General features: G+C 61.0%; 41 protein-coding genes. 29 read left to right on the top strand and 12 right to left on the bottom strand.

The features are described 5' to 3' along the window. The 3 genes from VJ651_RS10615 to VJ651_RS10625 form a co-directional block, all read right to left on the bottom strand. The coding region (locus tag VJ651_RS10615) for a transposase (protein WP_324107429.1) at positions 1-212 on the bottom strand (212 nt) is incomplete at its 3' end. A 454-nt stretch (positions 213-666) separates the two neighbouring features. Then, positions 667-2,892: an MtrB/PioB family decaheme-associated outer membrane protein gene (locus VJ651_RS10620; protein WP_324107430.1), complete on the bottom strand. Its 2,226-nt coding sequence runs from the start codon at positions 2,890-2,892 to the stop codon at positions 667-669. A 15-nt stretch (positions 2,893-2,907) separates the two neighbouring features. Further along, positions 2,908-3,861, bottom strand: coding sequence for a DmsE family decaheme c-type cytochrome (locus VJ651_RS10625; RefSeq protein WP_324107431.1), 954 nt, complete (start codon positions 3,859-3,861; stop codon positions 2,908-2,910). 847 nt (positions 3,862-4,708) lie between these two features. Here VJ651_RS10625 and VJ651_RS10630 point away from each other — a divergent pair. The 4 genes from VJ651_RS10630 to VJ651_RS10645 all read left to right on the top strand — a co-directional run bounded on the left by VJ651_RS10630 (position 4,709) and on the right by VJ651_RS10645 (position 10,754). Then, the gene (locus tag VJ651_RS10630; protein ID WP_324107432.1) at positions 4,709-5,683 is read left to right on the top strand and encodes a DmsE family decaheme c-type cytochrome; all 975 of its coding nucleotides are present in this window, start codon (positions 4,709-4,711) and stop codon (positions 5,681-5,683) included. Positions 5,684-5,698: 15 nt separating this feature from the next. After that, positions 5,699-8,050 carry an MtrB/PioB family decaheme-associated outer membrane protein gene (locus tag VJ651_RS10635; protein ID WP_324107433.1) on the top strand — a complete coding sequence of 784 codons (2,352 nt, stop codon included), beginning with the start codon at positions 5,699-5,701 and terminating at the stop codon, positions 8,048-8,050. 221 nt (positions 8,051-8,271) lie between these two features. Continuing rightward, positions 8,272-10,317, top strand: coding sequence for a cytochrome c3 family protein (locus tag VJ651_RS10640; protein WP_324107434.1), 2,046 nt, complete (start codon positions 8,272-8,274; stop codon positions 10,315-10,317). An 83-nt stretch (positions 10,318-10,400) separates the two neighbouring features. Further along, the gene (locus VJ651_RS10645; RefSeq protein ID WP_324107435.1) at positions 10,401-10,754 is read left to right on the top strand and encodes a c-type cytochrome; all 354 of its coding nucleotides are present in this window, start codon (positions 10,401-10,403) and stop codon (positions 10,752-10,754) included. A 129-nt stretch (positions 10,755-10,883) separates the two neighbouring features. On the opposite strand, the gene VJ651_RS10650 is transcribed toward VJ651_RS10645, so the two are convergent. The 9 genes from VJ651_RS10650 to VJ651_RS10690 all read right to left on the bottom strand — a co-directional run bounded on the left by VJ651_RS10650 (position 10,884) and on the right by VJ651_RS10690 (position 26,152). Next, positions 10,884-11,849: an alpha/beta hydrolase gene (locus tag VJ651_RS10650; protein WP_324107436.1), complete on the bottom strand. Its 966-nt coding sequence runs from the start codon at positions 11,847-11,849 to the stop codon at positions 10,884-10,886. A 103-nt stretch (positions 11,850-11,952) separates the two neighbouring features. Then, positions 11,953-14,484 carry a magnesium-translocating P-type ATPase gene (gene mgtA / locus VJ651_RS10655; RefSeq protein ID WP_324107437.1) on the bottom strand — a complete coding sequence of 844 codons (2,532 nt, stop codon included), beginning with the start codon at positions 14,482-14,484 and terminating at the stop codon, positions 11,953-11,955. 90 nt (positions 14,485-14,574) lie between these two features. Further along, entirely contained in the window at positions 14,575-17,769 is a 3,195-nt protein-coding gene (locus VJ651_RS10660; RefSeq protein WP_324107438.1) for a bifunctional diguanylate cyclase/phosphodiesterase, read from the bottom strand. 242 nt (positions 17,770-18,011) lie between these two features. After that, positions 18,012-19,646, bottom strand: coding sequence for a methyl-accepting chemotaxis protein (locus VJ651_RS10665; RefSeq protein ID WP_324107439.1), 1,635 nt, complete (start codon positions 19,644-19,646; stop codon positions 18,012-18,014). A gap of 114 nt (positions 19,647-19,760) precedes the next feature. After that, entirely contained in the window at positions 19,761-20,261 is a 501-nt protein-coding gene (locus VJ651_RS10670; RefSeq protein ID WP_324107440.1) for a chemotaxis protein CheW, read from the bottom strand. Between the two features lie 61 nt (positions 20,262-20,322). Next, a complete protein-coding gene (locus VJ651_RS10675) occupies positions 20,323-23,040 on the bottom strand; it encodes a putative bifunctional diguanylate cyclase/phosphodiesterase (protein ID WP_324107441.1) in 2,718 nt (905 codons plus the stop codon). 204 nt (positions 23,041-23,244) lie between these two features. After that, positions 23,245-23,553: a c-type cytochrome gene (locus VJ651_RS10680; RefSeq protein ID WP_414691334.1), complete on the bottom strand. Its 309-nt coding sequence runs from the start codon at positions 23,551-23,553 to the stop codon at positions 23,245-23,247. 266 nt (positions 23,554-23,819) lie between these two features. Beyond that, positions 23,820-24,863, bottom strand: coding sequence for a cytochrome c (locus VJ651_RS10685; protein WP_324107442.1), 1,044 nt, complete (start codon positions 24,861-24,863; stop codon positions 23,820-23,822). A gap of 140 nt (positions 24,864-25,003) precedes the next feature. After that, positions 25,004-26,152 carry a c-type cytochrome gene (locus tag VJ651_RS10690; protein ID WP_324107443.1) on the bottom strand — a complete coding sequence of 383 codons (1,149 nt, stop codon included), beginning with the start codon at positions 26,150-26,152 and terminating at the stop codon, positions 25,004-25,006. Positions 26,153-26,406: 254 nt separating this feature from the next. On the opposite strand from VJ651_RS10690, the gene VJ651_RS10695 reads away from it, so the two are divergent. The 25 genes from VJ651_RS10695 to VJ651_RS10815 form a co-directional block, all read left to right on the top strand. Further along, positions 26,407-27,516: a 6-bladed beta-propeller gene (locus VJ651_RS10695; RefSeq protein ID WP_324107444.1), complete on the top strand. Its 1,110-nt coding sequence runs from the start codon at positions 26,407-26,409 to the stop codon at positions 27,514-27,516. Positions 27,517-27,853: 337 nt separating this feature from the next. Continuing rightward, on the top strand, positions 27,854-28,753 hold the full coding sequence (locus VJ651_RS10700) for a cytochrome c3 family protein (protein ID WP_324107445.1): 900 nt from the start codon (positions 27,854-27,856) through the stop codon (positions 28,751-28,753). A 184-nt stretch (positions 28,754-28,937) separates the two neighbouring features. Beyond that, positions 28,938-29,960, top strand: coding sequence for a peptidylprolyl isomerase (locus VJ651_RS10705; RefSeq protein ID WP_324107446.1), 1,023 nt, complete (start codon positions 28,938-28,940; stop codon positions 29,958-29,960). A 206-nt stretch (positions 29,961-30,166) separates the two neighbouring features. Beyond that, positions 30,167-32,053 (top strand): hypothetical protein, encoded by a 1,887-nt coding sequence (locus VJ651_RS10710; RefSeq protein WP_324107447.1) that lies wholly within the window; start codon positions 30,167-30,169, stop codon positions 32,051-32,053. Between the two features lie 95 nt (positions 32,054-32,148). Further along, the gene (locus VJ651_RS10715; protein ID WP_324107448.1) at positions 32,149-32,565 is read left to right on the top strand and encodes a c(7)-type cytochrome triheme domain-containing protein; all 417 of its coding nucleotides are present in this window, start codon (positions 32,149-32,151) and stop codon (positions 32,563-32,565) included. A 9-nt stretch (positions 32,566-32,574) separates the two neighbouring features. Further along, complete coding sequence (locus VJ651_RS10720) at positions 32,575-33,567, top strand: c(7)-type cytochrome triheme domain-containing protein (RefSeq protein ID WP_324107449.1); 993 nt, start codon at positions 32,575-32,577, stop codon at positions 33,565-33,567. Further along, entirely contained in the window at positions 33,564-34,511 is a 948-nt protein-coding gene (locus tag VJ651_RS10725) for a hypothetical protein (protein WP_324107450.1), read from the top strand. The genes VJ651_RS10720 and VJ651_RS10725 overlap by 4 nt, the downstream gene beginning before the upstream one ends. Positions 34,512-34,518: 7 nt before the next feature. Beyond that, entirely contained in the window at positions 34,519-35,454 is a 936-nt protein-coding gene (locus tag VJ651_RS10730) for a hypothetical protein (RefSeq protein ID WP_324107451.1), read from the top strand. A gap of 13 nt (positions 35,455-35,467) precedes the next feature. Further along, entirely contained in the window at positions 35,468-35,995 is a 528-nt protein-coding gene (locus VJ651_RS10735; protein WP_324107452.1) for a c(7)-type cytochrome triheme domain-containing protein, read from the top strand. After that, positions 35,992-36,396 carry a c(7)-type cytochrome triheme domain-containing protein gene (locus tag VJ651_RS10740; protein WP_324107453.1) on the top strand — a complete coding sequence of 135 codons (405 nt, stop codon included), beginning with the start codon at positions 35,992-35,994 and terminating at the stop codon, positions 36,394-36,396. Before VJ651_RS10735 ends, VJ651_RS10740 begins: the two co-directional genes overlap by 4 nt. Positions 36,397-36,425: 29 nt before the next feature. Beyond that, entirely contained in the window at positions 36,426-37,391 is a 966-nt protein-coding gene (locus tag VJ651_RS10745; RefSeq protein WP_324107454.1) for a hypothetical protein, read from the top strand. Next, positions 37,384-38,448 carry a 6-bladed beta-propeller gene (locus VJ651_RS10750; RefSeq protein ID WP_324107455.1) on the top strand — a complete coding sequence of 355 codons (1,065 nt, stop codon included), beginning with the start codon at positions 37,384-37,386 and terminating at the stop codon, positions 38,446-38,448. The genes VJ651_RS10745 and VJ651_RS10750 overlap by 8 nt, the downstream gene beginning before the upstream one ends. Next, a complete protein-coding gene (locus tag VJ651_RS10755; protein WP_324107456.1) occupies positions 38,448-41,117 on the top strand; it encodes a multiheme c-type cytochrome in 2,670 nt (889 codons plus the stop codon). Before VJ651_RS10750 ends, VJ651_RS10755 begins: the two co-directional genes overlap by 1 nt. After that, on the top strand, positions 41,099-42,082 hold the full coding sequence (locus VJ651_RS10760; protein WP_324107457.1) for a cytochrome c biogenesis protein ResB: 984 nt from the start codon (positions 41,099-41,101) through the stop codon (positions 42,080-42,082). Before VJ651_RS10755 ends, VJ651_RS10760 begins: the two co-directional genes overlap by 19 nt. A 1-nt stretch (position 42,083) precedes the next feature. Beyond that, complete coding sequence (gene ccsA, locus VJ651_RS10765) at positions 42,084-42,893, top strand: cytochrome c biogenesis protein CcsA (RefSeq protein ID WP_324107458.1); 810 nt, start codon at positions 42,084-42,086, stop codon at positions 42,891-42,893. Position 42,894: 1 nt separating this feature from the next. Next, positions 42,895-44,856 carry a cbb3-type cytochrome c oxidase subunit I gene (locus tag VJ651_RS10770; protein WP_324107459.1) on the top strand — a complete coding sequence of 654 codons (1,962 nt, stop codon included), beginning with the start codon at positions 42,895-42,897 and terminating at the stop codon, positions 44,854-44,856. Between the two features lie 461 nt (positions 44,857-45,317). Further along, a complete protein-coding gene (ccsA, locus tag VJ651_RS10775; RefSeq protein WP_324107460.1) occupies positions 45,318-46,322 on the top strand; it encodes a cytochrome c biogenesis protein CcsA in 1,005 nt (334 codons plus the stop codon). Positions 46,323-46,432: 110 nt separating this feature from the next. Further along, entirely contained in the window at positions 46,433-46,975 is a 543-nt protein-coding gene (locus VJ651_RS10780) for a TlpA disulfide reductase family protein (protein ID WP_324107461.1), read from the top strand. Next, positions 46,972-48,576: a HAMP domain-containing sensor histidine kinase gene (locus VJ651_RS10785; RefSeq protein WP_324107462.1), complete on the top strand. Its 1,605-nt coding sequence runs from the start codon at positions 46,972-46,974 to the stop codon at positions 48,574-48,576. Before VJ651_RS10780 ends, VJ651_RS10785 begins: the two co-directional genes overlap by 4 nt. Before the next feature lie 10 nt (positions 48,577-48,586). Continuing rightward, a complete protein-coding gene (locus tag VJ651_RS10790) occupies positions 48,587-49,999 on the top strand; it encodes a sigma-54 dependent transcriptional regulator (protein WP_324107463.1) in 1,413 nt (470 codons plus the stop codon). 171 nt (positions 50,000-50,170) lie between these two features. Continuing rightward, entirely contained in the window at positions 50,171-50,650 is a 480-nt protein-coding gene (locus tag VJ651_RS10795) for a tetratricopeptide repeat protein (protein WP_324107464.1), read from the top strand. 29 nt (positions 50,651-50,679) lie between these two features. Then, on the top strand, positions 50,680-51,027 hold the full coding sequence (locus VJ651_RS10800) for a cytochrome c (protein WP_324107465.1): 348 nt from the start codon (positions 50,680-50,682) through the stop codon (positions 51,025-51,027). Then, entirely contained in the window at positions 51,024-52,115 is a 1,092-nt protein-coding gene (locus tag VJ651_RS10805; protein ID WP_324107466.1) for a ligand-binding sensor domain-containing protein, read from the top strand. Before VJ651_RS10800 ends, VJ651_RS10805 begins: the two co-directional genes overlap by 4 nt. Positions 52,116-52,126: 11 nt before the next feature. Further along, positions 52,127-53,386: a ligand-binding sensor domain-containing protein gene (locus tag VJ651_RS10810; RefSeq protein WP_324107467.1), complete on the top strand. Its 1,260-nt coding sequence runs from the start codon at positions 52,127-52,129 to the stop codon at positions 53,384-53,386. A gap of 82 nt (positions 53,387-53,468) precedes the next feature. Further along, the coding region (locus VJ651_RS10815) for a uroporphyrinogen decarboxylase family protein (RefSeq protein ID WP_324107468.1) at positions 53,469-53,596 on the top strand (128 nt) is incomplete at its 3' end.

Here is a 53,596-nt window from a genome sequence, read left to right on the forward strand (position 1 = left end):
GACCACGCCGACTGCCCAATGAAGTGCAACAACGACTGGTGTTTGGCACTCACGTGCAGCGGGTCAAGATGGGCTGCCAACGGCTCGACGCTCTTGCGCTCCAGCGGCAGCATCAACCCGGCACAGTAATCTTTCAGTCCGTTCACCCGGTCCGCATGCGCCAGCGCCGGTGCCAGGTAATCCAGATATTCCTCAAAATCATCCGCCTTCATCTCACGGCTCCCGCGCATCAACAAGCAATGAGACGCCGCCGCTTAATGAAAAATCCCCCACCCCTTTGAACTGAGGTAAAGCAATGACTTTATGCAACCTCCTGAAAACCATGTCAGCGCCCGCTTTCCCAGCTAATGACGCAGTAGTACTAGCAGGCTGTTGAAAAACTACTGCGCGGGTCGACCTTGGGGCCTGCGGTGCTCTGCGTACCACTCTGTACGCGTGCGCTCCTCGGCCCCAATCTCGCCCCGCTCGCTACGTTTTTCAACAGCCTGCTAAACCAGTTCGAAATCGGCGCTAGCGTACTCCATGCGCATGCAAGAGCACTGAGCCCCAAGGTCGTTGAAAAAGAACTTTGCGTGGAAAAGTGTGAGCTTCAAAATAAATAATGCTCCACGGGCCGCGGGAAGCTTCTCCCTTGGCCGGTGGAGCATCGCGTGAACAGCGCGCGTCTTACTGGAATTTATAGAGGTAGCTCACCCCGATAAACGTGACGTTCTGCTGTTGCTGACCGCTGACGGAGGTGTTGTCCGAGAAGAAGAACGGCACACCGCCATAGGTCCAGGCCCAGTCATTGAATTTTGCACGCTGGTGAATCAGGTCGAGACGCAGGCCCGAATTCTTGCTCAGTTCATACTTGCCGAACAGGTTCAGCGTCGTCGCACGATAGGCGGTGTCCGGCAAGCCGCCCGTCGTGTTCAGGAACGCCTGGTTGGTGGTGATCGTAGCGGCCGTGTTGGAACCCGTTTCCAGCCCTTGCTGATAGCTGTACTTGTCGTCGGTGAAAGTCAGGTTGCCGCCCAGTTCGACCTTGCCGGAGACCTTGCCGTTCAAGCCCAGGCCAATGCTGCTGGTCTTGCTGGACAGCGAGCCAACGTACAGGCTGTGGTTGACGTGCTGCGATTCCTCACCCTGGTTCCAGTACGCGGACATCTTCCAGTTGTCGGACAGCGCAAACGATGCATCGATGCCGTAGAACTTCGCATCGGTGTCGCCGAGCCCCTTGAACACGCCGTTATGCGGGGAATCGTAGCTGTCCTTGCCGTCCTCGATGAGGAACTGCAGCGAGACTCGCTCCAGCGGTGTCCAGTCGGCCGACAGCCGGACCTTGTCGCGCGTGCGGTCCTGGAACATGGTCGGGGTGACCGGCCGGCCGCCGCCCTCGGCTGCCGCCTGCGAGTCGGTGAGCACCGGTGTGCCGAGTGCCGCTTGCAGCCAGTCGGAACCATTGCGGTCGCTGCGGATGTAGCTGATCGCGCCAGTAAAGGTTTCGGACAGGCTTCGCCGCAACTCGATCCGGTACGACAGTTCATCCGTATTCTCGCGCAACAGGTTCAGGCCGCCGGGAGCCGAGGTGCTGACGGGACGGCCGAAATCGACCTTCTCGTAATCCACGCCGAGCGTTCCGCGATAGCCGGGAGCAAACTGGTAGATGGCTTCGACCTTGCCGTTGAGCTTCGTTTGCGAACCCTGGTTGTTGGTTTCGCCGGCATCGGCCGAGTAGAGCCCGACTGGTGTCTTGTTGTTGCGGTCCTCGTACCGCACGTTGGCGGCAAGGGTGAGTTTCGGCATGATGCGCGACGTGACACCGGCCTGTGCGAGCGTCGTGTCCATGCGTCCGCCGAGGTTGGATACGCCCGCAGGTCCGCCGGTCAGCCCCATGCTGGCAAAGTCCTCATCCTGCTTGGCATAGGTGTACGCATACTTGAAGGTCGCCTTGGTCGCCGGTGTGAACGCGTAGTTGCCGGTGAGGGAGAACTTGTGCGCCTGGTTGTCGGGCGCCAATGCCATTGCCTGCGTCATGTAACCGGCGAGAGTGCTGCCGGGCGCGACCGCCGTGTTGAGCACGCTTCCGTTCGGGTTGAACAAGTTGCCCGCGATGGTCGGCCGCAAGGATCCATTCGCGTTGTCGTAGAAGGATCCGTTGTAGGCTGCGCTGAGCAGGAACTTCTCGCCGGAGAAAGTGAGCCTGGCCTCGGCCTGGCGCGTGGTTGAGTTGATCGGCTCCGGCAGCAGCAGAATCCCGCCCGAGCCTCCCGGTGGGCAGAGGATATGGCTGGTCGCCGATGCGCTCGCGGCACAGTTGAGGCCTCGGCCGAACAGTCGGGCGCCGTCCTTGTCCTCGTTCTTGAAGTTGGCTTCGAACTGGAGATTCGGCGAGATCCACTTGGCGAAGTTCAGCGTGGCAGCCTTGCGCTTGGTCTGCAGATCCACGTCGCGACCCGTGCCGGGCGCAGTCAGGGCGGTTACCGTCGGGGTAGCCGAGCCGATGCCCTGCATGCCGGTGTTGATCGTGTTCTGGTAGTTGCGCACCAGCTCGCCGTATTCAACCGAATACTTCCAGTCGCCTTGTCTTTGCTGGCCGAAGCCAAGCTCGCGGGTGTCCAGACCCAGGTTGCGCGCCTTGAAGATAGTCCAGGTGCCGCTCGCCTCATCGCGCTTGTTGACGTCCACATCGAGCAGGCCGTAGAAGTCGTGCTCGCGCATGCCGTTGTACTGACCGAAGAGCGCACGGTCCTTGCTGTCGCCGCTGACGGCACCCACACCGACGCGCACGGAGCTGTCAGGCTTGATGTACTGGTCGATGCCCTCGTCGGCGCATGCCGGGCCGAAGGCTGCAAGCAGCGCGAGCGCGATAGCAGTTTGGCTGGCGCCAAGATGTTGTTTCGAGATTTTCATGATATTGGCCCTTTCTCAGCGGAGCATGAACTGCGGAGTGGGTTGAGCAGCCGCCGGGTTGTTGCTGCCATGCACCTGTGTATGGCAGTTCACGCAGCCGCGTCCCTGGGTGTAGGTGACACCATTTCTGCCGACGCTTGTCGGGCGGGCAGACTGGTTGGTCAACTGCGCAAGGTTCCCACCGTGCGGTGTATGGCATTGGTGGCACAGGAAGGGCGGACGGGTCTTTAACATGCTTTCCACATTGCTGCCGTGGGGGTTATGGCAGATTGCGCAGTCCTCGCTGACCGGCGCGTGGTTCCAGACGAACGGGCCGCGCTTCTCCATGTGGCAGGCGTAGCAGGTTTCGACTACGCTGTCGCCTTTCATCAGTTTCGGACCGACTGAGCCATGGGGGTTGTGACAATCGGAGCAGGCGACCTTGCCTTCGAGGATAGGGTGATGAGAGATGCGATTGACCTGGCTGCGTTGTTCCTTGTGGCAGGCGAAGCACACTTCGGTCTGCGTCTTCTTGTCGAGAGCCTTGTCATGGCCGGCATGGACCGTGTGGCAGGAGGAGCAGGCCACTTCCTGGCTTTGGTGGGTACTGCCTTCCCAATGGGAGCGCTTCGCATCCTTCTTGTGGCAGCCCAGGCAGACATCGCTACGTTGTTGGGCCGGATTCGAGGAGTCTTTGGCAAAGGTGACGTCGGGCTTCGGCGGCTTGTCCTTGCCTTTGTAGTCGGCATGCTTGTCGCTGTCGCCGTGGCACTTGGTGCAGGTCGGCGTGCGCTCGTCGGCGCGTGTGCCATGCTTGGTTTTGCCGATGGCCAGCAGCTTCGGCGAATCGGCCTCGTCATGGCAGGCGGTGCACTTCGCATCGCCCTTGAGAACGAGGTCCTTGGCGGCATCCGCCGCGAAAGCCGGCGCAATGCCAGCCACCCCTATCGCAAACGTCACTAGCGTGACGACCTTCTTCCAGAGCTTCATCAGTGTTCTCCCTATGGTTCACTTCGATTTCTGCTTTTGCCGGTTCACGGTGACTGCAAACCTGCTCGCCCTTCGTGCGTCTTCAGCGACCGGACTAATCGATTGCAGAGCGCCTTCTTTCGCCTCTCATCGACACCCGGTTTGATTTTTGCTTAGGCAACGATGCGCGCGTGATGGAGGGTAGGGTTGCGATTCTTTATACAACTTCGCTGTTCTTCATAGCGCGGATGGACTCGAAAACTTTTGAATCTTTTGATGTGAAATAAGGGCTTGTGGGCATACGCAACGAATAGATCAAGACGTGATAGAAAGTCTTTGATCTGCGTTAGCTTGAAGAGATTGATTCCCGATTTAGAGAAGTGGTGATCGAGAGCCTGTGCCTGTTTTCATAGCACCGCATCACGGACGAGTGCCTTCTGCATTCTCGATTTAGAGAAGAATGAATTGCGCATGATGGAGGCTCTCTTCAAATGAGAATGAAGAAGAAATGATGAGCATGTATCGGCAGGTTTCTCGATTTGGAGAAGCATCGATGAAGCGTCTTCGCGCATGCATTTCATGCGACGACTCCCATCGGGAATCGAATAAGAATCGTCGTATTGATGCAATCGATTTTCAGTGTCTGGAAAAGTTGCGCCATATCAAACAATTTGAAAAGTTTTGCGAATCATCGTGCGATTCGCAACATAGAGCGTTGTGCAAAGGGTGGTGAGTCGATACCCTTCTTGCTATGTGGATATTCGTGCGTTGAAGTCGAGTGCAGATCGCACGAACGGAGCATAAAGACTTGCCGATGTCGGAAACCGGCAAACGCAAGAATCGAAGTTGAACCATAGGGAGGAAGCTGATGAAGCTCTGGAAAAAGGTCGTCACGGTAGTGACGTTTGCGATAGGGGTGGCTGGCATTGCGCCGGCTTTCGCGGCGGATGCCGCCAAACCGGACGCCAAGGATCTGGTGCTCAAGGGCGATGCGAAGTGCACCGCCTGCCATGACGAGGCCGATTCGCCGAAGCTGCTGGCCATCGGCAAGACGCGTCACGGCACGCGTGCCGACGAGCGCACGCCGACCTGCACCAAGTGCCACGGCGACAGCGACAAGCACGCCGACTACAAGGGCAAGGACAAGCCGCCGAAGCCCGACGTCACCTTTGCCAAAAACTCCACCAACTCGACAGATCAGCGCAGCGGAGCCTGCCTGAGCTGCCACAAGAAGGATGCAAACCGCTCGCACTGGGAAGGCAGCACGCACCAGGCGCGCGATGTGAGCTGCTCCTCCTGCCACACGGTCCATGCCGGCCACGACAAGGTGATGGACAAGAAGACCCAGCCTGAAGTGTGCTTCGCCTGCCACAAGGAACAGCGCGCCCAGGTCAGCCGTCCTTCGCACCATCCCATCCTCGAAGGCAAGGTCGCCTGCTCCGACTGCCACCAGCCGCACGGTTCGGTCAGCCCGAAGCTGATGAAGCGTAACAGCGTCAACGAGACCTGCTACACCTGCCACATGGAGAAGCGCGGCCCGTTCGTGCATAACCACTCGCCGGTCGACGAGGACTGCGGTAACTGCCACAACCCGCACGGCACCGTTGCAGAGAGCCTGCTGAAGGCACGTCCGCCGTTCCTCTGCCATCAATGCCATACACCGCACGGTGGTTTCATTCCTCAAGTTGCAGGAGCACAGGTTACGGCGCCAACGGTCAACGGTGCAGGCAAGAGCGGCATCAACGTGACTCAGGCAAGGGCTTGCATGAACTGCCATACGCAGGTGCACGGAAGCAATAATCCGAGCGCAACCAACCCGACGCCGCAGTTCATGTTCCGCTAAGAAAGGGCTAACATCATGAAAATCTCGAAACAACATCTTGGCGTGAGCCAAACTGCTATCGCGCTCGCGCTGCTCGCGGCCTTCGGCCCGGCATGCGCCGACGATGGCCAGAGCGTCGCTGAATTGACCACGCCCGAAAGCTTCGTCAGCGTCGGCGTAGGTGCCGTCAGCGGCGACAGCAAGGACCGCGCACTGTTCGGCCAGTACAACGGCATGCGCGACCACAGCGCCTACGGCTTGCTCAACTTCGACTATCTCAAGCGCGACGACGCGACCGGAACCTGGCTGCAGTTCAATGGCACCGATCTCGGCCTCAGCACGCGCGAACTCGGCTTCCGCTACGACAAGCAAGGCGACTGGAAGGTCAAGGCGGGATACAGCGAACTGGAGCGCATCTATCCGCGCACAATCAATACCGGCATGACCGGTGTCGGTACCAGCACGCCCACGATCAACCGCCTGGCCACGCCGGGCAGCGGCACGGATGTCGACCTGAAGACGAAGCGCAAGAACGCCATGCTCGGCTTCGAAAAATGGGTCTCGCCTTCGCTGCAATTCGTTACCGAGTTCAAGAACGAGGACAAGGACGGCGCGAGGCTGTGGGGCAGGGGATATGACTGCGCAGCCTACGTCTGCGGCAGTTCCACGACGGCAGCCATCAGTCAGGCTGCATTCGTGAAGAATGCGCTCCTGCTGCTGGCTGAGCCGATCAACTCCAACACCAAGCAGATCGATGCAAAGCTCAATTTCCATGACGAGAAATTGATGTTGAGCGCGGGCTACTACGGTTCGTTCTACTCGAACTCGAACGGTAGCCTGAATCCTGTGGTGCCGAACCTGTTCAACAACGGCCTCGGCCAACCCTTCCCGGGCTATCCGGCCGTCGGCACGAACATCATCGCGGGTGGCGGTACGAGCCTGCAAAACAACCTGCAGTCGGCGATGGCGCTGCCGCCGGACAACCAGGCGCATCAGATCTACATTGATGGCAACTATGCGTTCACGCCCAAGACCAAGGCGAACTTCAAGTATGCGTACACGCATGCGACGCAGAACGCCAGCTTCGCCGGCGCGGGTCTGAGCGGTGCTCCGGCTGGCGTGACCGACCTTGGCGGTCGCGTTGACACCGTACTGGCACAAGTCGGATTCACCACGCGTCCGATCGACAAGCTCTCCCTGCTTGCCAATGTTCGCTACGAGAACAAGGACGACAAGACACCGAACGCCTTGTACAACGTAGAGGCGACAGCGGTAACGCCGGCCACCAACCCCGCCAGCTATACCAATGTCGGCGAGTTCTGGAACAACAACCATGTGACGTCGACCAAGGTCAACGGCAAGCTGGAAGCCAGCTATCTGCTGCCGGCCAACTATCGTGCGACGATCGGTGCGGACTACGCCTCGATCGAACGCGAGGTGCCGACGCCTGCCGGCGATGAAATCGTCGCCGGTCTGGGTGGCCTGCGCGCGAGAAACTCGGAAACGGGCTATCGCCTTGAACTGCGTCGCAACATGTCGGAAACGCTCAATGGCGCGATCGGCTATTCCAGCAGCAAGCGCGGCGGATCCGACTGGACCTCGCTGCAGACCAGTGCTGCCGCCGCGGCGGCAGGTGCAGGCTACGGTGCAACGGTGCCGGCATCCACGCTGGTCGGTCTGTCGGCGACGACGATCATGCCGATGAACATGGTGGATCTGGAGCGCGACAAGTGGAAGCTGTCTGCCGACTGGACTCCGAGCGAGCGTATGACGGTGCAGGTCAGTCTGGAAGACGGCAAGGACAAGAACACGAATTTCTTCAACCCGGTAGCTGGTGGCAAGGGTTGGCGTGATTCGGCGTTCAAGATGTACAGCCTTGACATGTCCTACGCCCTGACCGACAACTGGAAGCTCAACGGCTATGCATCCTACGGCGATCAGACCCTGCATATCAACCACAGCACGGGCTACATGCTGGCTCTCAATGACCGGAGCGATGCTTTCGGCCTCGGCGTGGATGGCAAGCTGAGCAGCAAGCTGCTGGTTGGTGCAAACCTGTCCTACCTCAATGACATCAACAAGTACGGCATCGACGCCGCGCCGTCGGCAACGGGTGCGCCGGCCACCGCAGCCAACCTCGCCCAGGCTGCGATCGGTCTGCCGGACGTGACGTTCCGTACGACGACATTGAGCTTCTTCGGCAAGTATGCGCTGCAGAAGAACGCGGACGTCCGCCTCGACCTGATCCATCAACGTGCACGACTGGTTGAATGGACTTGGGCAAGCAACGGTGTGCCGTTCACGTTCGCCGATAACACGACTGTCGGTGCCAAGCAGACGCAAAACGTCAGCTTCATCGGTGTGACCTACATCTACAAGTTCCAGTAAGGTCAGGCACCCCGATATGGCGCTCCGCCGGATCAACCAGCATGTCTGTGGCACCCGGTGGAGCGTTCACGTTGCCAGTCTCTGTTTGAACGCCCCGCAAGGGGCGTTTCTTTTGGCGCGTGCCGGCCGTTCAGGCTCGTGTCCGGCCTGGCGCGAAAGTTGCATTCTCGTAATACCGAATACACCGTAGTACCGAATAATTAAACACCCTCCTTAAGATCATGACCAAATCGCTCGCTTACCGAAACAGGACGGCTGTGCCGATCCGGAAGCTCAAGAACTGGGCGCTGACAGCGGTTATCTGCCTTGCCGGCGTCTTCACATTGGCGCCTGCCTCCGCAGAAGACGCCAAGCCCGCGGCCGCCGCACCGACTGCGGAAAAGCTCGATAACGCAAGCTGTGAAGGCTGCCATGACGGGAAGAAGGGCAAGCTGGAAGCGCCGACCGCCGGCGGCGAGAAACGCACACTGAATGCGATCAATCCGGTGAAGTACGGCAAGGGCGTGCACTCGACCATGCAGTGCGTCGACTGCCATACCGAAATCACCGATGCCAAGGCGCAGCACCAGAAGTCCGCCACGGCCAAAAAGCCGGACTGCATCTCCTGCCACGAGACGCTATGGAGCAAGGCCAAGAAGGACGGTCTGACCACGCAGAAGGCGCGTCTGGGCGCTGTGGTGGATAACATCGAGGCCTACAAGAAATCGCTGCATGCACGTCCCAACAAGGACGAGCCGGACCGCGCGAATGCGGGCTGCAACGACTGCCATGACGTCCATACCTTCGACGTCGCCCCCGTGGGCACCACGCGCCGCGCGGAAAACCGCCTGACCATCGCGGAAACCTGCGGCGCAAAATGCCACGAGGATCAGCTCGAAGAGTACAAGGATTCCATTCATGGGAAAGAGGTTCTCGAAAAGAAGAATATCAAGGCTGCCGTCTGCTCCGACTGCCATACGACACATGCTGTCGCCAACACCTCGGCCGATCCGACCAAGCTGAAGATCACGGCTTCCTGCGGCAACTGCCATACCGACCGTTACAAGTCCTACAAATCGACCTACCACGGCCAGGTGACGGCCCTGGGCTATGCCGAGACCGGCAAGTGCTTCGACTGCCACGGCAGCCATGGCATTCAGCCGAAGAAGGATCCGGAGTCCAAGGTCAACGAAAAGAATCTGCTGAAAACCTGCAAGCAATGCCATTCCGAGAAGAAGGGCCGTGCCGACGCGACAGCCGGTTTCGTCTCCTTCCAGCCGCACGGCACCGCCGGCGACTTCAAGACCTATCCGCAGATCTGGCTGGCCAAGAACTTCATGATCGGTCTGCTGGTCGGCACCTTTGCCTTCTTCTGGACCCACACGCTGCTCTGGTTCTATCGTGAGTACAAGGAACGCAAGCAACGCAAGCTGCGCCCGCATGTGAATGTGGAAGCGCTGCCTGAAGAATTGAAGGGCAAACACTACCAGCGCTTCACCGCGACCTGGCGTATCGCCCACCTGACGTTCGCACTGAGCTTGATGGCGTTGACGCTGACCGGCATGCCGCTGTTCTTCCCGGACGCTGCATGGGCACCCGTGATCATGAAGACGCTGGGCGGCTACAAGGTTGCGGGCAGCATCCACCGCGTCTTTGCCACGATCTTCGGCATCGTGTTCATCTGGCACGTCTTCTATGTCGGCATCAAGCTGGCGAAGAACTGGAAGAAGTTCAAGATCTTCGGGCCGGATTCGCTGATCCCGGGCCTGCAGGATCTGACCGACATCATCGCCATGTTCAAGTGGTTCTTCGGCCTGGCACCACGTCCGGTATTCGATCGCTGGACCTACTGGGAGAAGTTCGACTACTGGGCACCGTTCTGGGGTGTCACGATCATCGGCGTATCCGGCCTGATGATGTGGTTCCCGCATGTGACCGCGAGCTACCTGCCGGGCTGGGTGTTCAACGTCGCGATGATCTTCCACGGCGAAGAAGCGATCCTGGCAGTGGTGTTCCTGTTCACCGTCCACTTCTTCAACAACCACTTCCGTCCGGACAAGTTCCCGCTGGATACGGTGATGTTCACCGGCACCTTCCCGCTGGAAGAGTTCCGCCACGAGCATCGTGTCGAGTATGATCGCCTGGTGCGCACGGGAGAATTGAAGAAGTACCTGGTGGATGCGCCGTCGCAACCGATGACGCTGGGCGCCAAGATACTTGGCTTCACCCTGATCGTCGTCGGCCTGAGTCTGCTCACGATGGTGGTGAACGGATTCTTGGGACATTGAAATTGTTAACCCGGGGCGCCCGTCCCCCGGTTCTAAATTTGGCGGAAGTAAAACTGGTATTTCATTTTTTAGAGAGAGGCATCATGAAACTCAACACCATCACCAGCAAGCTGTTGGGAATGGCCGCCGCCGCGGTGGCCCTGTCCGTGTCGACGCACGCCTTCGCCGCCCTGAGCGATTCCGACGTCGAGCCTTACCTGAAGAAGCAAGGCTGCTTCAAGTGCCACGCAGTGGACAAGACGAAGAAAGGGCCGTCGTACAAGAAGATCGCCGCCGATCTCAAGGCCAAGCCGGACGGCGAAGCCAAGATCATCAAGAACATCACCACGGGACCGAAGGTCAAGCTGGAAGACGGCACCGAGGAAGAGCACAAGATCATCGAGACCAAGGACCAGGGCGATCTGAAGGCTATCGCGAAATGGGTTCTTTCGCACTAAGCGAGGGAACGGCGGGATTCCGGGGCTAATACCCAGAAGGTCATCCTGACCCGTTGATGCAATCGCGATGCGAATCGCGTTGGGGCTGGCAGTGCCAGCCCTTTTTCATTTCGGCGAAGAAAGGGGCGCTTACTCTCTTCGCAGGAAGCGACGCCTGGCCGGGGCACGCGAGGGCAGGGGCGCCGCATTGTCCGCCACCGCCAGGCCGAGCGATCGCATGAATTGCTCGACCCCGCTGGTATAAGCACCGGGCAGCCCCAGTTCTTCATTGATCTGCCGATGCGACAGATCTTCCTCCAGCACCGATGCGCGCACGCCGAGCCGCTCCTCGGCGGACACGAATTGCCTTGCCTGGGGACAGGAATCAGTGCGGCGGCTCGAACACACGGCCAGCAGCGGAACCGCCTTCGACGACAGCGCGTGGAAGGGCGACACGGACTTCCAGTAGGCCGGATCGGCGCCGAAGGCGGGGTCATACAGCCGCATATGCCGTCCCTGCATGATTTGCGCCACGTCGAGTGCTGCGCTGTCGAGCGCAACCGTGCCCAACCAGGGCTTCGCGCCCAGGCGGAATGCGCGCGAGGGATCGGCGGAGAGCAGGGCGATCAGGTGCGCGCCGGCCGAATGCCCCATGAGCAGGAAAGCGGAAGGATCGGCACCCCAGCTTTCCGCCTGGGATTGGGCGGTGGCCAGGGCCTTGGCCACGTCGTCGGCCTGTTGCGCCACGTCGGCCTGCGGCAGCAGCCGGTAGTTGACCGAGATGAAAACAAAGCCGTTTGCCGACCATCGCGCAAGCTTGTTTTCGACGACCGAACGCATCGTCTTGTCACCGCGCCGCCAGCCGCCGCCGTGGACCATGACGATGACCGGGGCGTTCTTCGCCTGCGCCGGCAGGTAGACATCCATGCGCTGCAGGCGATCCTCGCCGTAAGGGACATCGCGGCGCAGCGTGACGCCGGCCGGAAGACTTGAAACGGTTCCGGCGCTGTCGTCGTCCTGCAGATCGGCGGCACGGCGCTCCATCAGCCGGCCCGCGTGGGCAGCGGGCAGTGCAAAGCTCAGTGAGAGCAGGACGATGCAAAATGATGTTCTCATGGGGATCATGATGGGTTAAGTCGGAAAAATTGTTTTGGCGGAATGCCGGCCCTTCCCCCCGGCGTCTGCAACCGCCACGCATTGCATCCTCCCGCCGGACGCTTCAAGGCGCAAAGAACCTGCGCTTCACCGCCTCGGTGCAGAGAATATAGCCGAGCACGATGGCCATTGCCGTCAGCGCCAGCGGCCAGGATAGCGGAATAAAACCGAACACGCGCGCGATGTAGGGAATGGAGGGGAGGCAGATCGCCAATACGCCTACCAGCGTCGTCGTCGCCAGCAACAGGCGGGATGGCTTGCTGCGCCACGCGGGCTTCGCAGTGCGCAGCACTAGCACCACCACCAGTTCAGTCAGCACGGAGACCACGAACCAGGCGGTCTGGAAGGTGGCCTCGTCGGCGTGAAAGACCTTGATGAGCGTGGCGAAGGTGAGCAGGTCGAACGCCGAGCTGACGAGGCCGAACACGATCATGAACTGACGCACCTCGCGCAGGTTCCAGCGGCGCGCACGCTCGACGCGTTCGCGATCCACATTGTCTGTAGAGATGGCGATCGAGGGAATGTCGGAGAGAAAATTGTTGAGCAGGATTTGCTTGGCGCTCAGCGGCAGGAAATCGAGCACCGACGTGGCGAATGCCATGCTCATCATGTTGCCGAAGTTGGCGCTGGTCGTGACGCAGATGTACTTGAGCGTGTTGGCGAAGGTGCGCCGGCCCTCCCTGACGCCGTTGCACAGCACGTCCAGGTCGGGCCGCAGCAGGATCACGTCGGCTGCCTCGCGCGCCACGTCGACCGCTTTGTCCACGGAAATGCCAACGTCGGCGATATGCAGTGGCGGACCGTCGTTGATGCCGTCGCCGATATAGCCGACCACGTGGCCGGCGCGCTGCAGCGTGCGCACGATATGCTCCTTTTGCTGCGGATCGACTTCGGCGAACAGATCGGTGCGCTCGGCCCGATAGCGCAAGGATTCTTCGTTCAGCCGCGACATCTCCGCGCCGGTGAGCATCGACGCGCATTCCAGCCCGAGGCCTTCCGCGACATGAGCGGCGACGTAACGGTTGTCACCGCTAATGATCTTGACCCGGATGCCGAGTGCGGCCAGGTCGTGCAGGGTTTTCCCTGCGCCGGCCTTGAGCGGATCGAAGAAGAGCAGGAAGCCGGCGAATGCCATGGCGCTTTCGTCGTCATGCACATAGTCGGCCTTGGGCTCCGCATGGCGAGTCGCCACGGCAAGCACGCGAAAACCTTCCCGTCCCTTGCGTTCATAGTAGTCCTGCAGCTTGCGGCGCGCCTCATCGTCCAGCGGGCGCTCGCCATTGGCCGATGCGATCGCGGTGCAGAGTTCGAGCACGTTGCTGAATGCGCCCTTGGTGATGATCAGATGCCGGTCCCGCGACGCCGGTTCCTCGACCACGATGGTCAGACGGCGCCGGATGAAGTCATAGGGAATTTCATTGATCTTGCGCAGGCCGTCGATGCTCATCCTTTCCTTCTCGCCCGCGACGATCAGCGCCGCGTCGAGCGGGTTTTCGATGCCGGTTTCGAAGGCCGCGTTGAGATAGGCCAGCCATCGCACCGAGGACGAGGTGTTGCCATCGGGATCGACCGCGTCGTTGAGGTCGATCACGCCTTCGGTCAGGGTGCCGGTCTTGTCGGTGCAGAGGACATCCATGCTCCCCAGGTTCTCGATGGCTTCCGGCCGGCGGATGATGACGCCGCGCCGTGCCATGGCGCGCGCGCCATGCGACAGGGTGACGCTTACGATGGCGGGAAGCAGCTCGGGGGAGAGTCCGACCGCCAGAGCGACGGCAAACAGCAGCGACTCGATGGCGGGACGATGGAACAGTTGATTTACCGCCAGCACGAAGATCACCGTGATCAGCATGACGCGCAGCAGCAGATAGCCGAATTGCCGCACGCCGCGCGTGAATTCGGTCTCCGGGGCGCTCGACTTGAGACTGGCGGCGATGGCGCCGAGCGCTGTCCTGCGTCCGGTTTCGACCACCAGCACGGTTGCCGTGCCGCTGCGCACCGACGTGCCGGAATAGACGCAGTTGGTGCGCTCGGCGACAGGCGTATCCGCTGCGAGCTCGCCAGGCTGCTTCTGGACCGGGAATGGTTCGCCGGTCAGGCTGGCTTCGGTCACCAGAAAATCGGTGGCGTCGATCACCACGCCATCGGCGGGAACGAGATTGCCGGCCGACAGTCGGATGATGTCGCCCGGCACCAGGTCGCTGGCCAGCAAGGCTTGCAGCTTGCCATCGCGGAAAACCCGCGCGGTCAGCGCAAGGCTTCGGCGCAGGCGGGCGACCGCGCGCGAGGCGCGGTATTCCTGCGAGAATCCGAGCAGGACGCTGCCCAGAACGATGACGAGGATGATGACGGCGTTGGTCCAGTCCTGCAGCGCCAGCGAAACCACGGCGCCAAACACGAGGATGAGGACGAGCGGACTTGCAAGCTGGCGCAGCAACAGAGACAGCGCGAGCAATTCATCTTCGGCCTCCATGGCGTTGGGGCCATGCCGCATTGCGCGGATGTGTGCCTGCTCGCCGGACAGCCCTTCGATGCGGGTATCCAGCAGCCGCATCAGGGCGGCAAGGCTGGTGCTCCAGTACGGATCGCTTGTTGCCATCGCACGCACCGTCGAGGTGGAGGAGAGCGCCCATTATAGACCTGGTGCACAGCGTCCTTGAAGAGCCTGAAGCGATCTTTCCCCGAGGTCTCAGGCCCGCTGCCGCGCGTCCGACATCAACAGCGACTGCACATCCTCGCCGGACACCGGGCGGCTGAACAGATAGCCCTGCATGACATCGCACCGGTACTCGCGCAGGAAGGCAAACTGCTCCTGCGTTTCCACGCCTTCCGCGACCACTTTCAGCTTCATGCTGTGCGCGAGCGCGATCACCGCCATGACAATGGCGCGGTCGTCCGGGTCGGTATGGATGTCGCGCACAAAGGATTGATCGATCTTCAGCACCTGGATCGGCAGGCGCTTCAGATAGGAGAGGGATGAATAGCCCGTGCCGAAATCGTCGATCGAAATCTGCACCCCCATGCCGTGCAGGCGTTCCAGTATCGCCCCGGTCTGGGCGGTATCTTCCATCAGGACGCCTTCCGTCAGCTCGACTTCCAGCAAGGCCGGCGCCAGATCGAATTCATCCAGGATGTCCGCAATGGTATCGGCCAGATCGCCCTGGTGGAACTGGCGCGCCGACAGGTTGACGGCGATTCGCATCGGCGTGCCCTGGCGCTCCCATTGCTTGGCCTGAGCACAGGCCTTGCGCAGCACCCATTCGCCGATCGGAATGATCATCCCCGTCTCCTCGGCCAACGGAATGAACTGTGCCGGCGAGACCATGCCGAATTCCGGATGACGCCAGCGGATCAGCGCTTCGGTGCCGTGAATCCTGCCGGTGGCGACGTCGATCTGCGGCTGATAGTGCAGCATCAGTTCATCGCGTTCCACGGCCCAGCGCATGGCGCTTTCCAGGCGCAGGCGATGCATCATCGTCGCATTCATGTCGCCCGTGAAAAACTGGAAGTTGTTGCGGCCGAGATCTTTCGCGCGATACAGCGCGATGTCGGCATTCTTGATCAGGGCTTCGGCATCGTTCGCATCGGTCGGGTAGAGCGTGATGCCGATGCTGGTCGTCACATACAGTTCATGGCCGTACAGCTGGAAAGGTTCCTTCAGGATCGCGAACAGCTTGTCTGCCAGGCGCGCGACATCCTCCGGCTGGGAAATTTCCAGTGCGAGCAGTGCGAACTCGTCGCCGCCCATGCGCGCCAGCGTGTCACCCTCGCGCACCGCGGCGAGCAGGCGTGTGGCCACTGCCTTCAACAGGGCATCGCCGATGTCATGGCCGAGCGTGTCGTTGACCGTCTTGAAGCGATCCAGATCGAGCAGCATTAGCGCGAAGGCATTGTTCTTGCGATGCCGCAACGCCGCCGCCTGATGCAGGCGGTCATTGAACAGGCGGCGATTGGGCAGGCCGGTGAGCGGATCGTGGAAGGCGAGGTGACGGATGGTCTGCTCGGTCTGCTTGCGCTCGCTGATGTCTTCAGTCACCGCGACGAAATGGCTGACTTCGCCATTCTCGTTCTTCAAGGGCGAAATGGTTTCCAGGCACCAGTAGGTTTCACCGTTCTTTTTCGTGTTGTGCAGCTCGCCGGTCCACTCCTTGCCCGACAGGATGGTGTCCCACATGCGCTTGTGCGTCTCCGGATGAGTCTCCTCGGAGCGCAGCACGCCCGGCGTCTTGCCGATGATTTCCTCCGGCCGATAGCCGGTAATCTTGGAAAACCATGGGTTGATGTACTCGATCACGCCGTTGCGGTCGGTGATCATGACGGCGTTCGCACTTTGTTCTACCGCGCGCGACAGCTTGCGCAGGTTCTCTTCGGTTGCCTTGCGCATTTGCTCGCGCTCGATGTTCTCCAGCGCGAAGGACAGGTCATGCGTCATCTCTTCGAGCAGGCGCAACTGCGCCGCATCGAAGAAGTCCGGCTCGCGCGCATAGAGGCTGAACATGCCCACCACGCGCGCATTGACCTGCAACTGGAGAAAGACATGTGATTCGAATCCTGCGGCCACTGCCTGCGGACAGGCCGCGTGCCGGGACACGTCGTCTTCTCCAAGGTGGTTGCATGCCTTCAGCGAAATGCGCTGCAGCGAGTCGACATTTTCGCTCATGCAGCAGCGGATGGCTTCGTCGCATTCCGGCATTTCCGCGTCCTGCCCGCATTTCGCCTTCCATGACCAGGTCCCGCTCGCCGCATCCAGCCAAGCGATGCGCGCCAGCGGAAAACCTCCGGCTTCCACCGCAACACGGCATATCTCGTCGAGCAATTTGTCGCGCTCGGGAACGCGCATAATCGCCGCATTGGTGAGGCTCAGCACGCTGTAGAGACGATTGATCTGGATGACGGCATTCTGCGCGCGCTGGCGTTCGGCGATTTCCGTGCTCAGCGAACGGTTTGCCGCGGCCAGCTCTTCGGTGCGCTTCTCTACCTCGCGTCGCAGCAGCAACGGGCGCTTGAAAGTCAGGTGCGCCAATAGTGCCATCAGGATGGAAAACAGCAGCACGCCGACGCAGGTAGCGACTGCGAGCGAATACTCCATCCAGCCGTCGGTTGGCGAGACGCTGAGATACCAGCGGCCATTGGGAACTTCGATGGTCCGCACCAAAGCGCCCTTGACCGTGCCCTTGCCCGATTGCGCAAATATCTCGCGCACGCCGGTTTCGGGATTCACGCGCGCCAGTTCGTACTGGTATCCGGCATCGATCAGTTGCGCGAGGTTGGCGCTCTTCAGCAAGTCGGGAACCTTGATCACCGCGATGGCAAAGCCCCAGAACCAGTCCTTTCCGTCCGGGTCCGGCATGAAGACTGGCAGACGGCCGACCACGGCCTGGCCGCCCTGGTGCAGCTCAAACGGGCCCGCGAGGGTCAGCTTTCCGGTCTCCAGCGCGAGCTCGGCAGCTTTATGACGTACGGGATCCTTGAGCAAGTCATGCCCGATCACCTCGGAATTCCCGACGTAGGGAACGACGTTCGACACAACGCCGCCCTTCGCCAGTTGCAGGCTGCTGATGTCGCCGTAGATTTGCAGCATCTCTGTTGCCAGCGAATCAAAGCCGCTGACATGGCCGCCCGTCTGGCGCACCAGGGCGGCGAGGGCATAGGTGCTCGAAAGACTGCGGCTGAGACGGCCTTCGATGGTCGTGGCATGCGTGGTCGCGACATGCTCCGCTTCTTGATGTTCGTGAAGCATGTAGGCGTGGAGATACAGCGCTGAAAAGGCCGCGCCGGCCAGCAAAGTGCCGACGAACACGAGTGCCGTCAGAGCCCACAGTCGAAAGCGCAGCTTTTTTTCATCAGCACTTCGGCCCATCAGCGCCGTTACCATTCCATTCATGCTGTACCACTCCGGCACTGCGAACGCGCTTCGATCGTGTCGACATTCACTGGTTGGGTCCTGGAAGACCGCGCTGGATCATGCATGCCGGCCTCGGCGCCTGAAGCGGTACCGCCAAGAGCGTGCACGGATAAATCGCGATGGCCGTGGCGGCTGTGCAAGCCGGCCACCGGGCATTGAATCAAACACGGTCGCCGATGCTGCGAACGGGTGCTACATTTTTTCATCACCTTGCCTGCCTCTCAGGAATGCGCCAGCAGCGGCGTCACGTGCGGCAGCAGATTCACACCCGCTGCCGGAGAAGGCTGGGTGGATAAAGTGGTGTCGAGGCGGAAAATGCTGACGATCTGGGCCAGTTCAGCTGCCTGATTCTGCAGGGCGTCGGCGGTTGCCGCTTCTTCTTCGACCAGTGCCGCATTGCGCTGCGTGACCTCGTCCATCTGTGCGATCGCCTTGTTGACCTGCTCGATTCCTGAGCTTTGCTCCTGGCTGGCGGCGGTGATCTCGGCCATGATGTCGGTGACGCGCTTGACGCTGCTGACGATGTCTTTCATGGTGGCGCCGGCTTCGTCGACCAGCCTCGCGCCGGTGTCGATCTTTTCCACCGAGTCTGCGATCAGGTCCTTGATTTCCTTGGCGGCAGATGCGGAACGTTGCGCCAGTTGCCGCACTTCGGAGGCTACCACCGCAAAACCCTTGCCTTGCTCGCCGGCACGGGCAGCTTCCACTGCGGCATTCAGTGCCAGGATGTTGGTCTGGAAGGCAATGCCGTCGATGACACTGATGATATCGACGATCTTTTTTGCCGAGTCGTTGATCGAACCCATGGTGCCGACAACCTGGGATACCACCGTGCCGCCCTTGACCGCCACCTCGGAGGCGGACACCGCCAGCACATTGGCTTGCCGCGCGTGTTCCGCGTTCTGCTTGACCGTGCCGGTAAGCTGCTCCATCGCCGACGCGGTCTCTTCCAGCGAACTGGCTTCTTCCTCGGTGCGCGCAGCCAGGTCCATGTTGGCGGAGGCAATCTGGGTGGAGGCGGCGGCGATGGTGTCGGTGCCGTTGCGCACCTTGCCGACAATGGTCAGCAGGCCGCTGTTCATGTCCTTGAGCGCGTGCAGCAACTGGCCGGTTTCATCGTTGGTCGAGACCTCGATCCTGCTGGTCAGGTCGCCGGAAGCGACCGTGCGGGCGATACGGACCGCCGTGCCGAGCGGCCGCGTAATGCTGCGTCCGATCACGACGCAGATCGCCAGCAGGATGCCTGCCAGCGCAAGCGTGCCCAGGGAAAAATTGATCAATCGGCTGATGAAGGTCGCCTGCACGTTGTCCAGATAAACGCCGGAACCGATTACCCAGCCCCAGGGTGCGAAGCCTTTCACGTACGAGACCTTCTGACCGAGTTCGGTACTGTCCGGTTTGTTCCAGGCGTAGAACACAAAGCCGTCGCCGTGCGCCTTGACGACGTTCACCATTTCGACGAACAGTTGCTTGCCGCTCGGATCCTTGTTGTCGTCGAGAGGCTTGCCGTCGAGTTCCGGCTTGAACGGATGCATGATCATGCGCGGCTGCATGTCATTGATCCAGAAGTACTCCTTGCCGCTGTAGTGCAGCGCCTTGACGGCATCCATCGCGCCACGCTTGGCGTCGTTCTCGCTCAGCTTGCCGCTGGCGCCCAGGCTCTGGTAGTACTCGACGATGCTGTAGGCGGTTTCCACCGTCTGTCGCACGCTGGCCTTGCGCTCGTTGAGGATCAGGGTGCGCTCCGACTGCAGGAAAATCGCCGTCAGGATGATCATGCCAAGCAGCGCGCACGCGGCGAGCAGCCATAGTTTCTTTGCAATGTTCAATTGCAGCATTCGTTCGAGTTTTGTCATTATTCTTTTCCCTGTGGGAGCTGTCGCTTTATTTCAAGCGAGGGCGGGGCAGCTCATTCGCGCGCAGAAGCCTGGAATGGCACGCAGATGATTGTCCGGTCAGGCATCGCCCGATCAGGCGGCGAGCCGCTCCGCCGGACCTGGCCGGAGGTCGGACATCAGTTTGTCGGCGTCCAGCAGAATCATTGAACGCTGCCCGATGCTGGCCGCGCCAACCCGGCAGGGTGATCCGGGTACCGCCGTGCCGGTGATTTGTGCTTCGGCAAGCGTGACAACATCGATCACGCAGTCGACTGCGAGACCGCACTGCTTGTCTCCATCGCAGAGGACGATGACATCGGTGAGGCGGCCCTTGTCTGCATTTCCATTCCTCATGACCGCGTGCATGTCGACAACCGGGATGCGCTGGCTGCGCAGGCTGAGTGTGCCTGCGATCGATTCGGGCGCACCGCTGAATTGCGCGACCTTGTCGAAACTGCACAATTCCTGCACGTTCTCAAGTCGAATGCCATATTCTCCGTCGCCGAGGCGGAATACCAGGTAGTCCTGCTTCTCGTTGATTCTGGCGAGTGGCGCTGCGGCGGGTGCGCCTGTTGCATAGGATTTTGCGTACATCGGTTTTCCTTTCAATCCGTAGTGGGATACAGGTACTTCTGTGTTTGCATCATGTCGTCTGTCAAGCGACGACCGCGAGCCTGGCGCGTCCTTCGCCGATCAATTTGCTCGCACTCTCCGCGGACATCGGTTTGCCAAGCAGATAGCCCTGGCCGACGATGCCCTTGTAGGCTTTCAGAAGTGCGAGCTGCGCTTGGCTTTCAATGCCTTCGGCAACCACGCGCAGGCCCAGCTTGTTTGCCATGGCGATGATCGCGCTGACGATGGTCGCGTCGTCCGAACCCGTGGCCAGGTCGCGAATGAAGGAACGATCGATCTTCAGGCTGTGGATCGGCAGTTTTTTCAGATAGGCGAGCGATGAATGGCCGGTGCCGAAATCGTCGATCGAGAACTGGACACCCAGCTCGGCGAGGTGATGCATGATGTCGATGCTGGCATCGAGGTTCTGCATCAGCACGCCCTCCGTGATCTCGAGTTCGAGACAGAAATGCGGCAGTCCGCTCGATTTCAATGCGGCGGTAATCTGGTTCGCAAGGTCGGCGGACTGGAACTGGCGGCCGGACAGGTTGACCGCCATCAGGCGGTGGCCCGGGAATTCGCGGCGCCATGCCTGCGCCTGCGCGCACGCGGTACGCAAGACCCATGCGCCGATCGGGACGATCAGGCCGGTCTCCTCGGCGATGTTGAGGAAGCTTTCCGCAGCGAGCAGACCGCGTTCCGGATGGCGCCAGCGGAGCAGGGCTTCAAAGCCGATTAGCTTGCCGCTGTCGCAATCGAACTGCGGCTGGTATTGCAGGTCCAGCTCATCGCGTTCCAGCGCCTTGTGCAGCGCGGTTTCCATCATCAGGCGCTGGCTGGCCTGGGTTCCCAGACCTTCGTCGTACAGTTCGTACCAGGAGCCGCCGGCACTCTTGGCGCGATACATCGCCATGTCCGCGTTCTTGAGCAGGAGCTCGACATTGTTGCCGTCATCCGGATAGACGCTGATGCCGATGCTGACGGAGACATACACCTCTTCGCCATTGAGATGGAAGGGCGGGCAGAAGGCGTCGAGAATTTTCTGCGCGACGTTCGCCGCGTGCTTGGGGTTGGCAATCTCGCTGAGCACGATGGTGAACTCGTCGCCGCCCATGCGCGCAACCGTGTCGGATTCGCGAATGCTGCCGCGCAGCCGGTGCGCCGCTTGCTGCAGCAACTGGTCGCCGGCGTCGTGCCCCATGCTGTCGTTGATCAGCTTGAAGCGATCGAGATCGAGGAACATCACGGCGAAGTGGTGTTCCTGATGCCGCCTGGCGATTCCCATGACCTGGTTCAGACGGTCGGTAAACAACACGCGGTTGGGCAGGTCGGTCAGCTGGTCATAGTAGACCTGGTGCAGGATGCGTTCTTCGGCCGACTTGCGCTCGGAGATATCGCTGAAGACGCCGACGAAGTTGGTGATGTTGCCATGCTCGTCGGTGACGCGGCTGATGTTGAGCCACTGCGGGTAGATGTCGCCGTTCTTGCGAATGTTCCAGATCTCGCCCTGCCATTTTCCGCTCTCGTCGATCGATTTCCACATCTCGTCGTAGAAGTCGCGCGTCTGGCGGCCGGAGCTGAGCAGGCGCGGATTGCGCCCGAGCACTTCGTCCAGGTCGTAGCCGGTGATGGCGGTAAATGCATTATTGACGGTCAGGATGTTCCCGCCCGCGTCGGTGATGGCGATGCCTTCCAGCGAATTCTCGAAGGCCTGATTGGCCAGCCGCATGGAGGTTTCATTCTGCTTGCGGCGCGAGATATCGCGCACGGTCAATTGCACGATGCTCTTGTCGGCGAGATGAGCAACGTCGATCGCCAGTTCGGCCGGGAATTCCCTGCCGTCGAGCGATTTGAACTGCCATTCGAAGCGCTGCGGGCCGTTCAGGAGGCTTTCGCTGATCCTCTCCATCAAGCCCTCGCTGGAGGCGCGGCCGTCGGGCTGCTGCGCCGGTTGCAGCCAGTCGAGCTTGACTTCTTCTGCCGATTGCGTCGGCGCCACGGCGAACAGGCGGAATGCCGCGCGACTCAGATCGAGGATGCGGCCGTCGTGCAGCAGGATGATGCCGTCATTGCTGCTTTCGAACAGGGTGCGGAATAGCGTGTGTTCCTTGTTGAGCTGCGCGGTTTTCCTGCGGCGATCCATCGACTCGCGATAGGTAATCCACGCCGTGAGGCAGAAGCAGACCGATGCCAGCATCCATATGGCGAGGAGGGTGTCGCGTGCCGTGTCGTTGGTGCCGCGTGCGCTGTCGTATTCGCGCTGCATCGCTTGCGACACGCGCTGCACGGACTGCTGGACGGTGCTCAGCATCTGATTGAACAGCGGCAGGGTATTGGTCGTGTGGAAGTAGTATGCATTGTTGGTGTCGGTTGCCAGTAGCGACAGCGCATGCTGCCGGCTGGCGGACAGCCGCGTGTAGAGATAGACGATCTGGTCCCACTGCTCGCCGCTTTCGCTGTTGTGCTGAAGCTGGCTCAGCATCTGCCTGAGCTCGGTATCGGCCTGCGTCAGCGTGCCCTTGTCGGCCACCGTGAGTTCGCGCTTCTTGAGCGCATCCAGGAACAGGGCCTGCGAACGCAGCGTCATTTTCTCGACGTCGGAGATTTGCTTGAGCGTTTCGCCGCCGGTTCGATAGAGCTGATCGATGCCTTTCGACGCTTCATGCAAGCCCCACCAGCCGATAGTGCCGAGGAAAAATCCGGATGCCGCACCGACCAGGAACATGATCAGCAACAGATTCGAGACAATCAGTTTTCGCATCAGGTTTTCCCTACTTATTGTTGTGGTGATATCCGTCCGCAATGCGGGCTGCTTCCCCTGTCGATCTGTTGTATTCATCTGGGGTGCTTTTCGGAGCGGACGCAAATTGTGATCGCTCGGAGAAGAACTCCTCGGGTGCTGCGTGAAAGCGTTGGCGGGAAGACGCCGGTCTTGCGTAGTGTCTTCCCGCCTGCGCAGGCAGGCTTACTTGCCTTGAGCGACGAGATAGTCGACCGCAGCCATCACGTCCGCGTCCGACAGGCCGCTGTTGCCGCCCTTGGCCGGCATCACGTTCTTGCCTTTCAGTGCGCTGGCATACAGTGCCTGGGCGCCGGTCTTGATGCGCGGTGCCCATGCGGCCTTGTCGCCAAGCTTCGGGGCGCCGGCGGCGCCGGTAGCGTGGCAAGCCGCGCAGGTCGAGTCATATACCGTCTTGCCGTCCGCTGCGAGGGTTTGACCTGCCATCACCAGCAAAGCGGCTGCAACGGCGGTACTGACAAAACTGAATTTCATATTTTCTCCTTGGGTTCAAAAACTCTTGCAATGTGTGAAACTCCAAAAGCTTCACCGTTGTAAGGGTGCAATTAATGTGCCAAGGAATCATCGCCATTTCGTGGCGTGCAAGAGCCTTGTGGATCAAGCCATTCCCGGAATTGACAAAACAGCGCAGGGCTATTGCCATCGTCAGGAAAAGGCGGGTGTATGCGACGGTCGAACCCGCGCCGATCGCCGGTAAGGGCAATCGGCGCAAGCGAAGGAGAAATGCAATCGATGTTGCGTCAGTGCGTAGCCGGGGCTGCGATGGCAGGCATTGCGCTGATCGGATGGAATGCCTTGTTGATGTAGGCAATGAGGGCCTGGATGTCCGCTTCGCTCAATACCGACTTCCAGGCCGGCATGGAAGTGTCGGGCAAGCCGTCCTTGATGGTCGCGGCAAGGCGCTCCGCGGTCATGGACGACATGACCGGCGATGAGGTCAGGTCGCGCGGATGCGGCTCAAGGAAGGTGCCGATCCAGTTGCGGGACGTGCCGTCGGCCGCATGGCAGAAGGCGCAGTTCTTCTGATACAGCGTTTCGCCATGGCGCTCCTGCGCGCTCATGTCGCTCAGTTTCGGTGCCTTGTCATGCAGGTGATAAGGCGTGGCACTGGTCACGCCGTCGACTTGCTTGGGCGGCCAGTCGCCTGGCTGAAAACCCATGCGTGGATAGGATAGCGCGCGTGAATCCCAGACCACGCCTTCGCTATTGACCTTGGCGCGATCATGGCAGCTGACGCACGCCGACATGAACAGGTGGCGGCCGTCGCGTTGTTCCGGCGTGAGTTGCTCGGCCGGTGTGTCGAGGGTGATCTTGCCGGTCGCAAAGGGATAGGCCGACGCGTAGCGCTCATGTTCCGGCCAGCCGTTTTCCATCGTGTGGTAGGCGGTATTGCGCGCCTTCGACACCATGAATTCATGGCGCACGAAATCGGCGACGGCCGCAATCTCGGCTGGCGTGAGAATGTCGGCGAAACTTTTCATCGCCGTTCCCTCGCGGCCCCTGGTAATCGTCTCCAGCATTCTTTCGCGGGGGAGCTGATCAGGCGACAGGGAGGTGAAATCGCGCGGACGCGGATTGAGATAGGTGCTGGCCAGCGTCTGCGCATTGCCTGAATAGCCGTGGCAGAAGTAGCAGCGGAAATTGTAGATCTTGCGGCCGAGTTCGATATCGCCCGCGGCCTGTGCCGTCGTCTCGACGCGCGGCGCGGCCGCTTTCGGCGGTACCGCCGTATCGGAGCAGGCTGCAAGGGACAGCAGCAGTGCGAGCAGGGCAATCAGTTTCATCTTGAGCAAAGCCTTGATCCGCGCCATGCGCGAAATAGTTCAGTGAACCGAGCAATACGCCGGGTCGATCCTTGCGCGGCGCCCGGCATCTCCTTCAAAATTTTCACGGGTTCGATGCGGGCACACGCTTGCCTGCGCGCTCATTTTCCGGTGTTGGCATTCTTGGCGACCGCTGCCGGCTGACGGATGAAGCGCTGGAACACGAACTCGCTGACGTCCGCGACTTCCTGCGGGCTCAGCACCTTGCCCCAGGCCGGCATTTCCGTGCCGAGCTTGCCTTCCGTCGTTGCCTTGAACAATGCCGTGCGGTTCAGCTCCGCCTGCGACGCCGGATGCAGGAAATTGCGCGGCTTCGGATTGATGAAGTAAGCGCGCGGGCCGCGTCCGTCGCCGGTCGTGCCGTGGCAGGTGGCGCAATTGCTCATGTAGAAGGCTGCTCCCTTGACGGCGTCGCCTTTCAGACCGTTCGGCATCGGCACCGACATGTCGGCCACCAGAGTTTTCGTCGAGGAGGGCATACCCGTGCCCGGCATGCCCTGGGGCCGACCGTGGCGCGCTCCGGAAGAGGTGCCGGAGATGCCCGCGGTGTCGTTGGTGCCCATGAAGCCTGTGCGGATGTAGCTGACGACGGCGTTGATGTCTTCCTTGCTGAGCTGCGTCTTGAATCCCGCCATCGCGGTTTCGGGGCGGCCATAGGTAATCGACATGATCATGCGCTCGGGCGTGAGTTCCGCCCTCGCCGCCGGCGCGGTGAAGTCGCGCGGAGGCGGGTTCAGGCTGCCTTGTGCGCGGCTGCGTCCGTCGCCACGGTCGCCGTGGCAGACCGCGCAGTTCCTGCTGTAGACGATACGGCCGCGATTGCTGTCGGCGGTCGCGTTGGCCGGCATGAAGGTGTTGCGGACGTAGTCGACCACCGCTTCGATTTCCTTCTGGCTTAACTGGGTTTTCCAGCCGGTCATCGCTGTGCCGGAGCGGCCATTGGTCACCGATTCGATCATGCGTGCGCGGGTGAGCAGCGTCGCTGCCTCGGAGGTCGTGAAGTTGCGCGGCGGCGGCACCAGGCTGCCTTGCGCGCGGCTGTGGCCATCACCCTTGTCGCCGTGGCACACGGAACAGTAGTTGTGATAAATCGCCGCCGGACGGATTTCTCCGCTCGCGGCCGTCGTATGCGCTCCGGCCGAGGCCGGCAAGGGGCTTGCGCCCAGCCATGCCAATAACAGGAAAGCGAGATGACGGCTGCTGCGGTTGAAGAGTGCGCTTGAGGCGGCTGGCATTCTGATTTTGATCATGTCTCGGTGATGGATGCGATTAACAACGGCATGCCGCGCGAAGCGACGTTCTTGAATTCATGGAGCGGAGGTTAGCAAGAATGATGCCTGAAGGAATGTTTTTTCGGTGTGAGGTTTGGGTCGAAACCGTCTGCGCTGAGAAAGGGTTTGAAAGGAACGCTATACAAATTGGTACGGTGCTTGCTTGAAGCGTGCTCCCTGGCAAGTAATTCCTGTTTGGTCAATTTTCATTGCAATACAAAGGCGTGACGAATATGAAAAAGCGTGCATCTCTCAGAGCGTTGCTCGGTCTGGTCGAATTGGCAAGCGTACTGCTGGTGGCGGGTTGTGCCGCGCCGCCGGGGCCGCCGCGCATGGTGGAAAAGCCGGTGTTTCCGGCGCCGCCGGATCAGCCGCGCTTCTATTACGAGCGCAGCATCTATACCAGCGCGGACGTGGTGAAGCAGGACCAGAATGCGGAACTGCGGCGCATGCTGACCGGCGAGTCCCGCGTCGGTGAAGGCATGGCCAAGCCCTACGGCGTTGCTGTATACCAGGGGCGCGTGTTCGTCAGCGATACGGCGGTGCAGGCCGTGATGGTGTTCGACATCCCGGGCCAGAAGTTTTTCAAGATCGGCGAGGAGGAGCCGGGGCGCCTGATGATGCCGATCGGCCTGGATGTGGACGGCAAGGGCAATCTCTATGTGGTGGATGCCACGGCCAAGCAGGTGGTGGTGTATGACAAGGACGGCAAATTCCTGCGCACCGTCGGCAATGCCAAGTTCTTTTCGCGACCATCCGGCATTGCGGTCGATTCCGAAGGTGCTCGCGTGTATGTCGTCGATACCGGTTCCGTGACGAATGAAGAGCATCGCGTACGCGTCTTCGATGCGCAAGACGGCAAACATCTGCTCGATATCGGCAAGCGCGGCAACGCCAAAGGGGAATTCAATCTGCCGCGCGACGTCGTGATCGGGCAGGACGGTCTGATCTATGTCGTCGACGGCGGCAATTTCCGTGTCCAGGCATTCCGCACCGACGGCACCTTCGTACGGGCCTTTGGTGAGGTCGGCCGCCGTAGCGGCCAGTTCTCCCGCCCGAAGGAGGCCGCAGTGGATCCTGAGGGGAATATCTACGTCGTCGATACCGCCTTCGGCAATTTCCAGATCTTCAATCCCGAGGGACAGTTGCTGCTGCCCGTCGGAAGCCGCAGCGAAAAAGATGGCATGGCGAAGTACATGCTGCCGGCCGGCATCGCGATCGACGGCGACGGGCGCGTGTATGTGGCCGACCAGTTCTTCCGCAAGGTCGATGTCTATCGTCCGGCCACGCTGGCTGAAGGCGCCGGATTCGCGGTCAGGCCGGAACCGAAAGGGAAGCAGTGAGCTTGTTCCATTAATCAAGAAGCGCTTCCTGCATTCAGGAAATGGGCTGACGTAGAACGATTTTTTGAGCCCTCGATTTGATCGGGCCCGGACTATCGCGAGATACCGATCTCCTGACGAAGATTCGAATGGACGTTTCGGCGGAGATTGCGGGAAATGGAGCCGAGAACTACGGCTATCGCGGCGCAAAGTCGATAGCCAGAACTTCTGATTTGGGTCAATTGTGTATCTGGCTTGAAACTTGCTCATCTTGATCCCAAGCAACTGATTCGTTGTAGGGGAACAGGGAGCATGTCGAAAGGCATGTAGTCAATAAAAAATGCAGGAATCGAAAATCATGAAAATGAATTTGGTTAAGGATGTCATGGCGCGAGTGGCCGGTACAGTGGCCGTCGTGCTGTTGGGGGCGGGAGTGTTCGCCTCGCCGGATGTATCGGCGGGTATCGCGAACACCAAGCACAACCTGGGGAGCAGCACGGGCCCTGCGGAACGGGTCAATTCGTTCAGCGGCACCGGCGAAATCTGCGTGTTCTGTCACACGCCTCACGGATCGGACACCTCGGCCTCGGTCCCTTTGTGGAACCGTGTGTTGTCGTCGCCGACGATCTATACCACGTACAACAGCCTTGGCACTTCCAGTCTGGACGGCTCGACCGCGCCAGTCGGTTCGGTGTCGCTGGCCTGTCTGTCGTGCCACGACGGCACGCAGGCGATGAACGTGATGATCAATCAGCCGGGCTCGGGTGGCTATAACGCGGCGGGCGGTACGCTGGCCGGTACCTGGACGGGCGACCATCAGACCGACGGCAAGATCGCCGACGGCCTGATCACCTTGATCGGCAAGGATCTGCGCAACGACCACCCGATCGGCATCCAGTACGCGGGCGGTCCGAAGGCGGGCACTGTTCCGGCGGCGCCGGCTGCCTATTCCAGCACGGCCTTCCGCGACGGCGACTTCAAGGATACGAAGTCGGCGGTGTTGAACGGTCAGTCGGTGTGGTGGGTGGATACCTCGGTCGGTACGGCAGGTTCGCGCGAAAAGACTGACATGCAGCTCTACACGCGTGCCGACGTGACATCGGTGAACAAGGATGGCGACGGCAATTCCATGACGCTGTCGGGCGCACAGCCTTACGTTGAATGCGCAAGCTGCCACGATCCGCATACCGAAAACACCACCTTCCTTCGCATTCCCAATACGGGCAGTGCAGTGTGCCTGGCTTGCCATACCAAGTAATTCACTGATTGCTTGACCAACAGGGGCGGGCAGGGTGACTTGTCTGCCCCTTATTTGTGGTGCCTCATGAATGACAATGCGCACGCCTCGCATCTCCGCGCGGCGACGAGGGAGCGTTGTCATTCCTGAGACAGGATTCCAACAGGCCTGGCCTGCGAACGAGAGGTTTGACGAGATGAAAACAATGCAAAGACATTCATGCGGCGCAGCGCTTCTGTCGCTGGCCTTGCTGGGAACCGCGGTATCCGCGTTCAGCGCCAATGCCGGCGCCGGCGCCACTGCACAGCCGGGGGTGTTCGCGAAGGTAGGCGACACGGTTATTACCCAGGACGATTACAGCGCCGCCTTTGCGGTCGCTTCGCGCGGCAAGTTCTATCACGGCAAGCCGCCGGAAAACGAAATCGCCGCTCTGCAGCGTGAAGTCGGCGAGCAACTGGTTGCTCGCGTGCTGCTGCTGCGCGAAGCACGGCAGCGCGGCATCAAGCCCGACGCCGGCGAAATCCAGAATACGCTCGCCGGTTACGAGCAGCGCTATGCAAACAGCGAACAGTGGAAAAAGAACCGCGGCAAGATGATTCCGCAAGTGACCGTGCGACTCGAAGAGGAAAGCCTGCTGGGGCAACTCGAAAAGAGCGTGCGCAACGTGCCCAAGCCCGCGATCAAGGACGTCAAGGCGTACTACGAAGCCAATCCGCAGAAATTCACCGAACCCGAACAGATGCGCGTCTCGGTGATCCTGTTGAAGGTCGATCCTTCGTCGCCGTCCGCCGCCTGGATCAAGGCCGAGGAAGAGTCGCGTGATCTGGTCAAGAAGTTGCGTGCCGGCGCGGACTTCGCCGCCATCGCGAAAGCGCGTTCCGGCGACGGTTCGGCGCAACAGGGCGGCGACATGGGCTATCTGCATGGCGGCATGCTGCCGGATGGTACCGAAGCCGTTCTCAAGGCGCTCAAGAACGGTGAAATTTCCAATCCGGTCCAGGTGCTGGAAGGCATGGCGATCCTCAAGCTGACCGATCGCAAGCCGGCCCGGCTCAACAGTTTTGAAGCGGTCCAGAATCGCGCGCAGGACCTGCTGCAGCGCGATCGCTCGGACCAGGCATGGAGCAAGCTCATTGCCGACCTGAAGAAAAAGACGCCGGCGCAGATCGACCAGTCGCGCTACCTGCCGCTGGCCGAGCAAGCAGGCGGGCGTCCGGCGACGAAATGACAAATGGTCGTCGCGATTGTCCATTTGTGCAGTGAACGAGGTGTGACGTGGCTGCAGCACCGGGAAAGCGTGTCTCGATTTCGCCAATCTTGTGCATGGCGTTATCGGCGTTGCTTTGGCCGCGCAGCGCATTTCCCGCATTGCCTCCCGCGAGTTCCGGACAATCGTCGGAAAGCACCGAATCAAACGCTGCGCCAGGCAAGCCGGTGCAGCTCAGTCCCGCCGCTGCCGCCGACGCCAGCGCGGCGGAACAGGCGCCGGGATGGGTTATCCCCCGTGTGCGCCTGGGCGGCACCATCTCCTATGACACGCGCACGGATTTCGGCGAGGGGCGAAAGATGCAACAGCGCGGCCTGAATGCCACCCTGCGCGCGGCGACCGAGACCTATATCTGGCAACCCTGGCTTGCGCAGGTGGGCGGCAATGTGAATTTCTCCACGGCGCACAACAGCAACGTCAAGAACCAGGGAGATTTCAGCAGCTCCAGTAATTCGAAAAACGGCGTCATCACCGGCTCCGCGCAACTCCGCGTATTGCCGCAAAGCCGTTTCCCGTTCGAGGCGCACATCGAGCGCACCGACAACCGGATGGCAAGCGACTCGATACCCACGGTCGGCTTCGCGAGCCAGCGCATCGGGTTTACCCAGCAGTACCTGCGCACTGACGGCGACGCCTACTTCGGCTGGGACCACAGCACCCAGGACAGCGACACCAGCGGCAAGGACCGTCAGGACAATCTGCAATTGACGCTTTCGCACAACATGGAAACGCAGCGCTTCCAGTTCAGCGCCACCCGTGCGCGCAACGAGCATGCAATGACCGGCGAATCGACGACGCAGAATAACTTGTCGCTGCAGCACAGCTATACCGCGATCGAGGACGTGTCATTGGAAACGATGGCCAACGTCAGCAGCTCCGGCTACCACCTGGTGCAAACGGAAAACGACACCAGACTGATGCAGGTCAGCAGCATGGCGTTCTGGCGGCCGGAAGAAATGCCGCTGACGCTTACCGGCGGCGTACGCATGCTGGCACTGGCCGCCGATACCGGCACCTTCACCACCGCCGGCACCACCGTCAGCGCAGCGGCGAAACTGCGCAATGCCAATGTCAACGTCGGCATGAGCTATGACTTCGGCAAGTTCACGCATTTGAATGCATCGGCCAACGCCAACCACATCGACAGCAACGGCATCACTGCCGGCACTGCGAACGAATCGGTCGGACTGAGCTATCAACCACAAGCGATTCGCCTTTCCTCCTTCCAGTACAACTGGTCGACCACCGCGACGGCCGCCAACCAGACTGGCGGCAACAACACGGGCCGGCAGTTGACGCTGCAACTGTCGCACAACCTGAACCGCAGCTTTCAACTCGATGGCGGTTCCACCATCACGGTCGAGCTTAGCCAGGCACTCTCCGCACTGGCCAGCAGCGGCCGCCAGAGCACCACATTTGCGCCCGGCTCGGCGGCGACCAAGCAGATGACGCATGGTGCGGCGATGTCATGGAGTATGAGCGGAGATGCGGGCATGGCGCAGATGCGCCTGAGCGCCAGCGATTCGCGCAGCCTCGACGGCAACCAGGATTATTTTCAGATGATCAATTTCCAGGCGTCGAGCAACCTGTCGACGAGCTCCAACACTTCCTGGAATGGCAGCCTCACGGTGCAAGCCGTGCGCCAAGGCAGCAACCAGCCTTTCCTGGTGGCGCCGATCGGCACACAGCCCTCGGGGATTTATCAGGGCACGACCTACGATGGCCAGTTCAAGACCACCTCCAGCGGCGCCCTGACATACCAGAACCAGCGCCTGTTCGGCGTACGCCGCCTGCGTTTCGTGTCCGACCTGCGCCTCAACAGCGAAGCCCTGCTGCCCATGCTCGGCGGACCGACGGACCAGGAGATGGCCGCATGGGAAAACCGGGTGGACTACTGGATCGGCCGCACCATGCTGCGGGTGAACACGCTGGTGGCGCGCACCAAGGTGCCGTTCGTGAAGAAGACGACCGACGGTGTGCAGGAGATAGCCAGCAATACGCGCCTGAACAAGTCGATCATGTTCTCGGTGGCGCGCGGATTCGGAGATTTTTAGCTGGTGAATGGATTTGGTTTTTTATCGTTGTAATTGCATGAAAGGTGGTTGAGATGGTACGGCTAATGCATTACTGCAGGACTTTCAGGACGGTCTTGCTGCTGTTGTTGGTCCTGGCAGCCGGGCTGGCCGATATGCGCGATGCCCGCGCGGAGTATGGCGACGTCGTTATCAATAATTATTCGGACGGCGCGGGAATGCGGCCGGCGATTTTCCCGCACTGGTTTCACCGCATCCGGTTCCGCTGCAAGGTGTGCCATGCCGACCTCGGCTTCAAATTCAAGGCCGGCGGCAACGAGATCAACATGGTGAAGATCATCGACGGCCAGTATTGCGGCGCCTGCCACAACGGCAACATCGCCTGGTCGGTCGAAAACTGCAACCTCTGCCATTCCGGCAAACCGGGTACGCCGACGCAAGTGCACGAAAGCACCATCACTTCGCTGGTGGTGCCGGCCAATAGCGCGGCCAGCGCGGCGCCTGCGCAATCAATCCCACAGCCGAAGAAATAAGGAGCAATCATGAACAGTTCTCTCATGCTCCGTGCAAGCGTTTTTGCCCTGGCAATCGGCGTGACATCGCTGCACGCGGGCGCCACCGACCTGCCCAACGGAAAAGCCGTTTTCGACAGCACCTGCGCCGCCTGTCACAACACCGGCGCGGCGGGCGCTCCCAAGCTCGGCGATGCCGCCGCGTGGGCACCCCGCATCAAGTCCGGACCGCAGGCACTTTATGCCAGCGCACTGAAAGGCAAGGGCGTGATGCCGCCCAAGGGTGGCAACAACAGCCTGTCGGATGCCCAGGTGCAGGCAGCGGTGAATTACATGATCGGCCAGGTGGACGCCAAGGCCGGCGCAAAAGCGGTCGCCGCGAAACCGGCGGAAGCGCCAAAGCCTGCTGCTGCGCCAGCACCGACACCGATACCGGCGGTCGCTGCGACGGCACCCGCACCGGCAGCAGCGCCGGCGCCCACGATGGTTCCGGTCGCGGCAGGGCCGATCGTCAACGTCAACAACTTCAATCGCCTGATGAAACCGCCGGCGCAGCGCAACCTGCCGCCGCCGCAGGACGGCATTCACGATCCGGCCAACGATGGTACGCATTCTCTGCTGCCTCCGCTTACCGCCTTCGCCACCTTCGAAAAGGGCGTGAGCGGCAACCGGGTCGATTGGGTGAAGACGCTGGCCGACGGCAAGATCGCGCCGCGTTTCGATCGCAACGATCCCAATGCCAAGCCGATGGTGATGGACCTGAACATCGTGCGTGAAGTGAAGGGCTCGATGCCGGACGTGGTGTATCCGCACAAGCAGCATACCGAGTGGCTGGATTGCTCCAACTGCCATCCCGCGATCTTCGTGCCGCAAAAGGGCGCGAACCAGATCAGCATGGCCGCCATCCTGCTCGGACAGAAATGCGGCGTGTGCCATGGCAAGGTGGCGTTCCCGGTATCGGAATGCCGGCGCTGCCACTCCAAGAGCAAGCCGATGGCCGTGAAGGCCGAAGCCAAGCCATGACCCTGGCCGGCAACAAGTCGAAGCTGTCGTGGGCCGCCATGATGCTGGCCAGCGTGGCGGCCGCATCCGGACCGCAGTCGGCGCAGGCTGCGCCGGCCGCATTGCCGGCGCTTGAAGCATCGGGCGGCGCCCTGCCGGCCACGCTGGAAAGCAAGACGCGCCTGATCAAGCTGCTGCTCACCCAGTCGCCCGCGGTGCGACGCATTCCGCAAAGCGACAATGCGCAGGCCAGGAAGAAGCTGGCCGAGGCAGAGGCGCTCGTCGCGCGGGCTGACGACGAGGCGGCTGCCGGCCGCACCGACGCAGCGGTCAAGCTGCTCGATGAAGCCTTGCGCGACATCGTTGCGGCGACGCGCCTGGTGCCCGATGCCGAACAGCAGGCTGCGCAAGAGCGCGCCCGCTACACGGCGCTGCGCGAAACGACGCGCACCTTCCTGCAGCTGCACAAGAACCTGTCGGCCCGCATGGCGGCAAAAAAAGTGCAGGCGTCGGCAAGCGCACTGGACGTCGGCAAGGTCAACGGTCTGCTGGAGAAGGCGGAATCGCTGGCCGCGGGCGGCAGGCACAAGGAGGCAAACGCCTTGCTCAACGACGCCTACAAGGCGGCGGTGTCGGCACTCAATGGCTTGCTGATGTCGGAAACGATTGTGTACGACCAGAAGTTCGACTCTCCGGCGGAGGAATTCCAGCATGAACTCGCACGCAACCGGAGTTATGAAGAACTGATTCCGATCGCGCTGGCGCAACTGAATACGCCGCGCGAAACCGCGCTGTTGAGCGAGCGTTACACGCAACAAAGCAAGGGCTTGCGCGAAACCGCGCAAAAACTGGCGGCCGGCGGGGATTACCCGGCCGCATTGAAATCAATCCAGGACGCGACGGTGCAATTGCAGCGTTCGCTGCGCATCGTCGGCGTCATTGTGCCGCAAGCATCTGAAAGGTAATGAGATCATGAAACGATATTTGAAGGGTAGCGCCGTGCTGCTCGCCGGAACCCTCGGCCTGCAACTGGCATCTTCCTGCATCGCAGCCGATGCACCGGCAGCGCAGGCAGTCAATGCCGCCGGCGCACCGCGCGGTCCGCGTGCGCCGGAAAGCAGGGAACAACTGGAGCGCCGGCTCGGATCGGTGGAAACCCTGATCGAGAAATCCTCGGCCGCCAAGCAGATCGAAGCGAGCGGCAATGCACAGGCACAAGACCAGCGCAGCAAGGCTCGCGATCTGCGCAAGCAGGCCGAGGATGCCTACAACGCGGGCAATTATCCGAACGCGACGCGCTTGCTGGATGAGGCGGCCAAGATGATGTTCGAAGGCGTGCGCCTGGCTGCGCCGGAGCAGGTCACCACCGATAAGAAGCAGAGAGACTTCGACAGCCGCCTGGAAAGCGTGAAAGCCCTGCTGACCGCACAGAAGCGCATCAGCGCCGAGAAGCGCCTGGGCGCGAAGGGAGCCGAGACCACCGCGAAGATCGAGGCGCAAATCCATGACGCGCAAGCGCTGGCGACGGCGGGCAAGCTGGATGAAGCCCGTTCGGTGCTCGACAATGTGTATGTGACAACCAAGACCGCGATCGAAGGCATGCGCGGCGGCGACACCCTGGTACGCTCCTTGCATTTCGCCAACAAGGAAGAGGAATACCACTACGAAGTGGATCGCAACGATACGCACAAGATGCTGGTCAAGGTGCTGCTGGAGGAAAAACGCGCCGGCAACCCGGGCCTGGAAAGCATGGTGCAGAAGTATCTGGAACAGTCCGCCGCATTGCGTGCCAATGCGGAGGGCCTCGCGGCGAAGAAGGATTATGAGGGAGCGATCAAGGTATTGGAGGACGCCACCAGGGAACTGGTGCGCGCGATCCGCAGCGCCGGAGTGTACATCCCGGGATAGGTTCAGGATGGTCATGCCGACACTGCGAACGCATCGGACGATGTGGCTCCGGCTGCTGCTTGCCGTGGTGTTCGCATGTGCGGGTTCGATGGTCCTTGGCCAGCATCTGCCGCTGGCCAAGGATGGCGTGCATGATCCCGCCGGCCCCGGCATCAAGCTGCTGCAGCAACCGAATGACATCCTGCCGAAGCTGCCGCAGGATGTGGTCGGCAACAACGTGCGCTGGGTCAAGGCGCTGGAAGAGGGCGCCATCGCACCGCGCACCAATATCCTGCCCGAGACCCAGATCCGCGTGCTGGACCTGAATGTGCTGCTGCCGCGCACCGCCGAAATGCCGATGGTGCTTTTCCCGCACAAGCAGCATACCGAATGGCTCGACTGCAGCAACTGCCATGAAGCGATCTTTCCCTACAAGGCCGGTGCCACCAAAGGGCTGAACATGTTCGCCGTCCTGCAGGGTGAATTCTGCGGGCGCTGCCACGGCGCCGTGGCCTTCCCGCTGACCGAATGCAAGCGCTGCCACAGCGTGTACCGCAAATGAATGGCGCACATCGTTCCCGTCATGCGCTGCTGCGCCTGTTGTGCGGCATCCTGGCCTTGTGGCTGGCGGCCTTGTGCATGCCGGCGCAGGCGGAGTACGCGGACGTCGTGCTGAATCGACGCGCGGAAAAGGAAGGCGTGCGTCCGGTGGTGTTTCCGCACTGGTTCCACCGCATGCGTTTTCGCTGCAAGGTGTGTCATTCCGAACTCGGCTTCAAGATGCGTGCCGGTAGCAACGATGTGACCATGGTCGACATCATCGACGGCAAGTTCTGCGGCATGTGCCACAACGACCGCATTGCCTGGGGGCCGGCCAATTGCGATTTGTGCCACTCCGGGCTGCCCGGGCTCAAGCCCGGCATTTACGGCGGTGCTTCCACTGCGGGACCGGGGCGATGGTAAATCACAGGCTTCCTGGAGATCGAACACGATTGCGCCGTTTCGCTCAGCGCTGCGTTGCTGCCGCGATGTGTGCAGGGCTGCTCGGCTGCGCGGCATCGGGAGTGGCTTCCGATGAAACGATCGAGCGGCCGCTGCTTTCGGCCAGGCAGACGCTGTCGGGCGCACGCCTGGGCACGCTGCCGGGATTCGCCTTCGGCAGCGGCGCACGCGCCACGCCCTCCGCCTATATGGCCTTCCTCGCGCCGAGCGCGGCAGTTGCCCGCAACAACATCGTGTATGTGTTCGACCGCGGTCATCGGCAGCTCTTTCGCTTCGATCCCGCGCAACAATCGATGACACGCTTCACCGACTACGGCGGCAATGTGACGGGCATGGCCGTGGCACCGGACCTGTCCTTGTATGTCGCCGACGCCGGTGCGCAGCAGGTGCTGCATTATTCGTGGGATGGCAGACCCTTGCCGCGTCTCGTGCACGACACCGTGCTGGCGCGCCCGGTTGCAGTCTGTGTCGATGCGGCGACAGGCCGCGTTTTTGTCGCGGACAGCCTGTACAATCACGTCGTGATTTTCGACAGCCTCGGGCGCGCGCAACAGACGCTCAAGTCACAGGAAGCACGCAGCATTGAATCCATGGCGCGCGGCCCGGACGGTTTGTACCTGGTCGATCGCCTCAGCAGGCAGGTGGTGGTGATGGGGCTGGACGGCAGGGACAGGTATGCGCTGGGCGAGGGCACGCTGAACGATCCGCAGGCGATTGCAGTCGATCGCTTCAACTGCGTTTTCGTGAGCGATGCTTTTGATAACAGCATCAAGGTCTATGAGGGTGGGCAACTGACCGCGCGTTTCGGCGGCAGCGGCGCGACGCCCGGCCGCTTCAACCACATCGCCTTTCTGTCGATCGATCAGGATACGCTTTATGTCGCAGACAGCTTGAATGCACGCGTGCAAAGCTTCCACATCGCGCCGCCGGCCGCACGAGGTCCGGGTCATGACTAGGGGTATCTTCACGCTGCTTGCTGTGTTGCTGCTCTTGTCGGGCTGCGGCGAAACCCGCTACGTGATGCAACTCGACCCGGAGCCGGCGAAGGAGCACGCCTCCCTGGTGTGGCCGGCGGCGCCGGAAATTCCGCGCTTTCGTTATGTCGGCCAGTTGACAGGCGAACAGAATTTCTTTCCCGAAGACGGAGAGAAGCAGGCCATGGGCACGCGCATTCTGCGCTGGCTGGTCGGACTGACCGGCAGCGGCGAAGACAAAACCGTGCTCAAGCGCCCGCAAAGCGGCATGACGGGGAGCGACGGGCGCATCTATGTCAGCGATATCGCGGCCCATGCGGTGTTCGTCTTCGACAAGACGGCCGGCAAGCTGAGCGTGTGGACGCAGTCCGAGGAGTACCGCAATTTCGTGACCCCGATTGGCGTCGCGGAAGGTCCCGGTGGACAGATCCTGGTGGCGGATGCCGAACTGGGGCGCGTGTATCGCCTCGATCGTGACGGCAAGCCGATCGGCAGCTTCGGCAAGGATCTCCTCGTGCGCCCGACGGGTCTGGCGCGTGATGCGCAGCGCCATCGCATCTATGTGACCGACACCCATGCGCACGACATCAAGGTATTCGATGATGAGGGCATGCTGGTCGATACCATCGGCCATCGCGGCGAGGACCAGGGCGAGCTGAATTTCCCTACGCATCTCGCATTCGCCGGTGACAAACTGTATGTCACCGACAGCATGAACGCGCGACTGCAGATCTTCGACCTGCAGGGCAGGGTCATCCGCAGCATCGGTCGACGCGGTCTTTACATCGGCAACATGACGCGACCCAAAGGCGTCACTGTGGACCCGAGCGGAAATATTTACGTGGTGGAATCTTTCTACGATAATCTGCTCGTATTCAACAGCGAAGGAAAATTTCTGATGCCGATCGGCGGAACCGGCAAGGACATCGGCCAGTTTTATCTGCCGTCAGGCGTCTGGAGCGACCAGCAGGGAAGGATCTATGTCGCCGACATGTTCAACGGGCGCATCGTCATTTTCCAATTCATCGGAGCGATGTGATGTCCTGGTTTCGAACCTTCGCTGCCGTCGTTCTGCTGCTGGTCGTCACGGCGCTCGCGCGTGCGGGTATCGGCGTGACCGACAAGATTTCCGATGTGCGTGGCACCAAGCACAATCTTTCCGCTGTGGCTGACGGGTCGTCCACGCCTTCCGGCGGGAAGGTCCCGACAAGGACCGTCAAGGCCAGTTCCGAAACGCAGGTGTGCGTGTTCTGCCACACCCCGCATGAAGCCGAATCCGCAAGCTTTGGAACAGCGCCGAATACCTATGGCCCGCCGCTGTGGAACCGCAAGCTGTCCGGGCAAACCTACACGCCTTACAACTCCAGTTCCATGGATGCGGACGCCAACGAACTCGCGTCGGCCCCGGGCGGCAGTTCCAAGCTTTGTCTTTCCTGCCACGACGGCACCATGGCGATCGACAAGGTCAACGCGCTCAATGGCGCGAAGAACGTCACCATCCCGATGAGCACCGGCCCGTCGCCGGTTACCATGCCGAGCGGGAACGCGAGCACCGGATTCACACGCGACCTCGGCACCGACCTGCGCGGCGACCATCCCATCTCGTTCACCTACGACAGTACCCTCGCGACCAACGACGGCGAACTGCGCACGCCCAATGGCACCATCGTCGGCACGCGCGTCGCGGGAAGCACACCGCCGAAAATGCCGCTGGAAAAAGGCCAGATGCAATGCACGACCTGCCACGATCCGCATTTGCGCGACCGCACGACCGGTAACGGCAATGCCAAGTTCCTGCGCATGAACCGTTTCCAGGTATCGCAGCCCGGTGGCGGCAATTTCAACAGCACCAACGACATCATCTGCCTGGCATGCCACGACAAGGGGGGCGAGTCCTGGGCCTACTCGGCGCACGCCAACAGCCAGGTCGCAACTCAGACCTACAAGCCGGCGGCGGCGCAGCAGCGCGAATTCCCTTCTTCGCTGGATACGCCGGCCAACACGGATCCGCCGGTGTGGCAGGTGGCTTGCCTGAATTGCCACGACACCCATACCGTGCAGGGCGCGCGCCGCCTGCTGCGCGAAGGCACCGACAGTACTGCCACGCCCAAGACCGGCGGCAATGCGGCCCTCGAGGAAACCTGTTATCAGTGCCACACCACCAGCGCCGAATCCGCGGTGACGTATTCCGCACTGACCGCAAACGCGGTGCCCGATATCAAGACCGATTTCACCACGCTGGCGCGTCATATGCCGATCAAGAGTTCCGAGCAGGCGGCGGGCGTCGAGGTGCATGATATCGGCGGCGTGTTCAACGATGGACTGAACGCCGACTGCAGCAAGACGACCGGCAAATGCGGCCGTGATTTCCTGGAGGCGCGAGCCAATCTCGGCGTGGGCAATCTCACCAATCGTCATGCCGAATGCACCGATTGTCATAATCCGCACCGGGTGGTGAAGTTCCGTGATTTCCGCGGCAATCCGGCCGGTTCGCTCACTGGAACGCCGGATGCGGCAGGTACGCACAAGCACACGGACGATGCCAACACGCTGCACTCCAATATTGCCTCCGGCGTGCTGCGCGGCGCATGGGGTATCGAGCCGACCTATGGCTCGACTTCCTTCCACGCACTGCCATCGGGTTATGCGGTCAAGCGCGGCAATCCGGGTACCAACACCAGCACGCTCGCCAGCGCCAGCTACGTGACGCGGGAATACCAGATCTGCTTGAAATGTCATTCCGATTACGGCTACTCGGACAACAACGTTTACCCCAACGGCAACCGGCCCAGCCTCGGAACGCCAGGCACACCTTCCGGCACCAACGGGCTGACGATATACACCAACCAGGCCAAGGAGTTCCAGGCGCCTGTCGGCCATCAGGGGCCGGCCACCAACAGTTGCATCAACCAGGGAACGAACGCCGGCGCGAACTCAAGCTGGAACAATTGCAACCACCGCTCTTGGCATCCGGTCATGGATGTCACCGGCCGCACCACCACGACGCGCGGCATGTCCGGCGGGAATCCGTGGCTGGCGCCGTGGAACAATCAGGTCGGCGCCAATACCATGTATTGCGCCGATTGCCACGGCTCGAATACCGCTGAGACATCAGTCATACCGAGCAATGGCGATAACGGCAACCCGTGGGGGCCGCATGGATCCGGGAATAATTTCATCCTGAAGGGCGTGTGGGGTGCATCGATGGGAGCGACCGGCCGCGACAGCGGCAATACCGCCAATTTCCTGTGCTTCAAATGCCACGACAAGGCCAATTACACGACGCGCAGTGACACCGGACGCAAGACCGGTTTCTACAATTCGAGTCGCGGCAATCTTCACAACTACCATATCGACAAGATTCAGAAGTTGTATTGCACCTGGTGTCACGTCGCGGTGCCCCACGGCTGGAAGAACAAGGCACTGCTGGTCAATCTCAATGACGTCGGCGAGGAGGCCGGGCAGGGCGCCGGCAGCAGCAAGGAAGTCGCGATCTCGTCCAGCAGTCACGTCTATACGCAGCAGCCGTATTACCTGAACGCCAAGCTCAAGGTGTCCAGTTTTGCGGCGAGCGGCAACTGGTCCGACAGCAACTGTGGTTCCGCCGGCAAGTCCGGCTCCAACCTGATCGCGGGCAGCGGCGGCACCGGCAATACCACCGGCACCGGCATCAACTGGATGAAGTCGACGTGCACCAGTCCTCCGTGATGTCCATTGCCCGCGCCCTGGCGTCGCTGAAGCTGACGCTGGTCGCGCTGATCCTGCTCGGCGCCGGCATCATCTACGCCTATATCGGCGACGAGCGGGGCAATCTGACGCTGGTGCTGCCGCTTGCGTTGCTCTCGCTGAATCTGATCGCCGCCGTCGCTACCCACCCGGCATTCCGCAAGTGGAATGCCTTGCTGGTATTTCATCTCGCCTTGACCGCGCTGGTGCTGCTGGTGGCGATCGGCCGCCTGACCTATCTGCGGGGAACGGTGGAGCTCGCAACCGGCGAGGAATTTTCCGGGCAGCTGCTCGATTCCAATGCCGGCGTATGGCATCGATGGAAGGGGCTGGAAAAAGTACGTTTCACCAATCACGGCTTCACCATCCACTACGCGCCCGAGCTGCGGCGCGACCGCACGCGCAACGAAGTGAGCACCCTCGATGATGGCGGCAAGGAGCAGATCCTCGAAATCGGTGACCAGACGCCGCTGGTGCTGGCGGGTTATCGTTTCTACACTACGCCGAACAAGGGATTCGCGCCGACCTTCCTCTGGACGCCGAAGGGCGGCGAACCGATGCTGGGGACGGTCCACCTGCCGTCGTATCCTATCCACGAATACCGGCAGGCGCGCGAATGGCAGCTGCCCGGCACCGGCATCCAGGTCTGGACCATGCTGCAATTCGATGAGATCATTCTCGACCCGAATGCTGCGTCCGACTTCCGGCTGCCGAATGAACACAAGGTCATCGTGCGCATCGGCCAGCAAAGGCACGAGCTTCAACCCGGACAGGCAATCGAACTGCCGCAAGGCCGACTGGTGTACGACGGCTTGCGCAGCTGGATGGGGTATGCGGTCTTTTACGACTGGACCATCCACTGGCTGCTGGCGGTCAGCGTGCTGATCGTCGGATCGCTGGCCTGGCATTTCTGGCGCAAGTTCGCGGCCAAACCATGGAATCCCTGAGATGAATGAATTGATTGTATTGTGGGCCGCGCTGGTGGCGTATGTCGTCGCCGGCAGCGTTGCCATCATCGCTGTCGTGCTGAAGAAGCAACCTGCGCGCGCGATACTGGCCCTGATCGCGCTCGGCCTGATTCTGCACACCGCATCGATTGCGATGCGCTGGGAACGGCTCGGCCATGGTCCGTTCATTACCATGTTTGAAATCCTGTCGAGCAATGTGTGGAGCATGATGCTCGCTTTCGCCATTGCCTACTGGCGCCTGCCGCCGATCCGCCCCAGCTCGGCGGTGGTGATGCCCATCCTGTTCATCGTGATGGGCTGGCTGATGATGACCAATCCCGGAGAAGGTCACCTGCCGCCAACTTATCACACCATCTGGCTCTATATCCACATCGGTTTCGGCAAGGTGTTCTTCGGCGCAGTGCTGGTCGCCACCGGAATCTCGGGCGTGATCCTGCTGCGCCCCACGGCGTTCGGAGCCGGACGCTTCGAGCGACTGCCGGCCGATAGCCGCCTGAGCGAATTGACATTCCGCTGCATGGCGATCGGCTTCATTTTCGAAACCCTGATGCTGATCGCCGGTGCGATCTGGGCGCAGGATGCCTGGGGCCGCTACTGGGCCTGGGATCCGCTCGAGACCTGGGCATTCCTGACCTGGCTGGTGCTGGCCTTTTCCTTGCATGCACGCTTCACTCTCAAACTTTCGCCGCGTGCCGGTGCCATACTGGTCGTGGCCGTATTCATCGTGGCTTTTCTGACATTCTTCGGCGTTCCCTTCATTTCCACCGCGGCGCACAAGGGAGCCATCTAGCATGGATGCCGTGTTGCGCGCTCGGCCGGAAGTGCGTCGCCTGGTGGCGGGTTGGTTCCTGCTGGCGCTGCTGGCGCTGGCACTGTCGACCGCCTGCGCGGTGATGCTGGTGGCGGCACGCATCCCGCTGCCGGGCGGCATGGTCGCCTCCGTCTCGCTGTTCCGCAGCGCGCTGGTGCTGCATGTGGGCCTGGCAGTGGTGGTCTGGTTTCTGTCCTGCGCTGCCGGCCTGTGGACACTCGCGTCCGGCGGAAAGGCGAGCGGAATACGCCTGCTCGCCATGACGCTGGCCTATGCCGGCGTGCTGGCGATGATGCTGGCGCTTTTCCTCGGCACCTCGGCGCCTGTGCTTGCCAATTACATACCGGTGCTCGACAGTCCGGTATTCCTGCTGGGGCTGGGCTGGTTCCTGGGCGGCATCGCGCTATGCGGCGTGAGCTCGATTGCCGGGATCCTCAAGCAGCTTAAAGGCAAGAGCGAGACATGGCCGATAGCGGCGCTGCTGTCGATCGCGGTGACGACGATTGCCGTGCTGGCATTGGCGATACCCGCTCTGACTTCCGGCGTGCCGGCCGATGCGGCGGGCTTCGAAGTGATGGCTTGGGGCCCCGGCCATCTCTTGCAGTTTGCGCATGTGCTGTTGCTGATGGGCGTCTGGTGCGTGCTCGGCGAACAGGCCACGGGACGCGCGCCCGCGTCGCGTCCGATCGTGGTGACGCTGCTGTCGCTGGCGGCGCTGCCGGTACTGGCGGCGCCATTCATTTATCTGGCGCATCCGGTCGGCAGTGCGGAATTCCGGCACGCCTTTACCCTGCTGATGGCATGGGGTATCTGGCCGGCGGCGATGCTGCTGGCGGTGCGCCTGCTCTTGCAACTTTGGCAGGCCGGCCGTGCGGTGTGGATGTCGCCGCAGAATTTGCCCTTGCTGTTGTCGATCCTGTTGTTTCTGCTCGGCTGTGCGTTCGGTGCGTCGATTCGCGGCGAATCCACCATGGTGCCGGCGCATTATCACGGTACGGTCGGCGCCGTCACACTGGCTTACATGGCGCTCGGCTACCGCTTGTTGCCGTCGTTCGGCTTTACGGTGCTTGGCGGCCGATTGATCCGCTGGCAGCCGGTTTTGTATGGCGCGGGCTTGTTCATTCTTGCAGTCGCTCTCGCGTGGTCGGGATGGCTCGGTGTACCGCGCAAGACCTTGCATGTCGATGTGGTCACCCATTACCCGGCCTATTTCGCGGCGATGGGCCTGGCCGGACTCGGCGGATCGCTTGCCATTTCGGGCGCGGCGCTGTTTGTCTTCAACATTGTGCGCGTGCTGCGCACTCGACGGGTCGGCATCGTGCAGAGCGCGCCGGGTCGGCAGTGGAGCGCGGCCTGGGCCCTGATGTTTGTGTGCATTCTCGGCAGTGGCGTGCTTGTCATTTTCTTGCCAGATTCGTTCGGCGAGACGCAGGTCTCGGCGCTTCGCGATCCTGCGCGCCACGCGGCGCAGAAGCGGGATGAAGAAATCGCACGCCAGTTCGCCGAAGGTGCCGCATTGCTCAGCGCGAAGCAATACCAGGCCGCCGCCGGTGTCTTGCACCGCGTGCTCGAACTCGCGCCGCAAATGCCGGAGGCGCAGGTCAACATGGGTTTCGCCATGATCGGGCTGGAAAAATACGCGATGGCGCGCGACTTCTTCGATACGGCCATCAACCTGCGCACCACGCAAATCAACGCGTACTATGGCTTGGCGATTGCCCTCGAGGGACTGGGCGATCTGGAAGGCGCGCTTGGCGCAATGCGCACCTACGTTCATCGCAGCAAGCCGGACGATCCTTTCCTCCGCAAGGCCAATGCCGCCATCTGGGAATGGGAAGAGCAACTCGCGGGAAAACAAGCGGAAAATCCGCCGACCGCCGCAGTTCTCGAAAATGAGAAGGGCGGTATCCGCTATCCCATTCCCGAGAAAAAATTTAATTGATTCCCTAGCCTGATCGATACTTCCTATTGAAGACCGCTGCAGGCCCATCGCGGGCAGACGATGCCGAATGGGTATCGTGCACGATTTCATCGACGATCGCCTGAGTCGGAGGCACCCCCGGAGGTAGACGGGCTATGCTGACTCGTCCACACCATCACTGCGAGTGGCGCACGCAGCTTCCCGGTCGTACCCTGCTCATACCCTTTGGCCATGCGGGATTCTGCTGCATGGAATCAAACTTGCTTGGTTCGAGTTCGAACGAGCTTTCGCATCATCGCTGTCGGTGTTCAGCACCAGTGCCAGGAGTCAGCATGAATGAAGCATCGGACGATAAGCTTGGCAACATGTCTGCAATATCAACCAATAAAAATAACGATGAGTGCAACAGGGGAGGAAGAGGAAAAGCCTCGAAAAGCCGATTCCCGGCCAGTTCGAGGGAGGGACGCCAAATGAACGGGCACATGGACAGCCACAGAATGGGATTCAATGCGACGCCTGCGACAATGCTGCGTATCGGCCTGTTCATCGCCGGGATCGTGTTGCTGGGTACGATAGAGTTTCTCGAAACGGATGTCCTTTTCGCCGGCATTCAGTTCGAGGAAGTTTTCATCTTCCGGCTGACGGGTTATGCGAATCTGGTGCTGGTAGGCTCGACGGTTCTGTATTTCGGCCATATGTGGAGCGGCTCGGAAAGCGTGGGGCGCTGGGCATCCGGCATGGCCTTGCTTGGTTCATTGACATCGATCGTGGCCCTGGTATGGCGCTGGATTGAAACCTATTACCTGCATCGTCTCGGCCATATTCCGCTGAACAGTCTGTACGAAATGATGTCCTTGTTCAGCGCCATGACGGTGCTGATCTATCTGGTCATGGAACACGTCTACCGCACCCGGGCCGCAGGTGCTTTCGTGATGCTGATTGTCTTCGGCGCGGTAGTGTTCCAGATCTGGCTGGCGGCAAACGATCAGACCATACCGGGTGCGCATGTGCGGGTCCTCAAGAGCTACTGGATGTACGCGCACGTGCTGGGAAGTTTTTTCGGCTACGGCGCGTTTGCCGTTGCCGCGGCAATGGGCGCTGCTTACCTGGTCAGGGCGCATGCGGAATCGCTTGGGCGCTCAACGGGATTTGCGGTGCAGTCGCTGCCTGAATTGCGTAGTATTGACGGCCTGATGCACAGGGCGATCGTGGTTGGCTTCCCGCTCTTCGGCCTCGCAACCGTTCTCGGGTCGGTGTGGTCATACGAAGCATGGGGGCGGTATTGGGCATGGGAGCCGAAGGAAACCTGGGCCCTGCTGGTTTGCCTGACCTACGGCTCGTATTTCTACTGCCGGTGGGTGAACAAGCTGCATGGCAGGCGCATGGCGTGGTGGACGATGGCGGGTTTTGCCATTACGGTATTTTGCTTTCTTGGCACGCGCATGCTGGAGCCGGGATTGCATGCGGTCGGGCGGGCAATCATCTAGCCTGGTGATGCCGGCGGCCTCGCAAGAGATAAAACTATTCGACTAGAGATGGAGTGGGCGAGATTCAAACCAGACCGACAATATGGCAACGACCCCTGCTCGTAGCCGCAATGGCGGTGCTGTTATCGGGCCTGCTCGGCGCATGCGGCAAGCATGTCGATGTACCGGAGGCAAGGCTGGCGGAGGGAGGAAAATTCCCACCGCTGACACTCGGCTCGACATCTGGTAATGTCATTTCGACAACAAGTTACGAAGGGAAATTGCTGGTGCTGAATGTGTGGGCAACATGGTGTCCGCCATGCCGGCGCGAAATGCCGAGCCTGGAGCGCCTGAGCCGAGCGCTCGATCCGAAGCGCTTCGCGGTGATCGGCTTGTCGACGGATGAGGATGAGATACTGGCAACAGAATTTCTTTTGCAAAACCACATTACGTTCGCAAACTTTTTCGACAAGAGCGGCAAGTTGGCGAAACAACTCGGCATGAAGGTGTATCCGGAAACCTTCCTGGTCGCGCCGGACGGCACTCTGCTGCAGCGCTTGCCCGGCTTGCACGAATGGGATGGCCAAGCCATGATTGCGCATCTCGAAGACGCCTACCGGCGCCATCGGCACGAGAAAATGAACGACATGAAAGGTCACAGGCAGGATAAATGATTTCGATACGCAAGTTCATGAACGCCCTGCGGGGTTTGGGTATCCAAGCGGAGGCGCCCGCAGTCGAAGCAGGCGAGTCCGGCTCGACACCCGTCACCGAAGAAACCGCCTCCGCGGCGCCGGCCGGCGAAAAGCACGGCCACGTTTTCTCTGTCAGGACAAAGGGTCTGGTGGTGTTCGGCGCATTGATTGCGTATGCAATCATCATCGCACTGTTCGTGTTTCACCAGAAAAATTTGTTGCAGCGCGATTTTGAAGAGATCCAAAAGTCACTGGAGATCGACAGTATGCTGAAACAGGCGGACACCGCGGCCTTCCACGCCGTCATGGCGGTGTTCGCGAATGTCGACTCGCCCGACCGCGAGGCGGGCATGCAGCGCATCCAGATGCACTATCAGATGCTGCGCACCATGCATGCGGCACTGAAGGAACGCCTGCCGGAATTCGACCTCAGCCTGGCCGGCGTCAACGCCGCATTGGCCGAGGCCGACAGGGAAGCGACACGCGCAAGCATGACGCAACTGATTGTCGAACTGGTCAAGACCAAGAACGAATTCACCAACCTTGCGGAACAATCGCAACTGGCGCGCCGCCGCATGTCCGAGGGCTACCGGATGCAAACAGATTCCGTGGCGATGACGACCCTGCTGATGGGCATGATGGGATTGGCCTTGCTCGGCGCGATCAGCGGCCTGTTCTTCAAGCGACTGACGGAGGACCTGCGCACGCTGCAGATCCGTGCGCTGGAGATCGTCAACGGTTATCGCGGCGAGCCGATCCCGATCCGGCGTCATGACGAAGTCGGACAGTTGATGATGGCGGTGAACAGCATGGCCACTATTCTGGACAAGCGCGAGAAGGAACTGATCGTCGAACGCCAGAAGTATTTTCACCAGGAGAAGATGGCGGCCATCGGCGCGCTGGCCGCCGGCGTTGCGCATGAAATCGGCAATCCGATCGCGGCCATTGCCGGCATCGCGCAGGACATGGCGGAGCGCCGCGCGGAAGGGCTGGGCCCTTGCGCCCACGATCATTGCCGGCCGTGCCGGCCCGACCTGATCCAGGCACAGACCGAACGCCTTGCCGCGATCACCCGAGAGATATCTGAATTCGCCTCGCCGCAGCCGGCCGAGCCGCAACTGATCGACCTGAACTCGCAATTGCGCAGCACTGCCAGCCTGATCCGTTACGACAAGCGGCTGCGCCGGGTGGAATTGCGTCTGGAACTCGACCATTATCTGCCGGCGATTTTCGGTGTGGCCGACCAGGTCACGCAGGTCATCATGAACCTGCTGATCAACGCGATGGATGCGCTCGACCCGGTAATGGACCGGCCGCCCACCATCATCATCACCACCAAGCCGGACGGCGACCGTGTATGCATGACAGTGGAAGACAACGGACCCGGCATGGAGAAGGAAGTGCTGGAGCGCGTATTCGAAGCATTCTTCACTACCAAGCCCGCCGGGAAGGGAACCGGACTGGGCCTATCCTTGTGCTACTCGATCATGAAGAATCATGGCGGCAGCATCGATATCGAATCCGTGCCCGGCAAGGGCACACGTGTACTCGTTTACTTTCCGACAAATGAAACAGCCTAACGACATCTTAATGAAATCCCTGGAGGTCCTGGTCGTCGACGACGAACCGGCGATCCGCCAGATCCTGTCCGCTCACCTGAGCAAGTCCGGTTGCAGCGTCTGCCAGGCGGCCAACGGGACGGAAGCCTTCGAGCGCCTCTCGAAAGGGGATATCGACGTCGCCATCAGCGATATCAAGATGCCGGACTTCACCGGCATCGAACTGGTGCGCCGGGCGCGCGCGGCCGGAATCGAAACCAACTTCATCATGATGACCGCCTACGCCTCGGTCGATACCGCAATCGAAGCAATCAAGGCCGGCGCATCCGACTACATGATCAAGCCGGTGCGCAACGAGGAAGTCCTGCACCGACTGATGAAGGTGCGCGACATGCGTCGTCTCAGTTCCGAGAACCGCGTGCTGCGCAACCTGGTGATGGGCTCGAACGAAGAGCGCTTCACCTTCGCTTCGCAGCCCATGAAAGACCTCGAACGCCTGATCGCCAAGGTCGCGCCGACCGACAGCACAGTGCTGGTGACCGGCGAAAGCGGCACGGGTAAAGGCGTGATCGCGCGCCAGATCCATCAGAACAGCCTGCGCGGGGATGGACCTTTCATTCCGGTCAACTGCGGGGCCATTCCGGAAAACCTGATGGAGAGCGAGCTGTTCGGTCACATGAAGGGTTCCTTCACCGGCGCCGACAAGGCACGCAAGGGCCTGTTCCTGGAAGCGGACAAGGGCACCATTTTCCTCGACGAGATCGGCGAACTGCCGCTGGCGCTGCAGGTCAAGCTGCTGCACGTGATCGAAGAGAAGACCGTGCGTCCGGTAGGCGGCGAGCAGGCCAAGCGCGCCGACGTGCGCATCATCGCCGCTACCAATCGCGATCTGTCGCAGATGGTCGCCGAAGGCCGATTCCGCGAAGACCTGTACTTCCGCCTGTCTGTTTTCCATGTCCACACGCCGCCCCTGCGTGAACGCCGCCAGGACATCCCCGGCCTGGTGCGGTTCTTGCTCCAACGAGGAGCAAAACGTCTGAATAGCGCTGGCGGCATCGCCATCGATCCGGACGTTGAGGAAATCCTGAGTGCCTATGACTGGCCCGGGAATGTTCGGGAGATGGAGAACGTGGTTGATCGAGCTCTGATTTTGGCTGACGAAGGGCACATTACCCGTGCCGATTTGCCGCCGCAGATCGCGCGTATTGCTCCGTCCGGCAAGAACGGCCTTGCGCTGTCCGAGTCGGGCGACAGTCTGCGTGAACAGGTGCGGCGCTTTGAAAGTTCCGTGATTTGCAAGGCCATCAGCGACGCCGGCGGCGACCGGCGCGCGGCGGCGCAGAAGCTGGGCATCGGTTTGTCCAGCCTGTATCGCAAGCTGGAAGAATACGAAGCGCTGGGCTTGCTGCAGGACGGCGGAGAGGTACGTCAGGCGTCGCGCTAGACGCGCGACATGGCATGGCCGGGACGGATTGCGCGGGCGGAATAAGCGACGCGCAATGACGCCCTCCGGCCTGTGGGCAGGATAGGGGACAACATGGGATGCGGAACAAGGGGCGCGAAGCCCCGAGGGCGACTTTTGCTTTGCGCTTTTGCGCTGAGCCTGATGATGCCAATGGCCTGGGCTGGTCCGAAAGAGGATACCGAGCAGGCCGAGAAGGAGTTTTCGCGCGGGAACCTCATTCTCGCGCTGTCGCTCTGGAAGAAGGCCGCGGAACAGGGCTATGCGCAGGCCCAGGCGCGGATGGGCGACATGCTGGATCAGACCGACGACGACAAGGAAGCGGTCGAGTGGTATCGCAAGTCCGCCGACCAGGGCAACGCCGCCGGCGAGTTCGGCCTCGGCCAGATGTATGCAAAGGGCGAAGGCGTCAAGGCGGACCCGGAGCAGGCGCGCATCTACATTCAGCGCGCAGCCGACAAGGGCCATCTGCCTGCGGTCCTTCTGATGCGCGATCTCACCAGAAGCGGTGATCTGGGTGTCAAGATCGATCCGATCCAGAGCGCCGCATGGGATGCCAGGGCCAGTGAAATTCTCGGCCGTCCCGCATCTCAGCCGGTGGCTGCGCCAACGTCAAAAAAATCCCGCAAATGAGAAGGAGGGAATCGGAAATGCTCTCTTTTTTGAGAACACATCAGAACACATTTGCAAACCTGGCATTGCTGGCAAAAGTGCTGGCCACGCTGCTTGTCGCCATCCTCGCGGTGAGCTACAGCAGCAGCCTGTATGCGGCCGATACCTTCAAGGGCCAGAAACTGTACGCGAACAATTGCGCCGTATGTCATGGCCCGAACGGCCAGAGCCGTTTGCCGGGCGCGCCCAATTTCAACCGCGGGGAAAGCATTCTCAAACCCGATTTCACTTTGCTTGCCGCGATCCGCGCCGGCAAGAATGCGATGCCTGCATTCCAGGGCATCCTGTCTGACCGCGACATCATGGATGTCATCGCTTACGTAAGGACCTTGAATTGAAGCGTTCAATCAATCTGCTGTTGCTGCCAGCCCTGCTTTCCGCATTCATCGGCACTTCTGCTGCACAAACAAAAACATCCGACAATTCGAACCAGCCCAAAGTCATCGAGACCTTCTCGGTGGGCGACAACGTGTATGTCCGTGCGCTGACCATGGAACCCAAGACCGGCTCGCTGTGGGTCGGCACTTCCGCCGGCGTGCACGAGATCGAGGTCGCCACCGGCAAGCCGCGCAATACCTTTACCCGCAACAGCGGCCTCGCGAATGAATACGTGTTCGCGGTCGGCATCGACAAGGACGGCTACAAGTGGTTCGGCACCAATGCCGGCGGCGTATCGCGCTACAAGGACGGCAAGTGGAAGACGTTTTTCCCCATGCACGGCCTGGCGGATTACTGGGTCTACTCCTTCGGCAATCAGAAGAATGGCGACCTGTGGATCGGTACCTGGGCCGGCGTCAACGTGGTCGACCTGAAGACGCTCAAGTTCCGCACCTATGTGAAAGAGCTGATCAACGAGTGGGTCTACGGTATCGATGTCGACAAGCAGGATCGCGTGTGGTTCGGCACTGAAGGCGGCGTGTCCATGTTCGACGGCAAGACCTGGAAGTCGTGGACGCACAAGGACGGACTCGGCGCGGTGAATGAGAAGAAGTTGCTGACCAGTCCGAACACCGGTCTCGGCACGCGTTCGCGCCATGACCTCGGCTTCCGCTCCGAGGATGGTGCCGCCACTTACAACCCCAACTATGTGTTTTCCATCCTGGCCGCTCAGGACCAGACGATCTGGGCCGGCACATGGGGCGGCGGCGTCGCCCATTTCGATGGAAAGAAGTGGACCAATTACACCGTCAAGGACGGACTCGCCGGCGACATCATCTACAGCATGGTGCAGGACAGCAAGGGCGTGTTCTGGTTCGGCACCAATGGCGGCGTCACGCGTTATGACGGCAAGACATGGAGCAGTGTCGATAACAGGACCGGCCTGCTCGACAACAACGTATATGCATTGGCGATTGCGCCGAATGGCGATATCTGGGCCGGTACCAAGCGCGGCGTCACGCATTTGGGTCAACCAAAAGGGAAATAGGGAGAATTGACGTGCAGTTGAACAAAATAACAGTGGCGATCATCGGTGTCGGCGTGGCAGGCCTGGTGGCCGGGGCTTATGTTGTCGGCGCCAAGCAGTCCGACAAGGCACCCGAAGTAAAGCAAGCCTCCGCCGGCCCCCTGAAACCCGGCGCACAGGCCCCGAGCAATCATCCTCCCATGCCCGAGCAGGTGGCCGCAAGCGGCGGGCAGGGCGGGCCGGAGCAGCAGGGCAAGGTGCAGATCGACCCGAACGCGAAGTTCACCCATTTCCGCGTCGGCAACCGCAACGTCAAGTCGATCCTGGTCGATGGCAGCACAGCCTGGGTCGGCACTTCGGGCGGCGTGGTGCGTTATGACACCAAGACCGACGAATACCGCCTGTTCGACGTGCGCAACGGCTTGCTCTCCAATGGCGTATTCAGCATTACCAAGCTCGACGGCAAGATCATGGTCGGCACCTATGGCGGCGGCATGTCGCTGTACGACCAGGACAAGGACAAGTGGGAAAACTTCAATATTCCTGACGGCCTGGGCGATGCATTCGTTTACGGCGTCATGAAAACCAGGAATGGCGACGTGTGGGTCGCGACATGGTCGGGCGCGAACCGCATCCGCGGCGGCAACCTGCGTGACCGCTCCAAGTGGGATCTGTTTACCGTCGAGAACACCAAGGGCGGCTTGCCGAACGACTGGGTCTACGGTCTGGCCGAAGGCAAGAACGGCGAAGTCTGGATGGCGACCGAGGGCGGGCTGGCCCGTTTCAAGGACGGCAAGTGGGACAACTGGAACCACGCCAAGGGCCTCGGTGCGGACTATGAGAAAGTGAAGAACGACATCAAGTTCAACAATGATCCGGCCACCCAGTCGGTGCACCATGCCAAGCAGAAGGAAGAGATGGGCCTGCAAGGCATCAACGTGGCCTACAACCCCAACTACATCGTTTCCATGGTGGTCGACGCCGAGGGTACCGTGTGGGCCGGCACATGGGGCGGCGGTCTGTCCAGTTTCGACGGCAAGAACTGGAAGCATTACACGGTCGCCGACGGCTTGCCGGGCAACCATGTGTTCATGCTGCATATCGACCAGAAAGGCGTGATGTGGATCGGCACCAATGACGGCCTCGCGCGCCGCGACGGCGACAAGTTCACCGTGCTGAACACCGCCAACGGGCTCTACTCCAACACGGTGTTTTCGATGGCAACCGGCCCCGACGGCAGCAAGTGGGTCGGCAGCTTCGGCGGCGTGTCGCATTTGAAGGCGACGCAGTAATACCGCCAGCACACATCGCATCAACATCATGCTCCCCCGGCCTGTGCGGTGGGGGAGTATAAAGCCAGCCGAAAGCCAATCCATGTCATCCAAATTCGCCCCCCTGAAGAACGACACCTTCCTGCGCGCGCTGCTGCGCCAGCCGACCGACTACACGCCGCTGTGGCTCATGCGCCAGGCCGGACGCTACCTGCCCGAATACTGCGCCAC

The organism is Noviherbaspirillum sp. (assembly GCF_035254865.1).
In the GTDB taxonomy this organism is placed as follows: domain Bacteria; phylum Pseudomonadota; class Gammaproteobacteria; order Burkholderiales; family Burkholderiaceae_D; genus Noviherbaspirillum.

What these genes read in the sequence shown, in the direction of transcription:
- VJ651_RS10720 (WP_324107449.1), top strand. Translation starts at nt 32,575, where the DNA reads ATGAACAGTTCTCTCATGCTCCGTGCAAGCGTTTTTGCCCTGGCAATC.
- VJ651_RS10785 (WP_324107462.1), top strand. Translation starts at nt 46,972, where the DNA reads ATGATTTCGATACGCAAGTTCATGAACGCCCTGCGGGGTTTGGGTATC.
- VJ651_RS10780 (WP_324107461.1), top strand. Translation starts at nt 46,433, where the DNA reads ATGGCGGTGCTGTTATCGGGCCTGCTCGGCGCATGCGGCAAGCATGTC.
- VJ651_RS10705 (WP_324107446.1), top strand. Translation starts at nt 28,938, where the DNA reads ATGCAAAGACATTCATGCGGCGCAGCGCTTCTGTCGCTGGCCTTGCTG.
- VJ651_RS10670 (WP_324107440.1), bottom strand. Translation starts at nt 20,261, where the DNA reads ATGTACGCAAAATCCTATGCAACAGGCGCACCCGCCGCAGCGCCACTC.
- VJ651_RS10770 (WP_324107459.1), top strand. Translation starts at nt 42,895, where the DNA reads ATGGATGCCGTGTTGCGCGCTCGGCCGGAAGTGCGTCGCCTGGTGGCG.
- VJ651_RS10725 (WP_324107450.1), top strand. Translation starts at nt 33,564, where the DNA reads ATGACCCTGGCCGGCAACAAGTCGAAGCTGTCGTGGGCCGCCATGATG.
- VJ651_RS10735 (WP_324107452.1), top strand. Translation starts at nt 35,468, where the DNA reads ATGCCGACACTGCGAACGCATCGGACGATGTGGCTCCGGCTGCTGCTT.
- VJ651_RS10640 (WP_324107434.1), top strand. Translation starts at nt 8,272, where the DNA reads ATGACCAAATCGCTCGCTTACCGAAACAGGACGGCTGTGCCGATCCGG.
- VJ651_RS10660 (WP_324107438.1), bottom strand. Translation starts at nt 17,769, where the DNA reads ATGAATGGAATGGTAACGGCGCTGATGGGCCGAAGTGCTGATGAAAAA.
- VJ651_RS10685 (WP_324107442.1), bottom strand. Translation starts at nt 24,863, where the DNA reads ATGAAACTGATTGCCCTGCTCGCACTGCTGCTGTCCCTTGCAGCCTGC.
- ccsA (WP_324107458.1), top strand. Translation starts at nt 42,084, where the DNA reads ATGAATGAATTGATTGTATTGTGGGCCGCGCTGGTGGCGTATGTCGTC.
- VJ651_RS10630 (WP_324107432.1), top strand. Translation starts at nt 4,709, where the DNA reads ATGAAGCTCTGGAAAAAGGTCGTCACGGTAGTGACGTTTGCGATAGGG.
- ccsA (WP_324107460.1), top strand. Translation starts at nt 45,318, where the DNA reads ATGGACAGCCACAGAATGGGATTCAATGCGACGCCTGCGACAATGCTG.
- VJ651_RS10700 (WP_324107445.1), top strand. Translation starts at nt 27,854, where the DNA reads ATGAAAATGAATTTGGTTAAGGATGTCATGGCGCGAGTGGCCGGTACA.
- VJ651_RS10635 (WP_324107433.1), top strand. Translation starts at nt 5,699, where the DNA reads ATGAAAATCTCGAAACAACATCTTGGCGTGAGCCAAACTGCTATCGCG.
- VJ651_RS10790 (WP_324107463.1), top strand. Translation starts at nt 48,587, where the DNA reads ATGAAATCCCTGGAGGTCCTGGTCGTCGACGACGAACCGGCGATCCGC.
- VJ651_RS10740 (WP_324107453.1), top strand. Translation starts at nt 35,992, where the DNA reads ATGAATGGCGCACATCGTTCCCGTCATGCGCTGCTGCGCCTGTTGTGC.
- VJ651_RS10665 (WP_324107439.1), bottom strand. Translation starts at nt 19,646, where the DNA reads ATGACAAAACTCGAACGAATGCTGCAATTGAACATTGCAAAGAAACTA.
- VJ651_RS10675 (WP_324107441.1), bottom strand. Translation starts at nt 23,040, where the DNA reads ATGCGAAAACTGATTGTCTCGAATCTGTTGCTGATCATGTTCCTGGTC.
- VJ651_RS10650 (WP_324107436.1), bottom strand. Translation starts at nt 11,849, where the DNA reads ATGAGAACATCATTTTGCATCGTCCTGCTCTCACTGAGCTTTGCACTG.
- mgtA (WP_324107437.1), bottom strand. Translation starts at nt 14,484, where the DNA reads ATGGCAACAAGCGATCCGTACTGGAGCACCAGCCTTGCCGCCCTGATG.
- VJ651_RS10695 (WP_324107444.1), top strand. Translation starts at nt 26,407, where the DNA reads ATGAAAAAGCGTGCATCTCTCAGAGCGTTGCTCGGTCTGGTCGAATTG.
- VJ651_RS10750 (WP_324107455.1), top strand. Translation starts at nt 37,384, where the DNA reads ATGACTAGGGGTATCTTCACGCTGCTTGCTGTGTTGCTGCTCTTGTCG.
- VJ651_RS10690 (WP_324107443.1), bottom strand. Translation starts at nt 26,152, where the DNA reads ATGATCAAAATCAGAATGCCAGCCGCCTCAAGCGCACTCTTCAACCGC.
- VJ651_RS10680 (WP_414691334.1), bottom strand. Translation starts at nt 23,553, where the DNA reads ATGAAATTCAGTTTTGTCAGTACCGCCGTTGCAGCCGCTTTGCTGGTG.
- VJ651_RS10755 (WP_324107456.1), top strand. Translation starts at nt 38,448, where the DNA reads ATGTCCTGGTTTCGAACCTTCGCTGCCGTCGTTCTGCTGCTGGTCGTC.
- VJ651_RS10730 (WP_324107451.1), top strand. Translation starts at nt 34,519, where the DNA reads ATGAAACGATATTTGAAGGGTAGCGCCGTGCTGCTCGCCGGAACCCTC.
- VJ651_RS10645 (WP_324107435.1), top strand. Translation starts at nt 10,401, where the DNA reads ATGAAACTCAACACCATCACCAGCAAGCTGTTGGGAATGGCCGCCGCC.
- VJ651_RS10795 (WP_324107464.1), top strand. Translation starts at nt 50,171, where the DNA reads ATGGCCTGGGCTGGTCCGAAAGAGGATACCGAGCAGGCCGAGAAGGAG.
- VJ651_RS10625 (WP_324107431.1), bottom strand. Translation starts at nt 3,861, where the DNA reads ATGAAGCTCTGGAAGAAGGTCGTCACGCTAGTGACGTTTGCGATAGGG.
- VJ651_RS10620 (WP_324107430.1), bottom strand. Translation starts at nt 2,892, where the DNA reads ATGAAAATCTCGAAACAACATCTTGGCGCCAGCCAAACTGCTATCGCG.